45 protein-coding genes and 2 pseudogenes (1 of these 47 running past the window's edge) are annotated in these 57,671 nt (G+C 72.1%); 15 read left to right on the top strand and 32 right to left on the bottom strand.

Features of this window, described 5'->3' with window-relative positions; all coding sequences use genetic code 11:
- The 4 genes from ACZ45T_RS00830 to ACZ45T_RS00815 form a co-directional block, all read right to left on the bottom strand.
- Positions 1–410, bottom strand: the 5' end (the start) of a protein-coding gene (locus ACZ45T_RS00830; protein ID WP_468436002.1) for a hypothetical protein. It extends 1,273 nt beyond the left edge of the window; only the first 410 of its 1,683 coding nucleotides appear in the window; its start codon is at positions 408–410; its stop codon lies off the left edge, out of view.
- Positions 411–604: 194 nt separating this feature from the next.
- Complete coding sequence (locus ACZ45T_RS00825) at positions 605–1,594, bottom strand: malate dehydrogenase (RefSeq protein WP_468436000.1); 990 nt, start codon at positions 1,592–1,594, stop codon at positions 605–607.
- A 232-nt stretch (positions 1,595–1,826) separates the two neighbouring features.
- Positions 1,827–2,300 (bottom strand): DUF3017 domain-containing protein, encoded by a 474-nt coding sequence (locus tag ACZ45T_RS00820; protein WP_468435998.1) that lies wholly within the window; start codon positions 2,298–2,300, stop codon positions 1,827–1,829.
- Positions 2,290–3,150, bottom strand: a complete 861-nt coding sequence (locus ACZ45T_RS00815) for a bifunctional methylenetetrahydrofolate dehydrogenase/methenyltetrahydrofolate cyclohydrolase (RefSeq protein ID WP_468435996.1) — start codon at positions 3,148–3,150, stop codon at positions 2,290–2,292. Before ACZ45T_RS00815 ends, ACZ45T_RS00820 begins: the two co-directional genes overlap by 11 nt.
- Positions 3,151–3,394: 244 nt before the next feature.
- On the opposite strand from ACZ45T_RS00815, the gene ACZ45T_RS00810 reads away from it, so the two are divergent.
- The gene (locus tag ACZ45T_RS00810; RefSeq protein WP_468435994.1) at positions 3,395–4,090 is read left to right on the top strand and encodes a proline-rich domain-containing protein; all 696 of its coding nucleotides are present in this window, start codon (positions 3,395–3,397) and stop codon (positions 4,088–4,090) included.
- 76 nt (positions 4,091–4,166) lie between these two features.
- On the opposite strand, the gene purH is transcribed toward ACZ45T_RS00810, so the two are convergent.
- Together purH and purN are read right to left on the bottom strand one after the other, a co-directional pair.
- Positions 4,167–5,759, bottom strand: coding sequence for a bifunctional phosphoribosylaminoimidazolecarboxamide formyltransferase/IMP cyclohydrolase (purH, locus tag ACZ45T_RS00805; protein ID WP_468435992.1), 1,593 nt, complete (start codon positions 5,757–5,759; stop codon positions 4,167–4,169).
- Complete coding sequence (gene purN / locus ACZ45T_RS00800) at positions 5,756–6,379, bottom strand: phosphoribosylglycinamide formyltransferase (RefSeq protein ID WP_468435990.1); 624 nt, start codon at positions 6,377–6,379, stop codon at positions 5,756–5,758. Before purN ends, purH begins: the two co-directional genes overlap by 4 nt.
- Positions 6,380–6,623: 244 nt before the next feature.
- On the opposite strand from purN, the gene ACZ45T_RS00795 reads away from it, so the two are divergent.
- The gene (locus ACZ45T_RS00795) at positions 6,624–7,208 is read left to right on the top strand and encodes a hypothetical protein (protein ID WP_468435988.1); all 585 of its coding nucleotides are present in this window, start codon (positions 6,624–6,626) and stop codon (positions 7,206–7,208) included.
- 215 nt (positions 7,209–7,423) lie between these two features.
- Here ACZ45T_RS00795 and ACZ45T_RS00790 read toward each other — a convergent pair whose 3' ends face one another.
- Positions 7,424–9,088, bottom strand: a complete 1,665-nt coding sequence (locus ACZ45T_RS00790) for a cell division protein PerM (RefSeq protein ID WP_468435986.1) — start codon at positions 9,086–9,088, stop codon at positions 7,424–7,426.
- A 119-nt stretch (positions 9,089–9,207) separates the two neighbouring features.
- Between ACZ45T_RS00790 and ACZ45T_RS00785 the strand changes: the two genes are divergently transcribed.
- Positions 9,208–10,485: a helix-turn-helix domain-containing protein gene (locus ACZ45T_RS00785; protein ID WP_468435984.1), complete on the top strand. Its 1,278-nt coding sequence runs from the start codon at positions 9,208–9,210 to the stop codon at positions 10,483–10,485.
- A gap of 88 nt (positions 10,486–10,573) precedes the next feature.
- On the opposite strand, the gene sucD is transcribed toward ACZ45T_RS00785, so the two are convergent.
- The 5 genes from sucD to ACZ45T_RS00760 all read right to left on the bottom strand — a co-directional run bounded on the left by sucD (position 10,574) and on the right by ACZ45T_RS00760 (position 17,686).
- Positions 10,574–11,464 carry a succinate--CoA ligase subunit alpha gene (sucD, locus tag ACZ45T_RS00780; protein ID WP_361954335.1) on the bottom strand — a complete coding sequence of 297 codons (891 nt, stop codon included), beginning with the start codon at positions 11,462–11,464 and terminating at the stop codon, positions 10,574–10,576.
- A 21-nt stretch (positions 11,465–11,485) separates the two neighbouring features.
- On the bottom strand, positions 11,486–12,664 hold the full coding sequence (sucC, locus tag ACZ45T_RS00775) for an ADP-forming succinate--CoA ligase subunit beta (RefSeq protein ID WP_329099493.1): 1,179 nt from the start codon (positions 12,662–12,664) through the stop codon (positions 11,486–11,488).
- A 281-nt stretch (positions 12,665–12,945) separates the two neighbouring features.
- Entirely contained in the window at positions 12,946–14,130 is a 1,185-nt protein-coding gene (locus ACZ45T_RS00770; protein ID WP_468435967.1) for a vWA domain-containing protein, read from the bottom strand.
- Positions 14,131–14,330: 200 nt separating this feature from the next.
- On the bottom strand, positions 14,331–16,583 hold the full coding sequence (locus tag ACZ45T_RS00765; protein ID WP_468435965.1) for a DUF5682 family protein: 2,253 nt from the start codon (positions 16,581–16,583) through the stop codon (positions 14,331–14,333).
- Positions 16,580–17,686, bottom strand: a complete 1,107-nt coding sequence (locus ACZ45T_RS00760) for an ATP-binding protein (RefSeq protein ID WP_468435963.1) — start codon at positions 17,684–17,686, stop codon at positions 16,580–16,582. Before ACZ45T_RS00760 ends, ACZ45T_RS00765 begins: the two co-directional genes overlap by 4 nt.
- A 134-nt stretch (positions 17,687–17,820) precedes the next feature.
- On the opposite strand from ACZ45T_RS00760, the gene ACZ45T_RS00755 reads away from it, so the two are divergent.
- Both ACZ45T_RS00755 and ACZ45T_RS00750 read left to right on the top strand, forming a co-directional pair.
- The gene (locus tag ACZ45T_RS00755) at positions 17,821–19,164 is read left to right on the top strand and encodes an SWIM zinc finger family protein (protein WP_468435961.1); all 1,344 of its coding nucleotides are present in this window, start codon (positions 17,821–17,823) and stop codon (positions 19,162–19,164) included.
- Between the two features lie 313 nt (positions 19,165–19,477).
- Positions 19,478–21,064: a DUF5691 domain-containing protein gene (locus tag ACZ45T_RS00750; protein WP_468435959.1), complete on the top strand. Its 1,587-nt coding sequence runs from the start codon at positions 19,478–19,480 to the stop codon at positions 21,062–21,064.
- Positions 21,065–21,339: 275 nt separating this feature from the next.
- On the opposite strand, the gene ACZ45T_RS00745 is transcribed toward ACZ45T_RS00750, so the two are convergent.
- Entirely contained in the window at positions 21,340–21,741 is a 402-nt protein-coding gene (locus ACZ45T_RS00745; protein ID WP_468435957.1) for a cobalamin B12-binding domain-containing protein, read from the bottom strand.
- A gap of 175 nt (positions 21,742–21,916) precedes the next feature.
- Between ACZ45T_RS00745 and ACZ45T_RS00740 the strand changes: the two genes are divergently transcribed.
- Together ACZ45T_RS00740 and ACZ45T_RS00735 are read left to right on the top strand one after the other, a co-directional pair.
- Positions 21,917–22,699 carry an esterase/lipase family protein gene (locus tag ACZ45T_RS00740; protein ID WP_468435955.1) on the top strand — a complete coding sequence of 261 codons (783 nt, stop codon included), beginning with the start codon at positions 21,917–21,919 and terminating at the stop codon, positions 22,697–22,699.
- 220 nt (positions 22,700–22,919) lie between these two features.
- Complete coding sequence (locus ACZ45T_RS00735) at positions 22,920–24,473, top strand: M23 family metallopeptidase (RefSeq protein WP_468435953.1); 1,554 nt, start codon at positions 22,920–22,922, stop codon at positions 24,471–24,473.
- 91 nt (positions 24,474–24,564) lie between these two features.
- On the opposite strand, the gene pcrA is transcribed toward ACZ45T_RS00735, so the two are convergent.
- On the bottom strand, positions 24,565–27,090 hold the full coding sequence (gene pcrA, locus ACZ45T_RS00730) for a DNA helicase PcrA (protein WP_468435950.1): 2,526 nt from the start codon (positions 27,088–27,090) through the stop codon (positions 24,565–24,567).
- A gap of 12 nt (positions 27,091–27,102) precedes the next feature.
- Positions 27,103–27,462 carry an ArsR/SmtB family transcription factor gene (locus tag ACZ45T_RS00725; protein WP_468435945.1) on the bottom strand — a complete coding sequence of 120 codons (360 nt, stop codon included), beginning with the start codon at positions 27,460–27,462 and terminating at the stop codon, positions 27,103–27,105.
- 123 nt (positions 27,463–27,585) lie between these two features.
- On the opposite strand from ACZ45T_RS00725, the gene ACZ45T_RS00720 reads away from it, so the two are divergent.
- From ACZ45T_RS00720 to ACZ45T_RS00710, 3 genes are all read left to right on the top strand, one after another.
- Complete coding sequence (locus tag ACZ45T_RS00720) at positions 27,586–28,488, top strand: alpha/beta fold hydrolase (protein WP_468435944.1); 903 nt, start codon at positions 27,586–27,588, stop codon at positions 28,486–28,488.
- A gap of 26 nt (positions 28,489–28,514) precedes the next feature.
- The gene (locus ACZ45T_RS00715; RefSeq protein WP_468435942.1) at positions 28,515–28,868 is read left to right on the top strand and encodes a hypothetical protein; all 354 of its coding nucleotides are present in this window, start codon (positions 28,515–28,517) and stop codon (positions 28,866–28,868) included.
- Positions 28,869–28,987: 119 nt separating this feature from the next.
- The gene (locus ACZ45T_RS00710; protein ID WP_468435940.1) at positions 28,988–30,034 is read left to right on the top strand and encodes a C40 family peptidase; all 1,047 of its coding nucleotides are present in this window, start codon (positions 28,988–28,990) and stop codon (positions 30,032–30,034) included.
- Here the strand turns inward: ACZ45T_RS00710 and ACZ45T_RS00705 are convergent.
- The 5 genes from ACZ45T_RS00705 to ACZ45T_RS00685 all read right to left on the bottom strand — a co-directional run bounded on the left by ACZ45T_RS00705 (position 29,929) and on the right by ACZ45T_RS00685 (position 35,472).
- The gene (locus tag ACZ45T_RS00705; RefSeq protein ID WP_468435938.1) at positions 29,929–30,768 is read right to left on the bottom strand and encodes a hypothetical protein; all 840 of its coding nucleotides are present in this window, start codon (positions 30,766–30,768) and stop codon (positions 29,929–29,931) included. The genes ACZ45T_RS00710 and ACZ45T_RS00705 overlap by 106 nt on opposite strands.
- A 1-nt stretch (position 30,769) precedes the next feature.
- Positions 30,770–32,032 (bottom strand): TRAFAC clade GTPase domain-containing protein, encoded by a 1,263-nt coding sequence (locus ACZ45T_RS00700; protein WP_468435936.1) that lies wholly within the window; start codon positions 32,030–32,032, stop codon positions 30,770–30,772.
- A 258-nt stretch (positions 32,033–32,290) separates the two neighbouring features.
- A complete protein-coding gene (locus ACZ45T_RS00695) occupies positions 32,291–33,394 on the bottom strand; it encodes an alpha/beta hydrolase (protein ID WP_468435934.1) in 1,104 nt (367 codons plus the stop codon).
- Between the two features lie 96 nt (positions 33,395–33,490).
- Entirely contained in the window at positions 33,491–34,180 is a 690-nt protein-coding gene (locus tag ACZ45T_RS00690; protein ID WP_468435932.1) for a LuxR C-terminal-related transcriptional regulator, read from the bottom strand.
- Complete coding sequence (locus ACZ45T_RS00685) at positions 34,177–35,472, bottom strand: ATP-binding protein (RefSeq protein WP_468435930.1); 1,296 nt, start codon at positions 35,470–35,472, stop codon at positions 34,177–34,179. Before ACZ45T_RS00685 ends, ACZ45T_RS00690 begins: the two co-directional genes overlap by 4 nt.
- A 131-nt stretch (positions 35,473–35,603) precedes the next feature.
- Here ACZ45T_RS00685 and ACZ45T_RS00680 point away from each other — a divergent pair, with 131 nt between their 5' ends.
- Together ACZ45T_RS00680 and ACZ45T_RS00675 are read left to right on the top strand one after the other, a co-directional pair.
- On the top strand, positions 35,604–36,950 hold the full coding sequence (locus ACZ45T_RS00680; protein WP_468435928.1) for a PspC domain-containing protein: 1,347 nt from the start codon (positions 35,604–35,606) through the stop codon (positions 36,948–36,950).
- On the top strand, positions 36,937–37,161 hold the full coding sequence (locus ACZ45T_RS00675) for a hypothetical protein (RefSeq protein WP_468435926.1): 225 nt from the start codon (positions 36,937–36,939) through the stop codon (positions 37,159–37,161). The genes ACZ45T_RS00680 and ACZ45T_RS00675 overlap by 14 nt, the downstream gene beginning before the upstream one ends.
- Here the strand turns inward: ACZ45T_RS00675 and ACZ45T_RS00670 are convergent.
- The 6 genes and pseudogenes from ACZ45T_RS00670 to ACZ45T_RS00645 form a co-directional block, all read right to left on the bottom strand.
- Positions 37,107–37,598, bottom strand: a complete 492-nt coding sequence (locus tag ACZ45T_RS00670; RefSeq protein ID WP_468435924.1) for a DoxX family protein — start codon at positions 37,596–37,598, stop codon at positions 37,107–37,109. The two genes, ACZ45T_RS00675 and ACZ45T_RS00670, sit on opposite strands and share 55 nt — an antisense overlap.
- Before the next feature lie 18 nt (positions 37,599–37,616).
- Positions 37,617–38,873, bottom strand: coding sequence for a hypothetical protein (locus tag ACZ45T_RS00665; protein ID WP_468435922.1), 1,257 nt, complete (start codon positions 38,871–38,873; stop codon positions 37,617–37,619).
- Positions 38,874–38,974: 101 nt separating this feature from the next.
- Positions 38,975–39,754 carry a class II aldolase/adducin family protein gene (locus tag ACZ45T_RS00660; RefSeq protein WP_468435920.1) on the bottom strand — a complete coding sequence of 260 codons (780 nt, stop codon included), beginning with the start codon at positions 39,752–39,754 and terminating at the stop codon, positions 38,975–38,977.
- A 124-nt stretch (positions 39,755–39,878) separates the two neighbouring features.
- Positions 39,879–41,465, bottom strand: coding sequence for a glutamine-hydrolyzing GMP synthase (gene guaA, locus ACZ45T_RS00655; RefSeq protein ID WP_468435918.1), 1,587 nt, complete (start codon positions 41,463–41,465; stop codon positions 39,879–39,881).
- A gap of 116 nt (positions 41,466–41,581) precedes the next feature.
- Positions 41,582–42,430, bottom strand: a complete 849-nt coding sequence (locus ACZ45T_RS00650) for a helix-turn-helix domain-containing protein (protein WP_468435916.1) — start codon at positions 42,428–42,430, stop codon at positions 41,582–41,584.
- A gap of 13 nt (positions 42,431–42,443) precedes the next feature.
- A pseudogene (locus ACZ45T_RS00645) lies at positions 42,444–43,107 on the bottom strand (DUF6879 family protein).
- Positions 43,108–43,440: 333 nt separating this feature from the next.
- On the opposite strand from ACZ45T_RS00645, the gene ACZ45T_RS00640 reads away from it, so the two are divergent.
- From ACZ45T_RS00640 to ACZ45T_RS00630, 3 genes and pseudogenes are all read left to right on the top strand, one after another.
- On the top strand, positions 43,441–43,674 hold the full coding sequence (locus ACZ45T_RS00640) for a DUF7848 domain-containing protein (protein ID WP_468435914.1): 234 nt from the start codon (positions 43,441–43,443) through the stop codon (positions 43,672–43,674).
- 178 nt (positions 43,675–43,852) lie between these two features.
- A pseudogene (locus ACZ45T_RS00635) lies at positions 43,853–44,317 on the top strand (nuclease/transposase family protein); the annotation flags it as partial.
- Between the two features lie 454 nt (positions 44,318–44,771).
- Positions 44,772–45,035 carry a chorismate mutase gene (locus ACZ45T_RS00630; protein WP_468435912.1) on the top strand — a complete coding sequence of 88 codons (264 nt, stop codon included), beginning with the start codon at positions 44,772–44,774 and terminating at the stop codon, positions 45,033–45,035.
- Positions 45,036–45,300: 265 nt separating this feature from the next.
- Here ACZ45T_RS00630 and ACZ45T_RS00625 read toward each other — a convergent pair whose 3' ends face one another.
- From ACZ45T_RS00625 to ACZ45T_RS00600, 6 genes are all read right to left on the bottom strand, one after another.
- The gene (locus tag ACZ45T_RS00625) at positions 45,301–46,941 is read right to left on the bottom strand and encodes a peptidase (RefSeq protein ID WP_468435910.1); all 1,641 of its coding nucleotides are present in this window, start codon (positions 46,939–46,941) and stop codon (positions 45,301–45,303) included.
- 166 nt (positions 46,942–47,107) lie between these two features.
- Positions 47,108–48,925 (bottom strand): GMC oxidoreductase, encoded by a 1,818-nt coding sequence (locus tag ACZ45T_RS00620; protein WP_468435908.1) that lies wholly within the window; start codon positions 48,923–48,925, stop codon positions 47,108–47,110.
- Positions 48,926–48,937: 12 nt separating this feature from the next.
- Positions 48,938–50,611, bottom strand: a complete 1,674-nt coding sequence (locus ACZ45T_RS00615) for a succinic semialdehyde dehydrogenase (protein ID WP_468435906.1) — start codon at positions 50,609–50,611, stop codon at positions 48,938–48,940.
- A 92-nt stretch (positions 50,612–50,703) separates the two neighbouring features.
- The gene (locus ACZ45T_RS00610; RefSeq protein ID WP_468435904.1) at positions 50,704–52,341 is read right to left on the bottom strand and encodes a serine/threonine-protein kinase; all 1,638 of its coding nucleotides are present in this window, start codon (positions 52,339–52,341) and stop codon (positions 50,704–50,706) included.
- A 125-nt stretch (positions 52,342–52,466) separates the two neighbouring features.
- On the bottom strand, positions 52,467–55,067 hold the full coding sequence (locus ACZ45T_RS00605; RefSeq protein WP_468435902.1) for a protein kinase: 2,601 nt from the start codon (positions 55,065–55,067) through the stop codon (positions 52,467–52,469).
- A gap of 79 nt (positions 55,068–55,146) precedes the next feature.
- Positions 55,147–57,123 (bottom strand): serine/threonine-protein kinase, encoded by a 1,977-nt coding sequence (locus ACZ45T_RS00600; RefSeq protein WP_468436976.1) that lies wholly within the window; start codon positions 57,121–57,123, stop codon positions 55,147–55,149.
- Between the last annotated feature and the right edge of the window lie 548 nt (positions 57,124–57,671).

The raw sequence follows: 57,671 nt of genomic DNA, 5'->3' as shown, positions 1-57,671 counted from the left end.
TGGAGCGCGCCGACCGCCACCCCCAGACCGACGCCGACGAGCAGCACGTAGCCGCACCCGCGCAGCAGGGATTCGAGGAACCTGCTGGCGCGACGCCCCTTCTCGCGGCGCCGTTGGATCCGCCCGGCGCCGCTCAGGAAGGCGGCCGGGATCAGCAGGAAGAACAGCAGCGCCTGGGTCATCAGCAGCCCGAGGCCCCACACCCCCACCACGGCCGAGGCCCAGGCCACCTCGGCGCGGCGGGCCTGGAGCGCGTGGGCGAGGACGCGGGTGGCGTCGAAGCCGTAGGAGGGCGCGACGAAGCGCTCCTCGTGGACGTAGAGCTCCTGGATCACCCGGTCGCGGTACACGGCGTCGAGATAGGTGCCGGCGCACAGCAGCCGACCCGCTTCGCTGAGCGAAGGGTGCACAGGAGCTCTGTCATCCGCATTGCCTGTCACCGAATCCCCCTTTCGGTGTGCGGAGGGAAACGATAGGGCGGCGATCGGGAACACGACAGGCGCGATCACGCCAAAAGGCCCCGGCGCGCAATGCACCGGGGCCTTCGGGAAGAGCGGGTCGGATCAGGCGATCGGATCAGGCGATCGGACCGGATCCGATCAGATCAGATCAGGCCGAGCCCGCGGACCGCGTCGCGCTCCTCGACGAGCTCCTGCACGGAGGCGTCGATGCGGGCGCGGGAGAACTCGTTGATGTCCAGGCCCTGGACGATCTCGTACTTGCCGTCCTTGGTGGTGACGGGGAAGGAGGAGATGATGCCCTCCGGGACGCCGTAGGAGCCGTCCGACGGGACGCCCATGGAGGTCCAGTCGCCCGCGGCGGTGCCGTTGACCCACGTGTGCACGTGGTCGATGGCGGCGTTGGCGGCCGAGGCGGCCGAGGACGCGCCACGGGCCTCGATGATCGCCGCGCCGCGCTTGGCGACGGTCGGGATGAAGGTGTCGGCGAGCCACAGCTCGTCGTTGACGACCTCGGCGGCGTTCTTGCCGGCGATCTCCGCGTGGAAGATGTCCGGGTACTGGGTCGCCGAGTGGTTGCCCCAGATGGTGAGGCGCTTGATGTCGGTGACGTCGGCGCCGGTCTTCTGCGCGAGCTGCGAGATCGCGCGGTTGTGGTCCAGGCGGGTCATCGCGGTGAAGCGCTCGGCCGGTACGTCCGGGGCGGCGGCCTGCGCGATGAGCGCGTTGGTGTTGGCCGGGTTGCCCACGACCAGGACCTTGATGTCGTCCGCGGCGTGCGCGTTGATCGCGGCGCCCTGCGGCTTGAAGATGCCGCCGTTGGCGGAGAGCAGGTCACCGCGCTCCATGCCCTTGGTGCGCGGGCGGGCGCCCACGAGCAGCGCGACGTTGGCGCCCTCGAAGCCCTGGTTCGGGTCGTCGAAGATGTCGATGCCCTTGAGCAGCGGGAAGGCGCAGTCGTCGAGCTCCATGGCGGTGCCCTCAGCGGCCTTCATGCCCTGGGGGATCTCCAGAAGTCGGAGCTTGACCGGCACGTCCGCGCCGAGCAGGTGACCGGACGCGATGCGGAAGAGCAGCGCGTAGCCGATCTGGCCGGCGGCGCCGGTGACGGTGACATTCACGGGAGTGCGGGTCATGGCGTTCTCCGTTAGACAGCTGGCGGTGGGGCGTCCCTGCCCCATGTGCTGGAGGACGCCGCTTCCCAGTAAATCTTGACGTGAAGAGACATCCGCGGTCAGGCTATCCGACCCGCGAGCGGCCGAACCCCCGGGTCCCTGTGGTGCGTGGCACACGGACCCCGGTGTTCGAAGGTCAGAACGACCCACGGACCCCTGTTCGACCAGGGAGTTCGGGCCCGTACGGCGTCCCTCACCGCACGGTGAAGCGGACCGCGCTCTCCAGGAACGGAATCTCCAGCCACGGCTTCGGCTCCATCACCAGCGCGAGCAGCGTGATCGCCACGCCCAGCAGCCCGTACGTGATCATGTCGGTGTAGCGGGAGCGCACCGCGAGCATCCCCACCGAGGGCAGGACGCGCCGCAGCACCGACGCCGCGATCAGGGCCACGCCGATCACCAGGCAGCCGACCCGCGGATGCCCGAACGCCGTGGCCAGCAGCCCGGCCGCGGTCGCGGTGAGCACGCTGAGCATCGGCCACTGCCGGGCGGGCGTGGACACCGCCCCGGGGACGGCACGGCCACTGCCCTCGGGGCGGGCGGTGTCCCGGGTGACGGACGGGAAGCGGCGGGACCTGGGGCCCTCGGCGCCGTTCGCGCCGGTCACGCCGTTCGCGCCGGTCACACCGTTGTCAGCCGCGGGCTGCGCGTCCGGTTCAACCTGCACTGGAGATCCGTTCCGCCGCCTCGACGACATTGACCAGCAGCTGGGCCCGGGTCATCGGGCCGACGCCGCCCGGGTTCGGGGAGATCCAGGCGGCCACCTCGGCCACACCGGGGTGCACGTCGCCGACGATCTTCCCCTTCTCGTCGCGGCTCACGCCCACGTCGAGCACGGCCGCGCCCGGCTTCACGTCCTCCGGCTTGACCAGGTGCGGGACGCCGGCCGCCGCGACGATGATGTCCGCCTGGCGCAGCAGCCCGGAGAGGTCGCGCGTACCGGTGTGGCAGAGCGTCACGGTGGCGTTCTCGGACTTGCGGGTCAGCAGCAGGCCGATGGAGCGCCCGACGGTGATCCCGCGGCCGAGGACCACGACGTGCGCGCCGTTGATCTCGACGCCGTGGTGGCGCAGCAGCTCGACGATCCCGTACGGGGTGCAGGGCAGCGGACCCGGCTCGTTCAGGACCAGCCGGCCGAGGGAGGTGGGGTGCAGGCCGTCGGCGTCCTTCAGCGGGTCCATCAGCTCCAGGACCCGGTTGGTGTCGATGCCCTTGGGGAGCGGGAGTTGCACGATGTAGCCGGTGCACTCCGGGTTGGCGTTGAGTTCCCGTACGACCGCCTCGATGTCCTCCTGGGAGGCCGTCGCGGGCAGTTCGCGCTGGATGGAGGCGATGCCGACCTCGGCGCAGTCCTTGTGCTTGCCGTTGACGTACCAGCGGCTGCCCGGATCGTCACCGACCAGCAGGGTGCCGAGACCGGGGGCGACGCCCCGGGCCTTCAGGGCCGCCACACGGGCGGTCAGTTCGGACTTGATCGCGGCCGCGGTGGCCTTGCCATCGAGAATCTGGGCGGTCATGACCCCATCCTCCCGGATGGAGTGGCCCCGGTTCCAGTCAAGGCGCTCGCAGGAGTGCAAGGTTCATTGCACTTGCACAACAAGTACCCGGCCGCACCGCAACGAGCTGGACAACCCCTCGCCAATCGGACGACGATAAAACGAATGAGTGCCGCGGGCAGTGCCGGGGGGCGGACCGCTCGATCCAGGATTCCTCCGCGTGTGTGCCGTGCGTCCCCGCACTTCCACGGAGGAACACCCCAAGATGAGCTTCGGCGACCCCCACAATCCGTACGGACAGCAGCCACCCCAGGCCCCGCAGGGCCAGCCGGGCTACGGCTACCCCCAGCAGGCCCCGCAGGGCATCCCGCCTCAGGGCGGCTACGCCTACCCGCAGCAGGCGCCGCAGGCGTACCTGGGTGGTCCTCCGCCCGGGTACGCGGGCACGAACCCGGGTAGTGCGTACGAGATGCCCGGCGGCGTGAAGGCAGCCCGGGTCATCCTCTTCATCCTGGGCGGTCTGCAGGCCCTGGGCGCCCTGTTCTGGCTCATCAGTGGCGCGGTGCTCGCCTCGCTCTTCACGGCCGATTCGCACGACTCGTACAGCTCGAGCACGGATGACATGGCCGCCTTCGCCGGCATCGTCATCGCCGTCGGCGTCGCCATCTCCGTGGCCTTCGCGCTGTGGGCCATCCTCACGGCCGCCAAGCTGAGCAAGGGCCGCGGCGGGGTCCGCGCCTCCGGCATCGTCTACGGCTCGCTGCTCACGCTGGCGGGCGTCGTCAGTGCGATCAGCTACCTGATCGCCTTCACCGCCGCCTCCTCCAGCGAGCACATTCCGGCCGCCGTGCTCGTCCCCTCCCTGATCATGTCCCTGGTCCCGCTGGGCCTCGGCCTCTGGATCATCGTGGGTCTCGCCAAGAGCGACGCGAGCGAATACTTCAACCGCCCCCGGTACTGACACCGGCCGGCCACCGGCTACGGCGAAGGCCGCGTCCCGCAGTGCGGGACGCGGCCTTCGCCGTAGCCATGGGACCTCAGTGGAAGAAGTGCCGGGTCCCGGTGAAGTACATGGTCACACCGGCCTTCTTCGCGGCCTCGACGACCTGCTCGTCGCGCACCGAACCGCCCGGCTGGACCACGGCCTTGATGCCCGCGGCCGTCAGGATCTCGAGCCCGTCCGGGAAGGGGAAGAAGGCGTCGGAGGCGGCGTACGCGCCCTGCGCGCGCTCGGCGCCCGCCCGCTCGACGGCGAGCTTCGCCGAGTCGACGCGGTTGACCTGGCCCATGCCGACGCCGACCGAGGCGCCGTCCTTGGCGAGCAGGATCGCGTTGGACTTGACGGCCCGGCAGGCCTTCCACGCGAAGGCCAGCTCGGCGAGCTCGGCCTCGGACAGGGCGTCGCCGGTGGCGAGCGTCCAGTTGGCCGGGTCGTCGCCCTCAGCCTGGAAGAGGTCGGACTGCTGGAGCAGCGCGCCGCCGGAGATCGGCTTGAGGTCACCCGGCTGGTGCGGGGTGCCGTCCACCTTCAGGACGCGGATGTTCTTCTTCTTGGCCAGGATCTCGACCGCGCCGTCCTCGTAGGCGGGGGCGGCGATGACCTCGGTGAAGATCTCCGCGACCTGCTCGGCGAGCTCGACGGTCACCGGGCGGTTGACGGCGATGACGCCGCCGAAGGCCGACAGCGGGTCGCAGGCGTGCGCCTTGCGGTGCGCGGCGGCGACATCGGCGTCGACCGCGATCCCGCACGGGTTGGCGTGCTTGATGATCGCGACGCAGGGCTCTTCGTGGTCATAGGCGGCGCGGCGTGCGGCCTCGGTGTCCACGTAGTTGTTGAAGGACATCTCCTTGCCGTGCAGCTGCTCGGCGTTGGCGAGTCCGCCCGGCAGGCCGTCCGTGTAGAGGGCGGCGGCCTGGTGCGGGTTCTCGCCGTAGCGCAGGGTCGACTTGCGCTCCCACGCGCCCGCGAGGAACTCGGGCAGGACGGCGCCCTCTTCCGGCGCGTACGCGTTCGTGAACCAGGAGGCCACGGCCACGTCGTAGGCGGCGGTGTGCTGGAAGGCCTCGGCCGCCAGGCGCTTGCGGGCGGTGAGGTCGAAGCCGCCGCCCTGGGCGGCCGCGATCACGTCGGCGTAGCGGGCCGGGCTGGTGACGACCGCGACCGAGGGGTGGTTCTTGGCGGCGGCGCGGACCATCGACGGACCGCCGATGTCGATCTGCTCGACGCACTCGTCGGGAGTGGCACCCGACTGGACGGTCGCCAGGAAGGGGTAGAGGTTGACGATCACCAGGTCGAAGGGCTCGACGCCCAGCTCGGCGAGCTGGTTGCGGTGGTCCTCCAGGCGCAGGTCGGCGAGGATGCCGGCGTGCACGCGCGGGTGCAGGGTCTTGACCCGGCCGTCCAGGCACTCGGGGAAGCCGGTCAGCTCCTCGACCTTGGTGACGGGCACCCCGGCCGCGGCGATCTTCGAGGCGGTGGAGCCGGTGGAGACGAGCGCGACGCCCGCCTCGTGCAGCCCGCGGGCCAGCTCTTCCAGTCCCGTCTTGTCGTAGACGCTGATGAGCGCACGCCGGATCGGCCGCTGGTTCGTGGTCGGGTCGTTGCTCGCTGCGATGTCTGCGGCGGTCACTGGATCGTTACCTTTCGTCCCTCAATGCGGTAGCCGTGCCGGGCCAGGCGCCCCACGACATCGACGAGCAGTGCTCGCTCGACTTCCTTGATGCGCTCATGGAGAGCGGCTTCGTCGTCCTCGTCCCGGACCTCGACGACACCCTGGGCGATGATCGGACCGGTGTCCACGCCGCTGTCCACGAAGTGGACCGTGCAGCCGGTGACCTTCGCGCCGTAGGCGAGCGCGTCCCGTACGCCGTGCGCTCCGGGGAAGGCGGGGAGGAGGGCGGGGTGGGTGTTGACGAACCGGCCGCCGAAGCGGTCGATGAACGCCTTGCCCACGATCTTCATGAACCCGGCGGACACGACGAGGTCCGGGGCGTACGCGTCGGTCGCCTCGGTGAGCGCGGTGTCCCACTCCTCGCGGCTCCCGTAGGCCTTGACCGGGCAGACGAAGGTGGGGATCCCGGCCTTCTCGGCCCGGTCCAGGCCTGCGATGTTCTCGCGGTCGGCCCCCACGGCGACGACTTCGGCGCCGAAGCCCTCGGATCCGCCGGGGTGGGCGTCGATGGCGTCGAGGAGGGCCTGGAGGTTGGTGCCGGAACCGGAGACCAGCACGACCAGGCGGGAGGCGGCCATGGGAGGCCCTTTCTCGCGGAATTGCGGTGTTCGTCTTTGTGTGGTCATACAAAACTTCGGGGTACCGATATACGGGGAACCATACGAAGCCATCGACCGCCTGCAACGATACCGGCACACCGGACGGCCCCCGAGGGACGGGGGGACGGCCGGGCGGTAGCGTCTGGCTTACAAGCCGCGAACTGGGCCCACCTCGCCACGACGTCCTCGTGACGTCCATGACACAGGGGAAGAAACACACCTGATGCCGGACCGCCGTCAGCCCGAGTCCCCCACCGACGACAACCCCTTCGCGGCTCCGCCGGAGGGCCGGCCCGACCAGCCGTGGCAGCCGCGCAGCGGCGGCGACGGCGGAAGCGGCGACGGCCCAGGGGATTCGGACGGCCAGCGGGGTCCGGCGCGCTGGGACCCGACGGACCCGATCCAGCGCCGCGCCCGCTACGCGCTGCTCGCCGGCATGTGGGGCTTCTTCTTCGGGATCTTCGGCATCCCGTCGGTGGGCCTGCTGCTGGGGGCGCTCGCCCTGTACTGGGGCATCAGCGCCCTGCGCGGCAAGCCGGCGAAGCCCACCACCCCGGACGCCCCCGACGCCCCGACCGGCCTGGCCTCCCTGGGCCCCGCGGCCCGCCCCCAGCGAACGGCGGCGGTGAGCGGCCTGGTCACGGCCTCACTGGCGATCCTGCTGGCGATGAGCTCGTACGCCCTGCAGCTCGCCTACAAGGACTTCTACGTCTGCCGCGAAGACGCCCTCACCAACTCGGCGGAACAGCAGTGCAACACCCTCCTCCCGAACAACGTCGTGGGCGACATCCTGAAGGTCCGCCAGTAGCCCCGCCGCACAATTCCAGCCCCGCCGGCGTTTGAGGCGCGGGGTCCGGGGCGGAGCCCCGCTCCTTCACCACCGCCGCACACTCCAGCCTCGCCGCACAATCCAGCCCCGCCGGCGTTTGAGGCGCGGGGCGCGGGGCGGAGCCCCGGTCTTTCAGCCTCGCCGGCGTTTGAGGCGCGGGGTCTGGGGCGGAGCCCCAGCAGCGGCGCACCCGCCTACGCCGACGGCTTCCGCCGCGCCAGCACCCGCGCCCCTACCACCGGCGGAGCCAACTGCACGGCAGCCGGCTCGGCAACCGGCCCGGCCGGCCCCAGGACCGGGCTCAGGTCCAGGCTGATCCCCGGCACGACCGTCACCGGCCGGTGCATCCGAGCCACGCCCGGGCCCGCGCCCGCGCCCGCGGCCAGATCCGGAGCCGGGGCCGGGGCAGGGGCAGGGTCCGGCCCCGCAACCGGCACCGGCACCGCCACCGCCACCGGCCCCGGCCCCGGCTCCGCGATGTCCGGGATCAGCGCGCCCGCAGCCCTCCGCATCGCCGCCCACCGAACCTCCCGCACCCCACTGTCGTGCCACGCATCCCCCGCCGGATCATCCACATCCACATCCACACCCACCGCCCGCACCCCCGTCACCGGCCGCGTCCGCCACGCCTGCACCCCCACCGCCACCGGCACGGCCAACACCAGCGTCCACCCGAGGGCCGCCGCCCCGGTCGCCCACCACACCGGCCCGAACTCGGCCAGCCGCCGCGACCCCAGCGGCCCCGCCGCGGCAGCCGCGAGCCCGGTCATCACCAGTCCGCACACCACCGCCCCCAGGGCCGCCGTGAGCGCGGTCTCCCCGTACGAGACCTCGCGCGCCCGGCGTACCGCGAACCAGCCCACCGCCAGCCCGGCCACCACCGGCACCCCGGCGACCGCCCAGGTCAGCGGTGTCCCCGGGCCCTCCGGCGGGAGCGCCGCCAGCAGCGGGAACCGGGGCAGCCCGGGCGCGCCCGTGAAGCCGAGCGGGGTGGCGGTCGCGTCGGCGCCGAGGGCGAAGCCGGGCCCGAGGGCGTAGGCCGCGCCCCAGACCATGGCGTTGGGGATCAGGGCGACCGCGAGCAGCAGCACCGCGAACCGCCCCGACCACACCCCGGTCAGCGCGAGGAACGACCCCTGCACCTCCGCCCCGTGCCACGCGAGCGAGACGCCGACGAGCAGCGCGCCGCCGCCGAGGAGGACCAGGGCCCCGCCCGCTCCCGCCCGCAGCGCCAGCGCGTATCGGGGGCGCGCGACAGCCCTCCGTACGCCCCTCGGCAGCCAGGACGGCAGCGCCTCCAGCGGACGCCCCTTGGCTCCCCACACCGCGCCGGCGGCGGCGAGCACGGCCACCAGGGGGATGTGCCAGGCCGCGCTGATCGGGTCGGCCGGCATGGGCCCACCGGCGGCGTACACCGTGGCGAGGGCCCCGACCGCGAGGTATCCGCAGAGCACGGCCGAGAACACGGCGCCCGCGGGCAGCACCTCCTCGCCCTCCTCCTCGGACGCGCTCCCCAGCCGGGCGGCCCGCCGTACGAGCAGTACGGGCAGGACGACGAGGAGCAGGGGCGTCACGCCGACGGGCGCGGGAACTCCGGACAGGGTCTCGTACCGCACGAGTTCCGTCCCGTGGGCGAGGAGCCACAGGCCGGCGGCGAGGTGCAGGGCCCCGCCCGGACCACTGTCGGGGTAGGGGGAACTGATCCACAGCACGATGACGAGCACGGCGAGGAAACCGAGCCCGAGTCCGGCCGCCACGGCTCCGCCCACCACGCATGCGGCGGCGGCCGGCGAACGGCGCCGCGATCCGGCTCGCGGGGCCGCTGACAACGGAGTCCCGCGTTCGGTCACTTGGGTCACCCCGCCATGGTGCCAACGACACGCGCTTTGGGCGGGTAACAGGCGAATGTCCGTGGTGTCGCTCAATATACGTTTATGTACTTTATTGCTCAGGGCTGCCGGGTCGCGGGGAGAGTGGCATGACACAGGGCGTCGAGAGCCTGCCCACCCCCGACGAGCGCCGCAGACTGCGCGAGGCGGCGAATCTGACGCCCGAGGAGGTCGCGGCCGCCGTGGGCGTCACCGTGAACACGGTCCGCTCCTGGGAATCGGGCCGCACCGGCCCCCGCGGCCGCATGCGCGAGGTCTACGCGGCCTTCCTGACCGGCCTCTCGACCCCGCCGACCACCCCGGAGCCGGAATCCGAGGCCCCGTCAGCGGCCGTCGCGGCCGCAGCCGAGAGCGATACGGCGCCCCGGGACGAGCCCGACGCCACCGGAACGGCCGAGCCCGAAGCCATCACCGCCGTGGCCTCCGAGGCCGCCGTGCTCACCGCGGCCACTGGGGCCGCCGGGCATCCGAATGCCCCCGCCGAGCCGGAACCCACCGCCGAACCCGCCGAGCCCCCCGCCGGGGCAGGGGCGAGGGCCGGGGCGAGGGCCGGGGCGGGGGCCATGGCCGACTTCGACGCCCTCTACGCCCGCGCCGCCCCAGCCCTCGCCCGGCAGACCTATCTGCTCACCGGCCGCCGGGCCCTCGCCCTGGAGGCCGTGGAGCGGGCGTTCCACCAGGCCTGGAACCAGTGGCCCGCGGTGGCCACCGACCCGGACCCGGTGGGCTGGGTGCGCGCGGTCGCGTACGAGTACGCCCTCTCCCCCTGGCACCGGTTCCGGCGCGCCCACCGCCACCCCGACAAGCCCCCCGCCGAGCCCGCCGACCGGATCCTCCTCGACGCCGTGCTCGCCCTGCCCACCACCCACCGCCGGACCGTCCTGCTCTACGACGGCGTCGGCCTCGACCTCCCCGACACCGCCGCCGAGACCGAGGCCAGCACCCCGGCCGCCGGCAGCCGCCTCCTCCACGCGCACGCCGACCTCGCCGAGCGGATCCCCGCACTGGGCGACGTACCGCCCGAGAAGCAGTCCGCGCTGCTGCGCGGCCTGCTCGCCGCGCTGCGGCCGTCCGTGCCGCTGGTCCCTCGCCCGGCGGCGGACGTACGCGGCGGCGGCGAGCGGCGCATCCGGCGGTGGAGCCGCGCGACCCTCGGCCTGACCGCGGTGATCGCCGCCGCGACCGCCTACACGGCCGTGACCGCGCCCACGCACTACGAGCCGCCGCGGGCACCCGGCGAGAGGGTCTCCGGCGTGCCCCCGCTCAGCGGCCCGCAGCAGCTCACCGAGGAGAGCAGGCTGCTCCACGACAAGCTGCGCGCCGACCCGGCCGCCGGACCGGCCCGGATCACCCCGACGGTCGAATGAGGCGCGTGAGGCGCATACGGGCGCATGAGAAAGGGCGTGGGCCGCACCCCCCGAGGGGTGCGGGCCACGCCCGTACACGCGAACGTGCCTACTGAGCGGCGTTCAGGATCTCGCGCGCCAGCTTCGCGGTCTCGGTCGGCGTCTTGCCGACCTTCACGCCGGCAGCCTCGAGGGCTTCCTTCTTGGCCTGTGCGGTGCCGGAAGAGCCGGAGACGATGGCGCCCGCGTGGCCCATGGTCTTGCCCTCGGGGGCGGTGAAGCCCGCGACGTAGCCGACGACCGGCTTCTTGACGTTCTTCGCGATGAAGTCCGCCGCACGCTCCTCGGCGTCGCCGCCGATCTCGCCGATCATGACGATCAGGTCGGTGTCGGGGTCGGCCTCGAACGCCGCGAGGGCGTCGATGTGCGTGGTGCCGATGACCGGGTCGCCACCGATGCCGACGGCCGAGGAGAAGCCGATGTCACGGAGCTCGTACATCATCTGGTAGGTCAGCGTGCCGGACTTGGACACGAGACCGATGCGGCCGGGCTTGGTGATGTCGCCCGGGATGATGCCGGCGTTGGACTGGCCGGGGGTGATCAGACCCGGGCAGTTCGGGCCGATGATCCGGGTCTTGTTGCCCTTGGCGGTCGCGTACGCCCAGAAGGCGGCGGAGTCGTGCACCGCGATGCCCTCGGTGATGACGACGGCCAGCGGGATCTCGGCGTCGATCGCCTCGACGACGGCGGCCTTGGCGAAGGCCGGCGGGACGAAGAGGACGGAGACGTTGGCGCCCGTCTTCTCCATCGCCTCGGCGACGGAACCGAAGACCGGGACCTCGGTGCCGTCGAAGTCGACGGAGGTGCCGGCCTTGCGCGGGTTCACGCCGCCGACGATGTTGGTGCCGTCAGCCAGCATCAGCTTGGTGTGCTTCATGCCCGTGGCACCGGTCATGCCCTGGACGATGACCTTGCTGTCCTTGTTGAGGAAGATAGCCATGTGAGTCTGTGACCTCTGCCCTTACTTCGCAGCCGCGAGCTCGGCGGCCTTGTCGGCCGCGCCGTCCATGGTGTCCACGCGCTGGACCAGCGGGTGGTTGGCGTCCGAGAGGATCTTGCGACCCAGCTCGGCGTTGTTGCCGTCGAGACGGACGACCAGCGGCTTGGTGACCGCCTCGCCCTTGTCCTCGAGCAGCTGCAGCGCCTGGACGATGCCGTTGGCGACCTCGTCGCACGCGGTGATGCCGCCGAAGACGTTGACGAAGACGGACTTGACGTCCGGGTCGCCGAGGATGATCTCGAGACCGTTGGCCATGACGGCGGCGGAGGCGCCACCGCCGATGTCCAGGAAGTTGGCGGGCTTGACGCCACCGTGGTTCTCGCCGGCGTACGCGACGACGTCGAGGGTGCTCATGACGAGACCCGCGCCGTTGCCGATGATGCCGACCTCACCGTCGAGCTTGACGTAGTTGAGGTTCTTCGCCTTGGCGGCGGCCTCGAGCGGGTTCGCGGCCGCGTGGTCCACGAACTCCTCGTGGCCCGGCTGGCGGAACTCGGCGTTCTCGTCGAGCGAGACCTTGCCGTCGAGCGCGATGACGTCGCCGGAGGCGACCTTCGCGAGCGGGTTGACCTCGACGAGGAGCGCGTCCTCGGCGATGAAGGTCGCCCACAGGGTCACGAGGACCTCGGCGACCTTCTCGGCGACCTCGGCCGGGAACTGCGCCAGGGCGACGATCTCGCGGGCCTTCTCGATGGTCACGCCCTCGTTGGCGTTCACCGGGACCTTGGCGAGCTTCTCCGGGGTCTCCTCGGCGACCTGCTCGATGTCCATGCCACCCGCGACCGAGGCCATGGCCAGGAAGGTGCGGTTGGTGCGGTCGAGCAGGTAGGAGACGTAGTACTCCTCCAGGATCTCGGGAGCAGTCTCGGCGATCATCACCTTGTGGACCGTGTGGCCCTTGATGTCCATGCCGAGGATGTCCGTCGCCCGGGCGACAGCCTCGTCCGGGGTGGCGGCCAGCTTCACGCCGCCGGCCTTGCCGCGGCCGCCGACCTTCACCTGCGCCTTGACGACCGACTTGCCGCCCAGCCGCTCGGTGGCCTCGCGAGCCGCCTCAGGCGTGTCGATGACTTCACCGGCCAGCACCGGTACACCGTGCTTGGCGAAGAGGTCCCTCGCCTGGTACTCGAACAGGTCCACGCGCGTCCGTCCCTTGTCTTTTTTAAAGATTCGCAGTGATTCGCGGTTGTCTGCTATCTGCGTGGGCGTGCCGCGGAGGGCAACGTGACGGCGCTGTCACAAGGAAGGCGCACACGGTGACCGTGGACGCGGCATGTCCGTCCCGCAGGTTATCCCCGTGGGCCGTAGGTCCCTAAATCGCAGATCACACCTGAGCGGTGATACCTGTCACAGATCGCCTCACGGTTGAACTGGAAGTTCGTGTGATCTGCCGCTTCACACGGCGGTGCGGTCGCAACTCGTCAGGGCACGGGCAGGGGCCGCTTCTCCAGCGCCGCGGCCATCACCTCGGGAAACAGGTCGGGGGTGCAGGCGAAGGCCGGGGCACCAAGCGCCGCAAGGGCTGCGGCGTGCTCGCGGTCGTAGGCCGGGGCCCCCTCGTCCGACAGCGCCAGCAGGGTCACGAACTCCACGCCCGCCGCCTTCATCGCGGCGACCCGCTTGAGCATCTCGTTGCGTATGCCGCCCTCGTAAAGGTCGCTGATCAGGACGACGACGGTGTCGGCCGGCCGGGTGATCTTCGACTGGCAGTAGGCGAGGGCGCGGTTGATGTCGGTGCCACCGCCGAGCTGGGTGCCGAAGAGGACGTCGACCGGGTCGTCGAGCTGGTCGGTCAGGTCCACGACGGCGGTGTCGAAGACCACGAGCCGGGTCGCGATCGACCGCATCGAAGCCAGCACCGCCCCGAAGACGGAGGCGTAGACGACGGAGGCCGCCATCGAACCCGACTGGTCGATGCAGAGGATCACCTCCTTCTTCACCGATTGCGCCGCCCGGCCGTAGCCGATCAGCCGCTCGGGGACGACGGTGCGGTATTCGGGCAGGTAGTTCTTGAGATTGGCCCGGATCGTGCGGTTCCAGTCGATGTCGTGGTGGCGGGGGCGGCTGATGCGCGCGGAGCGGTCGAGGGCGCCGGTGAGGGTGGCCCTGGTGCGCGCCGCGAGCTTCTTCTCCAGCTGCTCGACCACCTTGCGGACCACCGCGCGGGCGGTCTCCTTGGTCGTCTCGGGCATCGCCTTGTTCAGGGAGAGCAGGGTGCCGACCAGGTGGACGTCGGGTTCGACGGCCTCCAGCATCTCCGGTTCCAGCAGCAGGGTGGACAGGCCGAGCCGCTCGATCGCGTCGCGCTGCATGACCTGGACCACCGAACTGGGGAAGTACGTCCGGATGTCCCCCAGCCAGCGGGCCACGTTCGGCGCGGACCCCCCGAGCCCGGCCGACCGCGCCCCCGCCCCCTTCCGCGCCCCGCCGCCCCCGCCGTACAGCGCACCGAGCGCGGCATCCATCCCCGCGTCCCGCCCACTCAGCGCACACCCGGTCCCGTCGGCCTCTCCCCCACCCAGCACCATCCGCCACCGCCGCAACCGCTCGCCTCCGGCGGAGCCGACGGTCTCCTGCTCTCCCGCGCTCACGTCCGTACCGGTCATCTGCCCATCCCCCTGCACTCGTCGTATCCACCAACCCACATCCGCCGCCCCCACCAATCCAGCCCCGCCTTTCAGCCCCGCCGGCGTTTGAGGCGCGGGGTCCGGGGCGGAGCCCCGACATTCCAGCCTCGCCGCACCATCCAGCCTCGCCGGCGTTTGAGGCGCGGGGGTCCGGGGGCAGCGCCCCCGGCAACGGCGCCTCACCCGGCGAGCAGCATCCGCACCAACGGCACCACCGCGTCCGCCCGTTCCAGGTCCAGCTCCGGGGCGAAGCCCGCAGGGGCTGATCCGGGCACGGCGGCCGCCGATCCAGCCGGGCCACGCCGGACCAGCTCGCCCAGCGTCCGCTTCACCCCCGGCTCGTACGCCCCGAACGTCCTCCGCAGCAAAGGCAGTACGTCGGTGAACGCCCGCTCCGGCACCCCCACCAGCCAGGTGTCGATCAGACCCAGCAGCCGCTCGTCGTGGACGAGCAGCGTCCCCCCGCCCGAGCTCCCGCCCGCGAAGCCCTCGATCCAGCCCGCCGCGTCGGCCGGGGCGGCCGCCGGGGACAGCGCCAGCCCCATCAGCCGGGCCGTCTCCTCGGCGGGCAGCCGGCCGTCGTCGAGCAGCAGCCTGGCCGCCCGGCCGCGGATCACGCCCGGCACGGTGTCCCGGGCGGCCAGCGTCCGCAGCACCGCGGACCAGCGCTCCGCCAGCCCCTCCGCCGTGTCGGCCAGCAGCCCGACCGCCCCGTGCACCCCGTCCACATGGCCCCGCAGCTCCGCCGCCGCGTCGGCGTCCAGACCGGCCGCACAGGCCGACGGCAGCGCCACGCATATTCGCTCGGCGAGCCCGGCCGCCACCGTGCCGAGCGCCGTCGCGTCCGTGCCGCGTACGTCCCCGTACCTCAGCGAACGGGCCAGGGCGGGCAGGGCCTTGGCGAGCCGCGCCACATCGGTGTCCAGCGCGGCCCGGTCCGCGAGGGCCCGCAGTACGGCGGGCAGCGCCTCGGAGAGCCCGGCCAGCAGGCACCGCTCGGCCAGCGCCGTCACCTCGCCCAGCTCCTCGGCGCCGGCCGCGTCCGCCTCGGCGTTCGCGGTGGCGGCCGCCAGGACCGTGGTGCCCCATATCCCGGCCTCGGCGATCCGAACCGACAGCTCCGGCTCCCACCGCAGCCGCCAGGTCTCCCGGAAGGTCCCGGTGCTGCCCCGCGAGGCGGTCGGTCTGCCCCACTCGATGCCGAGCAGCCGCAGCCGGTGCAGCAGCAGGGATTTCGCCGCGTCGGTGTCCTTGCGCAGGTCCAGTTCCAGCTCGCGCTCGTGCGCCTCGGCCTTGAGCCGCAGCGAGCGCTGCTGGCGGGTCAGGTCCCGCTGGAGGGGTACGACGGGCGCGCCGTCCGGGACCTCGCCGAGCACGTCGCCCACCACCAGGCGGTCCTCGATCAGCGCGAGCGGTATGTCGGAGCCGTCGCACATCACCGCCCGGACCGCCTCCAGGGTCTCCGTCAGACCGGCCAGGGGCCGGCCCCGCATCGCGGCCAGGGTCTCGGCCAGCCGGACCGCCTCGATGACGTGCGCCGAGGAGACCTGCCGGTCCTCCTGGCGGAGCAGGCCCGCGATCTTGGTCAGCCATCGCTCCACGGGCCGGTCCCGGGCCGAGAAGAGGTGTGCGTACCAGCCGGGCGAGGTGATCCCCGCGCCGTACCCGCCGGCCCGGGCGAGCCTGCGGTGGGTCCAGGGCACCCAGGTGGTCTCCACCTTGACCTTCGGCAGTCCGCTCAGCAGCGCCTTGTCGGCGGCCACGGTGGTCTTCGCCCGCAGGGCCGGGACGTGCCAGGCCCCGCACACCACGGCGTACGTGTCGCCGAACTCCCGGCGGGCGGCCCGCATCCGTTGCCGCATGTACGCCTCGCGCACGAGGTCGCGGTGGTGGCCGCCGTCGCCGTACGCCTCGCGCAGGGCGCCCATGGCCTCCCCGAGCGCCTCGAACGCGCCCAGTGCGTCGGCCTCCTTGGCGCCCCGGTGTTCGACCACGTCCTCCCACCACTGCTCGGGGTCGTCGTACCCGGCGGTCTCGGCCAGCACCGCGAGGGGGTCCACCCTGACGGTGTCGGGCTCGGCCTGGTCCGCGTCCCCCTCGGCGGCCAGCGAGTGCGCGGCCGGGAGGTCCATGAACCGCACCGGTACGCCCGCCTCCTGCGCCCAGCGGATGGCGACCCACTCCGGGGAGAACTCGGCCAGCGGCCAGAAGGCGGCCCGGCCGGGGTCGTCCGCGGCGTGCGCGAGCAGCGCCACGGGCGGCCGCATTCCCGGGTCGGCGGCCAGCGCGAGCAGCTCGTCCCCCTCGGGCGGCCCCTCGATCAGCACGGCCGCCGGGCGGGCCGCGTCCAGGGCGGCCCGCACCGTGCGGGCCGAGCCCGGCCCGTGGTGCCGTACGCCCAGCAGCAGCGGGCCCTGCCGGCTCCGGCTCATACCGTCACCTCCCGGCAGGCCCGGTAGAAGTCCTTCCAGCCGTCGCGCTCGCGGACCACGGCCTCCAGGTACTCCTGCCAGACGATCTTGTCGGCCGCCGGGTCGCGGACCACGGCGCCGAGGATCCCGGCGGCCATGTCGGAGGGGCGCAGCACGCCGTCCCCGAAGTGGGCGGCGAGGGCCAGGCCGTTGGTGACGACGGAGATGGCCTCGGCGGTGGACAGGGTGCCGCTGGGCGACTTCACCTTCGTGCGGCCGTCGCCGGTGACCCCGTCGCGCAGCTCGCGGAAGACGGTGACGACGCGGCGGATCTCCTCCAGGCCCTCGGGCACGGCCGGCAGGTCGAGGGCGCGGCCCATCTGGTCGACGCGGCGGGCGACGATGTCCACCTCGGCGTCGGCGGTGGCGGGCAGCGGCAGCACCACGGTGTTGAAGCGGCGGCGCAGCGCGCTGGAGAGCTCGTTGACCCCGCGGTCGCGGTCGTTGGCGGTGGCGATGAGGTTGAAGCCGCGCACGGCCTGCACCTCTTCGCCGAGCTCCGGTATCGGGAGCGTCTTTTCGGACAGGACGGTGATGAGGGTGTCCTGGACGTCGGCGGGGATGCGGGTGAGCTCTTCGACGCGGGCGGTCATGCCGTCGGCCATGGCCCGCATGACGGGGCTGGGGACGAGGGCCTCGCGGCTGGGTCCGTGGGCCAGCAGCCGGGCGTAGTTCCAGCCGTACCGGATGGCTTCCTCGGGAGTGCCGGCGGTTCCTTGGACGAGGAGGGTGGAGTCTCCGCTGACGGCGGCCGCGAGGTGTTCGGACACCCAGGTCTTGGCGGTGCCGGGGACGCCGAGCAGGAGCAGGGCGCGGTCGGTGGCCAGGGTGGTGACGGCCACTTCCACGATGCGGCGCGGGCCCACGTACTTCGGTGTGATCACCGTGCCGTCGTCGAGCGTGCCGCCGAGCAGGTAGGTGGCGACGGCCCACGGGGAGAGCTTCCAGCGGGTCGGGCGGGGCCGGTCGTCGGCGGCCGCCAGGGCTTTCAGTTCGTGCGCGAAGGCGTCTTCGGCGTGCGGTCGCAGCGCCTCGGCGCCCGTGCCGTTCTCGGGCATGGTCATGGTCCCCCTCCAATGCTCGGCAGCCGCTTCCGACTGCTGAATCCAAGGTGCACCACGCCACTGACAACGGGCCCTGCTCACCGAGTCGTTGCAGGTCAGGGCGATTGTCAGTGGGGGTCTCTACGGTGGAACACATGACTGAGCAGGGGGTCCGCTGGACAGCGGAACAGGTACTGGCTCTGGCTCCTGACGATGCCTCACGCAAGGCGGGAGGCAGACTCGGCGGGGCGGGGACATGGTCACAGATCGGAGGTTCCGCTTCCGGATCTGTTTGGGGGTTGTGCAAGGGCAGCGGCAGCAAGCCGTACCAGACGGTCGTCGACCTGGCGGGACCGGCTTACAAGTGCTCCTGCCCGAGCCGGAAGTTCCCGTGCAAGCACGCGCTGGGGCTGCTGCTGCTCTGGTCCGCCGAGGGGGTCGGCGAGCCGGGCGAGGCGCCGGAGTGGGCCGCGCAGTGGCTGACGGAGCGTGCGGCGAAGGCCGCGCGCCCGGCCGCCGGGGCGGGCAGACCGGCGGACGAGGAGGGGGCGCGCAAGCGGGCCGAGCGACGGGCCGCGCGGATAGGCGCGGGCGTCACCGAGCTGGAGCAGCGGCTGGCCGATCTGCTGCGCGGCGGCCTCGCGGGCCAGGAGCAGACGGGATACGCGGCGTGGGAGGAGACCGCGGCCCGGATGGTCGACGCTCAGGCACCCGGACTCGCGGGGCGGGTGCGGGAGTTGGGGACGATACCCAGTTGCGGCCCCGGCTGGCCCGCCCGGATGCTGGAGGAGGCGGCGCTGCTGCACCTGCTGGACCGGGCCTGGCTCGGTGTGGCCGGGCTGCCGGAACAGCTGGCGGCGACGGTGCGCAGCCGAGTGGGACTGCCGGCCTCCGGGGAGGGGGAGGCCGTACGGGACCGCTGGCTGGTGCTGTCCCAGTACGACTCGGTGTCACCGGACGGCCGGCTCACCACCCGCCGGATATGGCTGCGCGGGATGGAGACCGGGCGACCTGCCCTGCTGCTGGACTTCGGACCGCCCGGGCGGCCTCCGGGGCTGGCGCTGCCGGTGGGGCTGGAGCTGGAGGCGGAAGTCCGCTTCCGGCCCGGGTCGGCGGGGCTGCGGGCGGACCTCGGGGAGAGGTTCGCGGCGGCCGTGCCGTGCACGGACGTTCCGGCCGGGGTGAGCACGGGGGCGGCTCTGGAGGCGTACGGGGCGGCGCTCCGGGCGGATCCGTGGCTGGAGTCCTGGCCGGTGGCGCTCGGCCCGGTGATCCCGATACCGGGAGAGCTCGGCTGGCAGTTGGCGGACGCGGAGGGCACCTGTGCCCTGCCGGTGCCCCTCACGGGGACCGGTAGCCGCACCCGCTCGGGCCTGTGGCAGCTGGCCGCGCTGTCGGGTGGGGGCCCGGTCACGGTGTTCGGCGAGTGCGGCCACCGTGGCTTCACCCCGCTGACGGCCTGGCAGCCGGACTCGCCCGAGCCGGTCGCCCTGTCCTGAGGCAGGGCTCGAGCAAGCACACACGCAGGGGGCCTGGGGGGTCGTATGCCGTCACACGAGGGGCGGCGGGGAGGGGACGGGCGCAGGGCGCGGGGCGCCGTGCGCGGGACGACGAGGAAGCGGTGGCGCGGGGGCGTCGGCGTAGTGGTGACGAGAAGCCGGGGGGCTTGCATGAACGACAACCACGCCAGTTGAGCGCAGTCGAACGGGGTTCGACAGCTCCGGTCCCGTGGAGGGGGCGGGACCGGAGCGCTGCGGGACGACGAGGGACGAGCGACGAGGGATGAGCGCCGAGGGATGAGGGAGGGGCCCGATGAGCAAGGGTGACAAGGGGTACGGGGAGTGGGAGGAGCTGGTCGGCGCCGCGCTGCTGGGCACCGACCGGCGCCGGGGCGGGGGCCCGGCCGGTTCTCCGGAGGCGCTGCTGGACGCGGCGGCCGTGCACGCCGTACGGCGCCGTGCCGGGCTGAGACCGGCCGGCGCGGGCCCGCGCCCGGAGCCCGCGCCCCGGGACCCGCGCCCGGCACCACCGGAGGCGGCCCGCCGCCGGCTCGCCCAGCTGCTGGCCGACCGGACCGGCGCGGGCAGCAGCGGCGGGCGGCGGGGGGCCGCCCCGGATCTGACGGAGCTGCTGCCCCAGTGGCTGGCCGCGGCCGGACGGTACGGCTACCGCGCGCCGGCCCCGCTCGTACCGGCCCTGCTGGACGCGGCCCGGGCCCGTACGGACCTGCGGCCCCAGGCGCTGGCCCTGGCCGGGACGCGGGGACTGTGGCTGGCGCGACTCAATCCGGACTGGCGGTTCGCCCTGCGCGGCGGGGCGGGCGGCGGCGGCGGGATGCCGGAGGTGACCGACCGGGCGGGGGTGGAACGGCTGTGGCAGGAGGGGCTCTTCGCGGAGCGGGTGGCCCTGCTGGGCGCCGTACGGGCCCACGAGGCGGCGGCCGCGCTGGAGCTGCTGGCGACGACCTGGGCCGCCGAACGGGCCGAGGACCGGCTGATGTTCCTCGATTCGCTGAGGGTGGGGCTGTCGGAGGGGGACGAGCCCTTCCTGGAGGCGGCGCTGGGTGACCGCAGCCGCAATGTCCGCGCGACGGCCGCCGAGCTGCTGTCGGCGCTGCCCCGGTCGGCGCTGGCGGGGCGGATGGCGGAGCGCGCGCTGGCCTGTGTGGGCCCCGAGGGGGTGACGCCGCCGGCCGAGTGCGATGCGGGGATGCTCCGCGACGGGGTGGTCAAGCGGCCGCCCGCCGGGCGCGGGGAGCGGGCCTGGTGGCTGGGCCAGTTGGTGGAGGCGGCGCCGCTGTCGTGCTGGCGGGAGCGGTTCGGGGGGCTCCGTCCGGCGGAGATAGTGGCGCTGCCCGTGGCCGCGGGCGAGGGCTGGACGGAGGAACTGCACGCGGCCTGGTGCCGGGCGGCGGTGCGCCAGCGCGACCCGGAGTGGTCCCGGGCCCTGCTCGGCCCGGCGACCGCGCCGCCCGCGGCCGCGCCGGGCACGGCGTCGCTAGCGGAGCGGGCCAAGCTGCTGGAGACCCTGCCGGATGCCGAGCGGGCGGAGTGGGTGGCGGAATTCGTCCGGGCGCACGGGCTGTCGGAGGCGTTCCAGTTGCTCGGAGTGTGCGTGGTGCCGTGGGCGGGGGCGCTGGGGCGGGCGGTGGTGGACGCGCTGGACATAGCCCGGGAAGCGGGCAGTTACCCGTGGAGCTTCAGCGGGGTGATGGGCCTGGCGGAGCGCTGCCTCGATCCTGCGGAGGCGGGGCGTCTGGAGGGGCTGACCGCGGCCGCGGAGGATCCGCCGGACGGGGTGCCCGGCGCTGCCGCGTACTGGGCCGAGGCCTTCCAGCGGCTGGTGGCCACCCTTCGGCTGCGCGAGGCCATGCTGTCGGAGCTGGCTCCGGCCACCTGATCCCTCCCGGGGGGCGGCTGGGCGGGCGGGTGCGGCTCAGGGACCTGGGGCTCCGCCCCAGACCCCGCGCCTCAAACGCCGGCGGGGCTGGATTTGGCCGGCGTTGAGACACACGGGTTCGAGAGCAGAACCCCGCGCCTCAATCACGGCTGGATTTGGCCGGCGTTGAGGCACACGGATTCGGGAGCAGAACCCCGCGTTTGAGGCTCAGGGGGGCGGGGGCAGAGCCCCCGAAAGCGGCGGCGCGGCCGAACCTGACCGCCTGCCGCCGGAGGCTACTGGCGGACGTTCGCGCGGACCCAGTCCACGATCGCCGTCGTCGTCGCGCCCGGGGTGAAGATCGCGGCCACGCCCTTTTCCTTGAGGGGGGCGATGTCGTCCTCCGGGATGATGCCGCCGCCGAAGACCTTGATGTCCTCCGCGTCGCGCTCCTTGAGGAGTTCCAGGACACGCACGAACAGCGTGTTGTGGGCGCCCGAGAGGATCGAGAGGCCGATCGCGTCGGCGTCCTCCTGGATGGCGGTGTCCACGATCTGCTCGGGGGTCTGGTGGAGGCCGGTGTAGATGACCTCCATGCCCGCGTCCCGCAGCGCCCGCGCGATCACCTTGGCCCCGCGGTCGTGGCCGTCGAGACCCGGCTTTGCCACCACCACACGGATCGGACCGGTCACACCCATCGCACTGCCTCCCGAGTGAACGAACGTTAAGTACAGCATCGCGCACGCCGCCGTTTCGCGGTCAATCACGAGGGGGAAATCACACGTGGGACGGCATTGCGCCACCGTGCCGACAGCCGCACGGCACGGTGGCGCGACGGCCGCGGTCCCGTGAGGCTGAGGGGGGAGGCCGTCGATGGGACTGTCCATACCCATCTCCGCGCCCTGGTCCGGCGCCGCGCTGCGGGCCGGCGCGCTCGAGGTGGTGGTGCTCGGCGGGCACCTCCTCCTCTATCCCACCGGAGTGTGCCAGGAGAAGGTCAGCGCCGGCCCACCCGCGACACGGCCGCCCGTCCTCCTCCTGCACGGCTTCACGGACAACCGGTCCGTCTTCGTCCTGCTGCGCCGCGCCCTCGGGGCGGGCGGCCGGCGGCACGTGGAGGCGTACAACTACTCCCCCTTCACCCTCGACCTGCGCCTCACCGCCCGCCATCTCGCCCGGCGCGTCGAGGAACTGTGCGAGCGCACCGGTCAGGAGCGGGTGGACCTGGTCGGTCACAGCCTCGGCGGGCTGGTCGGCCGGTACTACGTCCAGCGCCTCGGCGGCGACGCCCGCGTCCGGACCCTCGTCACGCTCGGCACCCCGCATGCCGGCACGCGGGTCGCCCCCTTCATGGACGCGCACCCGCTGGTGCGGCAGATGCGCCCTGACTCCGAAGTGCTGGCCGAGCTGGCCGCGCCCGCGCCCGGCTGCGCCACCCGATGCGTGGCGTTCTGGAGCGAGTTCGACGCGCTGATGACCCCGGTCGGGACGGCGCGCATCGAGCACCCGGATCTGTGTGTGGAAAACGTGCAGGTCACCGGCATTGGCCACCTTGCGCTGCCCGCCCACCCCGCCGTGATCGCGGCGGTCCGGCGCGCCCTCGACGGGCCAGGTCAGAGCGCCGTCACACGCTCGGACGCCGCTTCCGTCGCATAGCCAACCGACGACCGCCAGTCGAACGAATTTCGAACTCAAGGCCAAGGCTGCGTCTTTCGGCGACCGAAAGGCGGCTGAATGCCCGGTTCCGGCGATGCGGAGACCCGTCGAAGATTGTCGTTGCGAGTAACCGCCGGGTACAGTCACGCCACTGCTCTCCTCCGGTGAACCTCGAGTTCCCGGCCACCCAGGCCCCACTGCCGAGGCGAAAGAGAAGTTGGTGAACGACCGCCCCTTGTCGGGCCAGTACCCGGACGCCGGGTACGACGGCCTTTCCACCACCACTTTCGCTGGTGACTCGGCCTACGTTTCCTATGAAACGCAGGGTCAAGGGGTCAACTACGCTGCCTACGGCTCTTATGACACCGGCGCGTACGACACCACCGCGTGGAACTCGCAGGACGGTTACCTGTCCACGATCCCGACCCAGGGCGTCCCCGAGGACACGACCGGTCAGTGGGACGCGAGCGCCTGGAACACGCCGAGCACGGACCACTCCGGTTACACCGAGTACCAGCCGGCCTCCTTCGGCTACGACACCTCCGCCGAGCAGACCGGGCACTGGGCGATGCCGGGCTACGGCACCACCGGTACCGAGACCGGCGCGTACGACGCCACCGCCTGGAACACCGTCACGCAGACCCCGGCCGAGGCCCAGCCCGAGGCGGGCTACTCGTACGAGTACCAGCCCGCGCAGCAGGAGTACGCGTACGAGGCGACCTCCGTCGGCTATGCCTACGAGGCCCCGGCCGTCGTGCTCGATTCCCAGACCGGGACCGGTTTCGGGACCGGGACCAGTTTCGAGGCCGAGACCGACACGTACGTCGAGGCCGGCACGTACAGCGAGACCGCCGTCTTCGAGGTGCTCTCCGACGACATGCCCGAGCCCGAGGTCCACGGAGACCACGGGGAGCACGGAGACCACGCGGTCCACGACCTTCCCACCCAGGCCATGCCCGTGACCTCCGCTCCGCGCTCCGCGCGCCGGACCGCCACCAAGGGCAATGCCAAGGGCGGCGCCAAGCCCGGCAACAGCCGTCGCCGCACCCCGGCGAAGCGTTCCGCCCTGCTGACCGTGGCCGTGCCCTCCGCCTGCGTGATGGGTGTCGCGGGCGTCGCGGCCGCCTCCGTCGGCGGACTCACCGGCACGGAGAAGTCCTCCGAGGACACCACCACGATGGCCGCGCCCGACCCGGCCTCGGTGAAGCCGGTCGCGGCGAACACCAAGCTCGACACCCAGCTGGTCGCACTCAGCGCCGACGCGGGCGACTTCGCGGACCGCGCGAGCCGCACGCAGGAGCGCCTCGACCTGCACCAGCGCCAGGAAGAGGAAAAGAAGAAGAAGGCGGAGGAGGCCGCGGCCAAGGAGGCCGCCCGCCCCAAGTTCGCGCTCCCCGTCCAACAGCAGGGCCTCAGCGCCAGCTTCGGGCAGGCCGGCGGCATGTGGATGTCCGTGCACACGGGCATCGACTTCCCGGTCACCTACGGCACCCCGGTCATGGCCGCCACCGACGGCACCGTGCGCACGCAGTACAACAGCGCCTACGGCAACATGGCGATAGTGACCGCCCCCGACGGCACCGAGACCTGGTACTGCCACCTCAGCAGCACCAAGATCCGCAGCGGCAAGGTCAAGGCGGGCGACGTCATCGCCTACTCCGGCAACTCCGGCAACTCCACCGGCCCGCACCTCCACTTCGAGGTCCGGCCCGGTGGCGGGTCAGCGATCGACCCGCTGTCGTGGCTCCGCAGCCACGGCCTGGACCCGACGTAACCGAGCAAGCGCGGAGCCGAGCAAGCAAGCGCCGAGCCGAGTAGTCGAGTAGCCGGGCCATCGCCCGGCCACCCATCCCAGCCGCCTCCCGCTACAGCTTCTGCACCGGCGCGTAACGCAGCAGCAGCCGCTTGGGCTTGTCGTCCCCGAAGTCGATGGTGGCCTGCGCGTCCGCGCCCGCGCCCTTGACCTCCATGACCGTGCCGAGCCCGAACTGGTCGTGCGTGACCCGGTCCCCGACCACCAGGGAGATCACCGGCTTGTCGGCCGCCCGTCGCGTCGCGAATCCGGACGGACCCGACTTCGTACGCGACGAGGACAGGAACGCCTCCGGCGACGTGCCGAACGAGCTCTTGCCCGACCCCGAAGACCCGTATCCGGAGCCCGAGCCGCTGCGCATCGGGCCCGCCGGCTTCTGGGTGGCACCCGTCCGCTTCCACTGGAGGTACTCCGCCGGAATCTCCTCCAGGAACCGCGACGGCGGGTTGTACGAGGGGGTCCCCCACGCGCTGCGCATGCTGGAGCGCGTCAGGTACAGCCGCTCGCGCGCACGCGTGATGCCGACGTACGCGAGGCGGCGCTCCTCCTCCAGCTCCTTGGTCTGGCCGAGCGCCCGCATGTGCGGGAAGACCCCGTCCTCCATGCCGGTCAGGAAGACCACCGGGAATTCCAGGCCCTTGGCGGTGTGCAGGGTCATGAGCGTGATGACGCCCGTGCCCTCGGTGTCCTCGTCCGGGATCTGGTCGGAGTCGGCGACGAGCGCGACCTGCTCCAGGAACTCGGCCAGGGTGCCGGGGCCGGGGGCCGGGGTGCCGTTCTCGGCCGCCTCGGCGGCCGCGGCCTCCCGCGCCTGCTCGAATTCCAGCGCCACCGCCGCGAGCTCCTGGAGGTTCTCGATGCGCGTCTCGTCCTGCGGGTCGGTCGACGCCTGGAGTTCGGCGAGGTAGCCCGTACGCTCCAGCACCGCCTCCAGCACCACTGCCGGGCCCGCGCCCGAGTCGACGATCGTGCGGAGCTCCTCCATCAGCACGTTGAACCGCTTCACCGCGTTCGTGGAGCGCGCGGCCATGCCGAAGGCCTCGTCCACGCGCCGCAGCGCCTGCGGGAAGGTGATCTTCTCGCGCATCGCGAGGGCGTCGACCATCGCCTCGGCGCGCTCGCCGATGCCGCGCTTGGGCACGTTCAGGATGCGGCGCAGCGGGACGTTGTCCTCGGGGTTCGCGAGGACGCGCAGGTACGCGAGGACGTCGCGGACCTCCTTGCGCTCGTAGAAGCGGACGCCGCCGACGACCTTGTAGGGCAGGCCGACGCGGATGAAGATCTCCTCGAACACGCGGGACTGCGCGTTGGTCCGGTAGAAGATCGCGACATCGCCCGCCTTGGCGTCCCCGGCGTCCGTCAGCCGGTCGATCTCGTCGGCGACGAACTGCGCCTCGTCGTGCTCGGTGTCCGCGACGTATCCGGTGATGACCGCGCCCGTGCCGGCCTGGGTCCACAGGTTCTTGGCGCGGCGGTTCTCGTTGCGCTCGATGACGGCGTTGGCGGCGGACAGGATCGTCTGCGTGGAGCGGTAGTTCTGCTCCAGCAGGATCGTGGTCGCGTCCTTGTAGTCCTCTTCGAACTGGAGGATGTTGCGGATGGTCGCGCCGCGGAAGGCGTAGATGGACTGGTCGGCGTCACCCACCACGCACAGCTCGGCCGGGGGCAGGTCCGGGTAGCCGGTGCCCACGAGCTCGCGCACGAGCGTGTACTGCGCGTGGTTGGTGTCCTGGTACTCGTCGACCAGGACGTGCCGGAACCGGCGCCGGTAGTGCTCGGCGACGTCCGGGAAGGCCTGGAGCAGGTGGACCGTGGTCATGATGATGTCGTCGAAGTCGAGGGCGTTGGCCTCGCGCAGCCGCCCCTGGTACATCGCGTACGCCTGGGCCAGCGTCTTCTCGAAGCCGTCCACGGCCTGGTCGGCGAAGGCTTCCTCGTCGATCAGCTCGTTCTTCAGGTTCGAGATCTTGGCGTTGAAGGACTTCGGCGGGAACTTCTTCGGGTCCAGGTCCAGGTCGCGGCAGACGAGCGCCATCAGGCGCTTCGAGTCGGCGGCGTCGTAGATCGAGAACGAGGAGGTGAAACCGAGCCGCTTGGACTCGCGGCGCAGGATGCGGACGCACGCACTGTGGAAGGTGGAGACCCACATGGCGTTGGCGCGCGGGCCGACCAGGCTCTCGACGCGCTCCTTCATCTCACCGGCGGCCTTGTTGGTGAAGGTGATCGCCAGGATCTGGCCGGGGTGGACGTTCCGCGCGGCCAGCAGGTGGCCGATGCGGTGGGTCAGCACCCGGGTCTTGCCGGAGCCGGCGCCGGCGACGATGAGCAGCGGGGAGCCCGCGTGCACCACGGCCGCGCGCTGCTCCTCGTTGAGCCCGTCGAGGAGCGTCGCCGGGTCGATCACGGGCCTGGGGGCGCCGTCCCGGTAGTACGCGTCCCCGCTCATGGGTACGTCGAAGCGCCCCCCGAAGAGATCGTCCGCGCCCGCTTCCGGGGCGGCGTGATCCTCGGGCGGCGGCGGGACCTCGTCGGAGGGGGTGAGGTCCGCCAGGAAACTGTCGTCAAAGAGGCTGCTCATCGCATTCCGAGTCTAGGGGGCGGGACCGACAGCCGGCTGCGCCCCCGGAAAATCCCTCTGTGGGAAGGCCTCGCCCAGCACGATCTCCAGCAGGCCCGGGAAGGACCGTTCCAAGTCGTCACGGCGCAGTGCGAGGTAGAGCTTGCGGCCCTGGGGGCGCTGGCAGATCACTCCGCTCTCGCGCAGCGTCTTGAGGTGGTGCGTGACGCTCGACCTGGGCAGGTCCGGCACGACCTCGCCGCAGAACGCCTCCTCGCCGGAGGCCAGCTTGCGAACGATCTCCAACCGGACGGGATGCCCGAGCGCGGCCAGGACCTCGACCAGCTCGATGCGGTCGGCGGCGGGGTGGGTCAGGTCAGCAGCGGCAGCCATGCCCCAACTGTACGCAGATCTCGTACGGACCTTGCCGGACCGTTCGAAGATCTCGTACAGTTCCGATCAACCGTACGAGATCTTCGTACGGTCTTCCGGTCACTCCTCCACAAGGACACACCCATGCCCACTGCCGCACCCGACACCACCGCCCTCGACGACGCCGCCCTCGCCGCCTCCCTCGACGGCGGCTTCACCAGCCACCGCGCCGAGGTGAACGGCATCGGTCTGCACTACGTACAGGGCGGCAGCGGCGAGCCGCTCGTCCTCCTCGGCGGCTGGCCGCAGACCTGGTGGCAGTGGCACAAGGTGATGCCCGCCCTGGCCCGCCGTTACCGGGTGATCGCCGTGGACCTGCGCGGCATGGGCGGCTCCGCCAAGCCCGACACCGGCTACGACAAGAAGACGATGGCCGCCGACCTCCGGGCCCTGCTCACCCACCTCGGCCTGGAGCGGGCCCACATCGCGGGCCACGACATCGGCGCGATGGTCGCCTACGCCTTCGCCGCCAACCATCCCGAGGCCACCGGCCGCATCGCGCTCCTCGACGTCTCGCACCCCGACGAGAGCTGGGCCCGCATGCCGCTGATCCCCCGGCCCGACCTGTTCCACCTGTGGTGGTTCGCCTTCAACCAGGTGCACGGCCTGCCGGAGCAACTGCTCGCCGGCCGCTACCACCTCCTGCTGGACTGGCTGTTCGGCGCCGCGTCCGCCGACCCCGCGTCCATCGACGCCCGCTCGCGGGCCGTGTACGCCCGCGCCTACGACTCACCGGAGGCGATCCGGGCCGGAAACGACTGGTACCGCGCCTTCGCCCAGGACATCGCCGACCTCGCCGGCTACGCCCCGGTGACCGCGCCGCTGCTCGCCCTGGGCGGCGAGTACAGCAACTACGAGCAGCTGAGGGGGGCCGTCCCGGCCCTCGGCACCGACACCCGGGTCGTCCGCGTCGACGGCAGCGGCCACTACCTCCCCGAGGAGCAGCCGCAGGCCGTGACCGCCGAGCTGGTCCGCTTCCTCGGCTGATCCGGCCGCCCCGTACGCTCGACCGCATGCACGTACTCATCAATGTCTTCATCGGCCTGCACATCATCGGGATCGCCTCGCTGCTCGGCGGTTTCCTGACCCAGATGAAGGCGATGAGCGCGGGCACGGCCCGCTTCACGCCGGCAATGCTGCACGGCGCGCTCACCATGCTCGTGACGGGCGTACTGCTGGTCGGCTTCCGCGAGATGGACGGCGGCAGCGTCAACAACGTCAAGATCGGTGTGAAGCTGGCCATCCTCTTCGTGATCCTCGCCCTCGTCTACGTCAAGCGCGACGAGGAGAAGGTCGAGAAGGCACTGTTCGGCGCGGTCGGCGGACTGACCATGATCAATATTTTTATCGCCGTCCTCTGGCGCTGACGGACACCGATCCGCCATATCCGATCAGTTCGGGTCATCTCAACATCGGCCCGTTACTCAGGTTTAGCGTCCTCCCCCAAGACCCAGCGTCAGTGACAGGGGAAGGACGTGAGGCCCTCGTGGCCAGTCATCGAAAGCCCAGGCAGCGCCCGCTCTCCGGCGGCGCGGTACGGACGACCGCCGCCACCCTCGCCCTCGCGGGCGCTGCCACCGCCACCGCCTTCGAAGGCACCTCGCAGGCCGACCCCCAGCCGACCCCCTCACAGGTCAAGTCGGAGGTCGACCGGCTCTACGAGGAAGCCGAGGAGGCGACCGAGCGGTACAACGGGGCGAAGGAACAGGCCGACGAGGCCGAGCGCGCGCTGACCGGCCTGCGCGAGGAGACCGCCCGCAAGACCGATCAGCTCAACACCGCCCGCAGCGCCCTCGGAACCCTTGCCGCATCCCAGTACCGCAGCGGCTCCCTGGGCACCGCCGTGCAGCTCGCGATGGCGCCCGACCCGCAGGAGTACCTCGCCCAGGCCTCCTTCATCACCCGCGCCGGGGACCGCAACGCCACCGGGATCACCACCGTGCGCCGCCGCCTCGACGAGGTCGGGAAGCTGCGCGAGCAGGCCGCCGGACACCTCGCCGACCTCCGCTCCCGGCAGGACGAACTCGCCCGGCACAAGTCGGTGATCGAGGAGAAGCTCGGCACGGCCAAGCGCCTGCTGGCCAAGCTCACCGCCGAGGAGCGGGCCGCGTACGAGGCCGAGGCGCCCGGTGGCTCACCCGCCGGCCCGAAGACCAGCACGCTCCCGCCGCCGCCCGCCGACGGCTCCCGCGCGGGCCGCGCCGTGGCCTTCGCGCACGGGGCGATCGGGAAGCCGTACGTCTGGGGCGCGACGGGCCCGGGGTCATTCGACTGCTCGGGCCTGACGCAGGCGGCCTGGCGCTCGGCCGGGGTCTCCCTGCCCCGCACCACCTACACCCAGATCAACGTCGGCCATCGCATCTCCCGCGACCAACTGGCCCCCGGTGACCTGGTGTTCTTCTACTCCGGGGTGACGCACGTGGGCCTCTACATCGGCAACGGCCAGATGATCCACGCGCCGCGGCCCGGCTCGACGGTCAGGCTGGCGCCGATCGACTCGATGCCGTGGGCGGGCGCCGCCCGGCCGGCGTAGCCATGGTCGTAGCCCTGGTCATAGCCCTGGTCACTCGGCCAGACGTCGGGGCGACAGGTGTTCACGTACTGGCTGACCGTCTTACAGTCCGGGTCGGCATCCTCGCCCCCTCCGAACGGGCCACAACCGCATGCTTTCCCCACCGCGAACACCAGAATCCCGACGATCACCAGGGTCACGACGCGGATCAACCAGCTCTTGCGGCTCGGCAAAGAGGCCACCGGCGGTGGCTTGCGTGACCCCGCCGGAGTGCCGGCCGGGATAACGGCCGAGCGCAGCGGGAACTGCTTCCCGGGCTCGACCGTGAAACCCTCCTCGTCGCCGAGGAACCGCCGGTAGACAGGGAGCGCCGTCTCGCGACAGGCGTTCAGGTCGGCCGGGTCCGGCGTGGCGACCTGGCCGTCCTCGCAGACGAATCCGTACATCAATTGCAGGGGGCGCCCGAACTCGTCCCGCGGTGCCTGGTCCACGGGTGCGGTTCCGGACTCCGCGACGTCGGCCGCGGTGACCTGGCGCGCCGTGTGAACGACCGTCAGACGACGTCCGGCCCTGGTGACCACCGGCATGACCTGCACCTGCTCCGCCACCATGCCCGGCGCCACGGAATCGTCGAGGACTCCGTAATCACCCTCGGCGAGGAGGAAGTCGGGGGCGAGCAGCGTCCGGTAGCCGCGGTAGCGTCCGCGAGCGACGAGGAACGGCCAGGCGGACCGGCCGTGTGAGGGGCCGTCCATGTCAGGACAGCCTGGAGTGCGGCAACTGGTCTTCCAGGACCGCTACTTTCCGGCGCATGTCCTCGAGGACCCGGCGCCGCGCTCCGCGGAAGTCTTCATGGGTCTGCTGGGCCTGGTTCAGGTCCCGGTCGAGACGCGCCTGCGACTCCGCCCGCGCTCCGCCCTGGGTGTCGAGGAAGAGACCCAGCACGGCGTTCCCCGCCATTGCCGTCGCCGAAGCGCCGAATGTGGCGATCAGGGCCCTGCCCGTCGTCCTGCCGGCGAAAGCGATAAGGGAGTTGACCGCGTCCAGCGGGGTCATCTGGCTGCGCCGGCGCACCTCGGCGTAGAAGGCCGCGCGGGCATCCTCGTCGAGACGGCCCTCCACCTGTTCGAAGAGGTCGGGGACCACGGCCGACAGCGGAACGTCCACGCGCGTGGGATGCACGTGTCCTTGAGGCATTTTGACGATCCTCCCGGTGGGGTCGACCGTCGCGAATCCCGGCCCCACCGCACTGACGGGGATGAGGCGGACCACCCGGGCGGTACCGTGGATCTTCACCAGCGACTTGAAGTGATCGTTGGACGTCAGAAGGTCTTGCACGAGCTCCAGGCGGACCCTCTCGTCGGGGTGCAGATCCGTGAGCAGGTCCCACTTGGTGATGACGAAGCTGACGGGGCACGCCGCCTCGATCATTTTCGGTACCAGGGCATTGAGGGTCTGCTCGAGACGGACCTGCCCCTGGGGGACGCCATCCAGATGCAGCCGGATGTGGTTGCCGTCGATGATTCCGATCAGCGCGTCCGCATGGCGGATGTGGTCGAACAGATCTTCCTGAGCCGACGATCCAGCCGCCTGGGGCTCCGTCAGGAGTTCTCCCGCATACTCCAGGTATTTCAGATCGAGGATCGGGCGGGCGCCTTCGGTGGTGCGGGTCTTCACCGTGAACGTGAAGTGCCGCGCCTCACCCTTCGCCGTACCGGGTGGCCAGCCGTCCGCCACGGCGGTATCCGCCATCTGCGTGAACCACTGGTTGAGCTGCAGCACTTCCGGGTCCGGGGCGACGAGGAAATAGCTCTGGCCCGCCGGTGTCTGAAGCCGGTGGTACATGCTGGCCAGCAGCAGCGTCTTGCCCGAGCCCTGCAGCCCCAGAGCCACGACCTGGAAGGTCGGGGTCTGCTCCTCGATGCGAGGCGCTTCGGGGGGCTCCTTCTTGCGGGCCCGCGCTATCAGGGCGATGAGGAGCAGGACCAGAACGACGATCAATATGACGACACCCGACATGGCTCTCCGTCCTGGCAGCCGGAGATCACGGCCACCGCATGAACGGGAAGTGGGACCGCCGGGCGCACGTGGACGGGCCTGGAGCTGCGTATGGGAGAGGGGCAGGGACAGCGCCCGAAGGCCTCATGATCCCAATGCTTCACGTCCCCAAAGGGCACCGCTCTCCCTTCCATGCTCGCCGATCAGCGCCGCCCCTGCCAGTCGGGGCGGCGCTGAGGACGGCGGTCGGAGCCCGGTCGGAAGCCGATCGCCCCCGCCCTACGGAGCCTTGACCTGCTGGCTCAGCCAGCCGAAGGTCTGCGGCAGTTGCTTCGACCACGATTCGAGGTTGTGGCCGCCGACCACCTTCTCCGCGTGCACCGTCGTCGGGGCCTTCGCCAGCCCCTTGAGGTCCATGCCGGACAGGTAGCCGTCCTGCTCGGCCCCCGACATCCACAGCGCGACCGCCGGCGGCTTGGGCGCGGCCTGGAGCACGGCCTTCAGGTTGTGCGTACGGCGCAGCTCCGGGTCCTTGGCGACCAGCGAGGAGGGCTCCTGGCCCGGGTCGTTGTAGCCGGACAGGGAGACGGCCGCGCTGTAGCGGTCGGGGTGGGCGATCGCCAGCTTGGCGGCGCAGTAGGCGCCGGCCGAGTATCCGGCCACGCCCCACGTGCGGGCCTCCTCCGACGCGCGGAAGTTGTCGACGACCATCTTGCGGACGTCGACGCTGAACCAGCTGTCCGCGTTGACCTTGCCGGGGATGTTGGCGCAGCCGGTGTCGGCGTTGCCGAGCAGCATGGCGCGCGGCGAGACCAGGATGAACGGCTGCACCTTGCCGCTCTTCATCAGCGGCTCCAGCACCTCGTGCGCCTTGAGCCCCTGGAACCAGGACTTCCCCGTCCCCGGGATGCCCGGGATGAGCTCGACCACCGGGAACTTCTTGTCCTTGAAGGCCGGGTCGTCGTACTGCGGCGGCAGCCACACCATGACGTCGCCCTTGACCCCGGAGATCTTGCCGTCGAGCTCGGTCTTCTTGACCCGCCCGCCGAGGCCCTCCACCTGCTCGAACTTCTGGAGCGCCTTGGGGACCTCCGCGACCTTCTTCCCGCCGAGCCCGTCCGGGCCGAGGTCGGGTGCGGCGGTGACGTACTTGCCGGTGCCGAGCAGGTCCCCCCAGGAGGCGTAGAAGTGCTCGGCCCTGTTGACGGCGACGAAGACCACGGCGATGGCGGTGACCTGGGCGAACACCACCATCAGCGCGCGCACGGCGGTGCGTACGACGGCAGGGCCGCGCACCTTGCTCCACACGGCCAGCGGCAGGATGACGGCGAGCGCGGTGAGCGCGATCGCCGTCACGAAGAAGGGTGTCCCCGTCAAGCTCATCACGCCACCCAAGAGGGCGGCGTGACATGTGGCGGTTGCCCGATCAGCCTGCGGTGTGGATCACACCGCAGGCCGCTCCCCCGCCCGCACCCCCGGTCACACCAGCCGGCGGGCCGTCGCCCAGCGGGTCAGCTCGTGGCGGTTGGACAGCTGGAGCTTCCTGAGGACCGCCGAGACGTGCGATTCGACGGTCTTCACCGAGATGAAGAGCTGCTTGGCGATCTCCTTGTACGCGTACCCGCGCGCGATCAGCCGCAGCACCTCGCGCTCGCGCTGCGTGAGGCGGTCCAGGTCCTCGTCCACCGGCGGCGCGTCCGTCGAGGCGAAGGCGTCGAGCACGAAGCCCGCCAGCCGCGGCGAGAACACCGCGTCCCCGTCCTGCACGCGGAAGACCGAGTCCACCAGGTCGGTGCCGGTGATCGTCTTGGTGACGTACCCGCGGGCGCCGCCCCGGATCACCCCGATGACGTCCTCGGCCGCGTCCGACACCGACAGCGCCAGAAATCGGACTGGAGCCTCGGCCGCCGCCATCAGCGGGGCGCAGCGCCGCAGCACCTCGACCCCGCCGCCGCCGGGCAGGTGCACGTCGAGCAGGACCACCTCGGGCCGGGTGGCGGTGATGACGGTGACGGCCTGGTCGACGTCGGCGGCCTCGCCGACGACCTCGACGCCGGTCCGCCCGGTATCGCCGATCTCGGCCTGGACTCCCGTGCGGAACATCCGGTGGTCGTCGACGAGCACCACCCGAACGCGCCTGCTCTGCGCCACTGCGTTCTCCTCGGTCATGCTGCGTTCGCCGCCCTCTCCATCTCCAGTTCGACTTCCGTGCCGCCGTCGGGCGCGGACCGCAGCCGCGCGGTCCCGCCGTTGCGCTGCATCCGGCCGATGATCGATTCTCGTACGCCCATGCGGTCTTCGGGTACCGCGTCGATGTCGAAGCCCGGTCCCCGGTCCCGTACGGACACGAAGACCGTCTGCCCCTCCACCTCCGCGAACACCTGCACCGGCCCGCCCTCGCCACCGTACTTGGCGGCGTTGACCATCGCCTCGCGCGCGGCCTGGACCTGTGCCGCCAGCCGCTCGTCGAGCGGGCAGTCCCCGACGACCACGACCTCGATGGGGACGCCGTGGTGGTCCTCCACCTCGGCGGCGGTCTTCTTCACGGCCTCCGCCAGGGTGGCCGGTTCCTCGGCCTCGTCCTTGCCGGTGCCCTCGGGCTTGTAGAGCCAGTTCCGCAGCTCCCGTTCCTGGGCCCGCGCGAGGCGGCGTACCTCTCCCGCGTCCTCCGCGTTGCGCTGGATCAGGGTGAGGGTGTGCAGCACCGAGTCGTGGACGTGGGCGGCGACCTCGGCGCGCTCCTGGGCGCGGATGCGCATCAGGCGCTCCTCGGACAGGTCCTGGGTCATCCGGATCAGCCAGGGTCCGGCGAGCAGGGCCACGCCGACGAGGACGGCGAGGGTGGCGGTGAGGACGTTGCCGAGCTGGGCGGCGGAGCCCCGTACGACGATGAACACGGTGAGGCCCACGCCGACCAGTGCCACACCGGCGAGTGCCCGGGCGGCCTGGAAGAGGCGCCCGTGCCGCGCGGCGGCCGCGCCCCAGTGGGCGCGGCGGGCGTTGTCGGCCTGCCGCCATACGAGGACCACCCCGGCCCCGACCAGCAGCGTCGGCCACACGTACCGCCCGGACGCGCCGCCGAGCTGCACCTGGGAGATGAAGATGCCCGCGCCGACGCAGAGGGCGATCAGCGCGGTGATCTGCCCGCGGTCGGGTTTGCGCAGCCGGCGGCTGCCGTCGGGGAGGGTCTCGAAGAAGGAGCGGTTCGCGGTGCGGCCGCCGACGCCCAGCGGTACGAACACCCAGAACGCGGCGTACAGCAGCACGCCCAGCCCGTCGCCCCACATGAACAGGCCGAGGAAGGCGAGCCGGACCCAGATCACCGGCAGCCCGAGGTGCCCGGCGAGCCCGCGCGCGACGCCGCCGAGCATCCGGCCGTCGGCGCTGCGGTAGAGCTTGCGCTGCGGCAGTTCGTCGGCGTCGGATGCCTGCGGGGTACGGGGAGCGGCGGCTACGGGCATGTCACCAAGGGTCACACGCGCGGGGGCGGCCGGGCATCAGGGCATCCCCCCAGTTCTGCCGGGGGGATATCAGGGTTGCGCCAGGGTTGGGCCGGATGCCACGGGCCGCCGGGGCCCGTCACCATGGACCCATGACCGAAGTACACGACGCCCCGCCTGGGGGTCCCCCCGGACGAAGCCCGGGCGAGGAGCCCGGGGCCCCCGCCCCGGCCGAGCGCCCGCCCCTGCGCCGCAGCAAGCGCGACAAGGTCCTCGCGGGCGTGTGCGGGGGCCTGGGCCGGTACTTCGACCTGGACCCGGTGATCTTCCGGATCGTCCTCGGTGTCCTCGCGGTCACCGGCGGCGTCGGTCTGATCTTCTACGGCTTCGCGTGGCTGCTGCTCCCCGTGGAGGGCGAGGAGGACAGCGAGGCCAAGAGGATGCTGACCGGCCGGATCGAGGGCGGCACGCTGGCGGCGGTGTTCGCCGCCCTGGTGGGCTGCGCGCTGTTCCTGTCGATGCTGGACAACGGCGCGCTGGCGGTCTTCTCGGTCCTGGCCGCCCTGGCGCTCGGCGGGGCCGCCTACTGGTCGCAGCGGCACCGGGGCACCTGCGCCCCCGAGGCGAAGAAGCCCTCCCCGGGCAAGGCCGCGCACCGGACCCCGCTCTCGCCCGCCCCGCCGGAGACGCAGGCACCGCCCGCCCCCGGCGGCCCGTCCTGGTGGCGGGATCCGCTGGTCAAGGACGGCACCACCGGCCCGGTCGGCGCGACGGGCTACCTGTGGGGTCCCGAGGACGCGGCGGGAGCCGTGCCCGGCGCCGCCCCGGAGGCGGTCGCCGAGCCGCCCGCCGCCCCGGCCCGCCCCCGCGGCGGCATCGGCGGCCGGATCTTCGTACTGGCCCTGCTGGCCGGGACCGTGTCCACCGCCTCCGTGTGGGAGGGCAGCACCCTCAGCCACGCCCTGCAGATCGGGCTCGCCGCCGCGCTGGCCGTGTTCGGCCTGGGCCTCGTGATCAGCTCGGTCAAGGGCCGCACCGGCTTCGGCACGGTCCTGCTGGCGCTCGTCACCGCCGGACTGCTGGCGGGCGCGGCGGCGCTGCCCCGCGAGATCGGCACCGACTGGCGGGAGGTCAGCTGGCGGCCGGCCGCGGTGGCCGACGTACGGCCCGTGTACGAGGCGGGCACCGGGCTCGCCACCTTGGACCTGAGCCACCTGGACGTGCCGAAGGGCACCACGCTGGCGGTCCGCGCCTCCATCGACGCGGGACGGCTCAAGGTGATCGTGCCGCGGGAGGTCACGGCCAAGGCCGACGTCACCATCCGCCGGCTGGGCGACGTACAGCTGCCCGGGGACCGCGCGGACCGGATCGAGAACGTCCGGGAGCACAACCGGCAGGCGACCCTGTCGCCCGCCGCCGGCACCGAGGCCGGCGGGACGATCGAGCTGCACCTGGACGCGGGTGTGGGACAGGTGGAGGTGGCCCGTGCGGCGTCATGAGTTCCAGCCGGGCCGGTTCCTCGCGGGGATCGTGATCCTGACCGCGGGCGTGCTGTACCTGCTCGACGCGGCCGGCGAGGCCGACCTGCCGTGGTTCCTCGTCATCCCGATGGCCGTGGGCGGCCTCTGCCTCGCCGCCCTGGTCGGGATGGTGACCTACGCCGTACGCAGGGACCGGCGCGACCGCATCACCGAATCCAGCGACAAGTAGGGGGCGCCGGCGAGGATGATCGGGATCCAGGCCATCAGGTAGATCAGGTCCTGGCTGTAGTAGTACTTGGGCACCGCCCACGACACCGTGAGCCACAGGCTGAGCGAGATCAGCGCTCCGCCGACGGCGGCGATACGGGTCAGCAGTCCGGCCAGGACGCCGAGGCCGACGAGGAGCTCCCCGATGGCCAGCGCGATCGCGAAGGCGACGGGGGCCTCCAGGGCCAGGTCCACCAGAGCGGGGACCGCGGAGACGTCGCGCGTCGATTCCATCACCTGCCCGATGGAGCCGTCGCCGGTGGCGGAGAGGAACGCGGAGTCGGTCAGCTTGTCCAGACCCGCGTACACGAAGGTCACGCCGAGGAAGATCCGCAGGGGCAGGAGGGCATGGCGGGGGGCCTGTTCGCGCACCCAGGCGAGAGCGTCAGTTCGGGTCACGCGTCATGTCTACCCCGATCACTCGGCCACGTCGATGGTGCAGCGGTTGGATTCCACTCCTGCGGCGGTGACCACCTGGATCTCGATGCGCCCCGGTTCCACTTCCGCCGGGACCGGCACGGTCAGCACGGCGTCCGAGGGATTGGTGAACCCGCCCGCCACCGGCACCAGCGGCACGTGCACGTGGACCGCCCCGATCCGCACCACCAGCCGGGCCAGCATCTCCGGCGTTTGCGCCCCGGGCGGCACGAAGCCCACACCGCGGATCTCGATGTCGTCCCCGGGGCGGACGGCGGCGTCCAGGTCCCCGGGCTCCCGTCTGCGCACCACCGACAGCACCAGCGGGCGGCTGCCCTCCGCGTACTTCGCCGCCAGGTACACGGCGGCCGACAGCGCCACCAGCAGCGCCAGCGCCCACGGCAGCTGCGGCAGCCGGTCCGGGAAGCGGGCCAGCGAGGCCGCCGCGTAGGCCAGCACCACCGTCGAGACGAGGACGTACTGCGCGTCCGGGAAACTCCCGCGCCCCGCGTCGTCCGTCAGCAGGTCCGCCCCGCGCGGCCGGTCGGCCGGCAGCTTCTGAAGCCGCTGGCCCATGATCCGTACGGAGACCACGCGGCGCACCAGGACCGCCACCGCCGAGGTCAGCGAGACCACCGCAAGCAGCGGCAGCGCCCGGTCCAGCGCGAAGCCCGCGTACAGCGCCTGCCGCTCGGGCCCGGGCGACGAGGTGGCCAGCCGCAGGGCGGGCAGCAGCGTGGCGAACGCCGTCAGCACCACCCAGGCGCTGGACACCGCCTTCGACGTGGACAGCCGGTTGTCCTCGCCGACGAGCGGGGCCAGCAGGCCGCCGCGCACCGACTGGGCGCGGGCCGCGACGTTAAGCAGCCCGGCCAGCGCCAGGGCCGCCAGCAGCCCGGCCGTGCGCCCCGCGGACCAGCCGGTGCCGAGCGCGGCGGCGACCTGGACCACCAGCAGGACCCCGGCCGCGATCCACACGGCGAGGACGGCCCGCCGCGAGAACAGGTACAGCCAGGAGCTCCCGGCCTCCCGGCCCCGGTCGGCGACGGTACGGGCCGACAGGGTCAGCTCGTCGGACACCCACTGGCGGGAGGCGCCGAGCGAGTGGGCCACGGCGGCCGGCACCCCCTGCCCGGAGGCGAACTCGTCGCGCTTCTCCAGGAACGCGGCGACCGCACGCCGGTGCCCCTCGCGTGAGCACTCCTCGCAGGCGCAGGCCGCGGTATGGGTACCTCGGGACATCTCTTGGACAGCCACTACGTGCCGCCTCTCTGAACTACGGTGCAATGCCAGCGAATTGTGCACCACTGCGGCAGTGTTCCGGATTGCGCACGATGTCAGAGCAGGTGATTAACGGTTCATGATGTTGACGCCACCGGCGTGTCACCGTCCTGACGCAGGGGCTGGTAGCTCACCCAGGCGGCCAGATCGGACCCGAACCGCTCGCGCGTGGCCACCGCGGCGCGGTGGTCGATGGGCACCGGCTTCCCGGCCGCCCGGGCGATCAGCTGCACCTGGGCCGCCCGCTCCGCCGCGACGAACCACCACGTGGCGGCGTCCACCGAGTCCCCGACCGTCAGCAGCCCGCGGTTGCGCAGGATCAGCGCCTTGTACGGGCCCAGGGCGTGCGCGATCCGGGCGGCGTCGACGGCCCCGTCCCCGGTGTACTCGTCCAGCAGCGCGTGGTCCTCGTAGAAGGCGCAGGCCTCCTCGGTGATCGGGGCCAGCAGCTCGCCGAGCGCCGCGAGGCCACGCCCGTACGGGGCCTGCGCGCGGACCACGGCCACCACCCCGGGGCGCGCCCGGTGGACCGCGGCGTGCACGGCGAAGGCCAGCTCGTTGACCCGGCGGCCGCCCTGGAGCACCCGGCCGTCCCCGTCGACCAGCAGCAGATCGTCGGCGGTGAGGGTGGCGAAGGCCCGCCCGAAGGGATTCACCCAGTAGCAGTCCCCGAACTCGGGATCCCGCGCGGTGACCTGCCCGGCCACCCCGTCCTCGTACCCCAGCCGCCCCAGCAGGCGCAGCGCCCCGGCGAGCCGTTCCTTGCGGTGCGCGCGGGCCGCCCCGACGGTGTCGTGCACGGGCGGCATCTCGAAGCCGAGCCGCTCCACGGGCACGGGTACGGGCTGGTCCGGCATGCGGCGCTCCTTCGACGGCTCGGCTCGCGGCGCAAGGTACCCGCGCCCCCGCGAAGTGGCCAGAGAAACGGCGAAGCCGCCACTCCCGGGGGGAGCGGCGGCTTCGTCTACGTGCGGGTGGGGACTACTCCCACTCGATGGTGCCCGGGGGCTTGCTCGTGCAGTCCAGGACCACGCGGTTGACCTCCGGCACCTCGTTGGTGATGCGGGTGGAGATCCGGGCGAGCACCTCGTACGGCATGCGCGTCCAGTCCGCGGTCATCGCGTCCTCGGACGAGACGGGGCGCAGCACGATCGGGTGGCCGTAGGTGCGGCCGTCGCCCTGCACGCCCACGCTGCGGACGTCGGCGAGCAGCACGACCGGGCACTGCCAGATCTCGCGGTCCAGGCCGGCCGCGGAGAGCTCGTGGCGGGCGATGGCGTCGGCCTCGCGGAGCAGGTCCAGGCGCTCCTTGGTGACCTCGCCGACGATGCGGATGCCCAGGCCGGGGCCCGGGAAGGGCTGGCGCTGGACGATCTCCTCCGGCAGGCCGAGCTCCTGGCCGACCATCCGGACCTCGTCCTTGAACAGCTGGCGCAGCGGCTCGACGAGCTCGAACTCGATGTCGTCGGGGAGCCCGCCCACGTTGTGGTGGGACTTGATGTTCGCGGTGCCGGTGCCGCCGCCGGACTCGACGACGTCCGGGTACAGGGTGCCCTGCACCAGGAAGGCCACGTCCGCGCCGCCCTCGGCGATGATCTCGGCCTGGGCCTGCTCGAAGACGCGGATGAACTCGCGACCGATGATCTTGCGCTTGGTCTCCGGGTCGGAGACCCCGGCCAGCGCGTTCAGGAAGCGCTCCTGCGCGTCGACGACCTTCAGCTGCACGCCGGTGGCGGCGACGAAGTCCTTCTCGACCTGCTCGGTCTCACCCTTGCGCATCAGACCGTGGTCGACGTACACGCAGGTCAGCTGCGAGCCGATGGCCTTCTGCACGAGGGCCGCGGCGACCGCCGAGTCCACGCCGCCGGAGAGGCCGCAGATGGCGCGCTTGTCGCCGACCTGCTCGCGGATGGCCGCGACCTGCTCCTCGACGATGTTGCCGGTGGTCCAGGTGGGGGCGAGGCCCGCACCGCGGTAGAGGAAGTGCTCCAGGATCTGCTGACCGTGCGTGGAGTGCATCACCTCGGGGTGGTACTGCACGCCGTACAGCTTCTTCTCGTCGTTCTCGAAGGCCGCGACCGGGACGACGTTCGTCGACGCGGTGACGGTGAAGCCCTCGGGCGCGGCGGAGCAGGCGTCGCCGTGGGACATCCACACCGACTGGTTCTCGGGGGTGCCCTCGAAGAGGGTCGAGCCGGCCTTGGAGACGGCCAGCGGCGTGCGGCCGTACTCACGGGCGCCGGTGTTGTCGACCTGCCCGCCGAGGGTGGTCGCCATCAGCTGGAAGCCGTAGCACATGCCGAAGACGGGGACCCCGGCCTCGAAGATGGCACGGTCGAGCTGCGGGGCGCCCGCTTCGTACACGGAGGACGGACCGCCGGAGAGGATGATCGCCTTGGGGTTCTTGGCCAGCATCTCGTCAACGGGCATCGAGCTCGGCACGATCTCGCTGTAGACCCGTGCCTCGCGGACGCGACGGGCGATGAGCTGGGCGTACTGGGCGCCGAAGTCGACGACGAGAACCGTGTCCGGGGCGCTGTCGTGGGCGGCGGAGGGTGCTTCTGGCACGGGGCGGCCTTCCGGCGGAAGAGGTGGCTGTTTTGTCGATTCTAACGGGGGACGTAAGGGCCTCTTCGTCTCACCATCCGAATCCAACGCCACAGCGGTGCGCCGCCCGGGCAGGTTCACCCCTCCACGGCGCGACGTGCCCGGCCGATCACACGCTGTGCGTCCACCCCGAAGGCGGCGGATTCTCGAAGCGTCTGCCAGACCCGGAGGTGGGTGGCGACGCTGTCGGCGTCATCCACCCAGAGCTCCGCGTGCCAGGTTTCCACCACCACCTGCCGGTCGTCGTAGATCCAGAATCCGAGACCCGGCGGGATCTGCAGGGCCGCTTCAAGGGGAACGATCCCCAGCTCCACGGTGTCAAGGCCGATCACGCCCTGCAGGCGGTCGAGCTGGGCGGCGAGCACCGAGGGCGGGCAGATCCGCGCATGCAGGACCGCTTCCCACAGCAGGATCCGGTAGCGCTTGCCCGAGTCGTACAGGCCCTCTTGCCGCTTCATCCGGGATCGCACGGCTTCTTCGATGTCCCTGGGCGTCTGGTGAAGTCCGGCGAAGCGATTCAAGATCGCACGCGCGTAGTCAGGCGTCTGAAGCACTCCGACGACCCAGGACGATTCCCACGCGCGGAGCATGCGCGCGTCCGCCTGCACCTGGTTGTGCACATCCTGGACGGGCCGGAGTCCCGCCGCCAGCTGGCGGCGCCATGAGCGGATACGGGACTCCAGCCCGCGCAGCCGGGACAGCAGTTCCTCCGCTGCTTCGGGCTGCTCGACTCCTGCCGCCCACGCCCGCAGGTCGTCGGCCGTGGCTGTCTGCCGCCCCGTCTCCAGCTTGCTGACCTTCGACTGGGTCCAGCCGAGGCGCGCCGCCAGCGCCGTACCGGTGAGCCGGCTTCCAGGGCAGGACTCACGTAGCTCCCGCAGCCTCACGCCGAGGGCCGCTCTCGCCTGCTGGTAGTCCGTGCTCACCGGTCTCACACGCTCACTGCTGCTCGTCGACCGCCAGTCCTGCGGCGAAGGTCTCGTACGGGACTGCGTCATGCCAGGCCGCGTCCCGCACCTGGGCATAACGGTTGACCTCGGCCGGCTCGGTGATCAGCTCAACGTCGAGCAGGTTGTCGTCGTCATCGAAGTTGAGCACGGCGACGAGCCGGGAATCGAAGATCCAGAAATCCTGCGTGGGCAGCCGGAGCCGCTCGGCGTCCGCACGCCACAGATTGCGGATGTCCTCGCCGAGCGCGGCGTTCTTCTCGGTGTGAGCCATGAGGTAGCGCTGCCCCGGAGTCGGGTGGCTGTCGACAACGCGTACGCGACCAACCGTGGCTCCGCCTGCCGTCTTCTGCCGAATGGTCCTGCTCCACGCTGTTTCCATGTCCCATGGCGGACTCTCGCCCCGCCGGAACTGGGCGTACGTGTCGGTGGCTTCGTCAGAGGCGTACCGCCTGCGCGTCTCCAGCCGCCACGCAGTGTGCTCGAAGTTCTCGAACAGCCTGCCGAAGGCATCCAGATCGATGATGCGCGGCACGCGGATGACCGCCTTGGGGCCGAAGTCGACAAGCAGTTCACGCGGAACCACGATCGCCACCTCGCCCGGGGCAGCCACCTTCGCCGCTGCCTGTGCCGTTGATGCGCAACCTGCGTGCCATCGGTCCTGCCCCTTCGTCGCGGGAGCCCTGGACTCCCAGGATGTCGGCTGCCACACAGGAATGTCGATGCATGGCCAACCACTGCAGAGGAATAATCGCGAATAGTCTTTCGCGGCCCCAACTGGCGCTATCTAGCGTGATGTTCATGGCACCTCAGACCACCATGAGCCCACCTGTGCATCTGTCGCTTCCTTCCGAGGCTCCGAAACCGGCCGCAGGCTGCGACGTGTGCGCGGCACTGGCGAACCAGCGCTCGGAAGCCCACCGGCGGGGTGACCACTCGGCTTTGTCGGACTGCAATGTGGAGATCGTCGCTCACCGTGGGCGCAGCCGATGCTGAGCCCACGAACCGCCCTCCGGTACGTCGCACACACCATCCGGCACGCGCCGGAAGGCGGCGTCACCTACGAGGCCTTCTGCGCGGCCTATCTCTGCGGGGCCGAGTCCGGCCCGCAGCACGAGCAGACAGCAGCGCAGGACTGGGCACTGCGGCACACGGGGCGAACCGGCCACAACCTGTTCCGGCGCGTGTACACCGACCACGCCCGCGTCGCGCTCACGGAATAGCCGACCGCCGGTCAGTGCGTGCGGTCGGTCACTCGTTCGTGTGGGCCGTCGGAATTTCAGGGAGACCTGCGGGCTGCAACTCTAAGTTGGCGTTATGGCGACAGTGGGGGAAGTCGGGGAGGCCGGATATGCCCGGTACACCTATCGACTGCGCGTGTCGCCCACCGCTTAGTCGGCTCTGCTGGTGGAGTGGGACCGGTGTGGCTGGGTGTGGAACCAATGCGTGGCCGAATCGCGGGCTGCGCACAAGGCCGGAAAGAAGCGCGGACCGGCAGCGCTGGACAGGCTGCTGACCGGCTGGCGTAGCAAACATGAGTGGCTGCGCCAAGGTGGCAGTGTGCCGCAGCAGCAGATCATCCGGGACTTCGCCAAGGCGCGCGCCAAGGCGTTGAAGGACATCAAGGCCCGGTTGCCGGTGCGACAGCGCACGGGGATGCCCCTCTTCAAGAAGAGAGACCGAGCGGACCCGACGCTCAACTACACCCGTAACGGCTTCCGACTGAGAAAAGGGCGCCTGCACCTGGCGGGCGGTGTATCGCTGACGGTGGTGTGGTCGCGAGAGCTGCTTTCATCCCCGTCCAGCGTCCGCATCTACTGTGACAGCCTCGGCCATTGGTACGCGTCCTTCGTCGTCGAGGCAGAGATGCATTGCCGCTGTCGGAACGTACGTACACGTGCACCACGTGCGGAGCTGTCTCCCCTCGGGACAAGAACTCCGCACGCGTGATGTCCCCCAGCTACCGCTGGGAGGTGCCCCCACGTCCGGGCTGGTCTCAACCCGGCTACCGCTGATCGTGGAAGACCCGACGGACCGCCGGTCCGCCAGGCAGCGTGAGGTAGGAATCCCCTCGTTCGCGAAGGGGAGGATCTCAACATCCGAACCCGCTTGGCCAGGCGGGGAACGAAAGGCAATAATCCCTACCATGCGCAAGCAGCTGAGCTTCCTCTTTACCTATGGCACCGGCCGGTCCGGTCGCCATGGGTCATCGTGATGCTCGCTTGAGCCGCTGACTTCCCAGAGCGCCCCGGTCCGACAGGACCGGGGCGCTCTGGCGTTTCTCCGGACCTGCGGGCCCCACCCGACAGGAGAGAAGACCATGACCACGATCACCACCACCCCCGAGCAGCTGATCGCCGACTCCCGCACGCGCATCGACGCCCTCGACGACCGGATCATCGGTCTGATCCAGGAGCGGATGGCCGTCTCCACGGTCATCCAGGACGCCCGGATCGCGTCGGGCGGGCGCCGGGTGAACCTGTCCCGCGAGATGGAGGTGCTCTCGCATTGGAGCGACGCCCTCGGGAAGCCCGGCACCGCCCTCGCCATGACGCTGCTGGAGCTGTGCCGGGGCCGCGTGTGACGGCCGTTCGTCACCCGTCCGGAGCGTGACCGGCTCGCGGGGACCTTCGTTGGTGAGGGTGTCCGCGACAGCCAGCCGCGGAACCGCAACACCACGCGTGGCTCCGCTGGAGCGATGAGACGTACGCCCCGTGGAGCGTGCGTCGTGGGACCTCGCTCCTTCGCGTGACCGGACGGCAGGGGACAGCAGCCCGGTCACCCCGTAAAGGACGGCCGGCCCTGGGGACGCCCCGGGCCGGCCGTTGTGCGTGTACGGGGCCGCGCGCTTACGCGTGCCCGGACGCCTTGCGGCGGAACGCCAGGATCAGCGCGCCACCGGCCGCCACCAGCACCGCGCCGCCGAGCGCGAGCGTCCCGGCGGAGGTGCCCGTGGAGGCGAGGCCGCCGTTCGCCCTGGCGCCGGCGGCGGCGCCCGCGGTCGCCGAGGCGGTCGCGGACGGGGTGGCCGAGGCGCTCGGGGTCGCCGTGGCCGAGGTGGTCGGCGTGGGCGCGGTGCCGCCGTCCTTCGCGATGATCACGAAGGCCGTCTTGTTGTTGGAGTGCTGGGGGTCCCAGCGCTGGGCCTGGGTGCCCTCCGGCGTCCAGCCGCCGACCGAGACGAAGCCCATGGCGCCCGGAACGAGCTTCTCGATCTTCAGCTCGAACGGGTAGGAGAAGGTCTCCTTCTCCCCCACCACGTGGCCGGTGGAGCAGAAGTAGCGCGGCGCCCCCAGCGCCTGCTCGCGGCGGGTGCCGTCGGCGTTGACCGCCTCGCAGCCCGTCGGCACCTTCGTGACCTTCGCGCCCGCCGGGATCACGATGTCGGTGCGGGCGACGGCCTCACCGGAACGCAGGTTGGCGACCCACGCCGGACCGTTGTTGCGGAAGCCGAACTCGGTCCTCACCGTCTCGCCGGCCTTGCCCTTGGGGGACGCGGCCGTGGCCACCAGGTCGGCGGTGTTCTGCGTCGCGAAGTCGAACTCCTGGAAGTTGTTCCAGGGGTCGAGGTCCACCGACCGCACGGAGGCCTTGGCCGCCCGCGCCTGGGCGGCCAGCTTCGTGCCGGCCGCCGGCTTCTTGAGCTGCCGGCCGGCCTTCGGCTGGTCGCCGGCCGCGTACACGGCGTAGGTCAGGCCGTCGGTGAAGGCGTGCGGGGCGGCCTTGAGGGTCAGCGGGCCGCTGACCTCGTAGACCGTGCCCGGCTCGTACGCGCCCTCGAGCAGGCACTGCACCGTGCTCCAGCCGGTGTTCCAGGGCTGGCCGACGCTCGTGTCCTCGGAGTACGAGCAGTTCTCGTACTGCTCCACCAGGCCGATGCCGTGCGTGGTGCGCAGTTCGAGGACCACGCCCTGGACGGCGTCCGTGCCCTCGTTGGCGAAGACGATCGGCAGGTTCTGCTTGTCGCCCGGCTTCTGTTCGGCCTTGAGCTTGGCCGGCTCCAGCACCAGGTCGGGGCCGCCGACCCGCACCTTGGTGGTGGCGCTCCTGAAGGTGGCGCCCTCCGTCTTGCCGGTCACCGTCAGGTCGGCGCTCGCGCCGACCTTGGCGTCCTTGGCGGCGGTGAGGTCGAGGTCCACGACGGTGGTCTCGCCCGCCCAGAGCCCCCCGCGCTTGCAGGTCACCGCGGCGGCGGTGAGCGTGCAGTCCGAGCCCTGCTGCTTGGCCAGCTTGACGTCGGCGATGCCCTTGAGCGGGCCCAGGTCGATCGTGAAGGTGGTCTGGCGGTCGAACGGCTTGGTGGTGTCGTTGACGACGCGGAACGCGACCGAGGCCTTCTGCGGCTCGCCGCTCTGCCCGGGGTGTGGGCGCAGGCCGATCTCGGCGGGTCCGGCCAGGGTGAAGGCGGGGTCCGCGGCGTGCGCGGGAGTGGTGGCCAGCCCCAGGGCCACGAGGCCGCAGGCGGCCAGCAAGGAGATGCGCTTTCTCATGCAGCCGTTGACCCTTGAAGATCAGCAGCAGTTGCACACTTCACCGTGTGATCGACACCACAGACCGGCCCGCCCCGTTCCGGTACAACCATCAAGGCTGAACATCTGTCACCTATGTACCGCGGTGGGTACCGCGCTCGGAGGGGGAGCGCGGTACCCACCGCTGTCAGCCGGCCGGTTCCGGATCGCGCGGCGCAATCTTCGGCGGATTCTGCGGCTGAGTCCGCGGCGGAATCTCCGGGACCGCGAGGAACGGCAGCCGCAGCGCGCCGAAGGCCTCCTTCGGGACCACCGGGCGGGCCGGTTCCACGGCCTCCAGGCGGACGTAGGCCGCCCCCTGCTCGGGCCGCGGGTCCTGCTCGCCGTTGTTCGGCCAGTACGACATGGCCCGCTCCGCCTGCGCCGTGATCGTCAGCGACGGGTTGACCCCGAGGTTCGCGGTGATGGCCGAGCCGTCCACCACCGAGATGCCCGGGTGTCCGTAGAGCCGGTGGTACGGGTCCACCACGCCCTCCTCGGGCGAGGCCCCGATCGGGCAGCCGCCGAGGAAGTGCGCGGTCAGCGGGGTGCCCATCAGCTCGCCGACGTTGCTGCCCGGGAAGCCGTTGATCTCCTCGGCCAGCAGGGTGGCGGTCTGCGTGGCCTCCACGATCTGGACCGGGTTCGGGGCACCGTGGCCCTGGCGGGCGGTCAGCAGGCCCTTCCCGAGCCCGCCGGGCTTGCGGTAAGTGGTCAGGGAGTTGTCGACCGACTGCATGATCAGGCCGATGATGGTCCGCTCCGACCAGCGCCGGTTGGACAGCGAACGCGCCAGCTGCACCGGGTGCTTCGCGGTCCTGGTCAGCCAGGCCCGTACCCGGTTCTTGCCGTAGGGGACCTGGAGGGTGGTCATGAACCCCATGGCGTTGGAGCCCTTGCCGTAGCGCACGGGCTCGATGTGCGTGTCGGCGTTGGGGTGGACCGAGGAGGTGATCGCCACGCCGCGCGTGAAGTCGGCCCGCCTGTCCTTGCCGTGCCGCTTGCCGTAGCGGCGGTCGTCGGTCTGTGCGCCGACCAGGCCCTCGGAGTTGGTACGGGTCAGCTCGCCGAGCCGCTGCGACAGGTGCGGGAGCTCGCCGCGGTCCTTCATCGTGTGCAGCAGGGTCTGCGTGCCGTACGTGCCCGCCGCGACGATCACGTACCGGGCGCGCAGCACCCTGGCCTTGCCGCGGCGGCGGCCGTCGGTGGGGACGGTGCGGACGCGGTAGCCGCCCTCGGGGTGGTCGGAGAGCGCGGTGACGGTCGTCATGGGGTGGATGACGGCGCCGGCGCCCTCCGCGAGGTGCAGGTAGTTCTCGTTGAGGGTGTTCTTCGCGCCGTGCCGGCAGCCGGTCATGCACTCGCCGCATTCGGTGCAGGCCTTGCGGGCGGGGCCTGCGCCGCCGAAGTACGGGTCGGCGACCTCCTCGCCGGGCCGGACCTTCCGCTGTCCCTCGGCGTCGTCCCCGTCGCCGAAGAAGACGGCGACCGGGGCCATGTGGAAGGAGTCCGCGCAGCCCATCTTCTCGGCGGCGGCCTTGAGGTGGACGTCGGAGGGGGTCATGGTCGGGTTGAGGCGTACGCCGAGCATCCGCTTGGCCTGGTCGTAGTACGGGGCGAGTTCCTCGCGCCAGTCGGTGATGGACGCCCACTGCCGGTCCTCGAAGAAGGCGGCGGGCGGCACGTAGTGGGTGTTGGCGTAGTTGAGCGAGCCGCCGCCCACGCCGGCGCCCGCGAGCACCATCACGTTGCCGAGCAGGTGGATGCGCTGGATCCCGTACAGCCCGAGGGCCGGGGCCCACAGGTAGTTTCGCAGGTCCCAGCTGTTCTTGGGCAGGCCCTCGCGGGTGAAGCGGCGCCCTGCCTCCAGGACGCCGACCCGGTAGCCCTTCTCGGTGAGGCGCAGTGCCGAGACCGACCCCCCGAAGCCCGATCCGATGACGATGACGTCGTAGTCGTACGACACTGAGCTGCCCCTTTAGCGGAGTCGGAGGGCCTTCATGACCTTGAGGCTGCGCGTCATGAACGCCGCGTACTTCTCGTCGTCCATGCCCAGCGAGGGCGCCATGGGGAGCAGCCGCTGCTGGGCGACGGTCTGTGCCTCGGTGTACTTGAGGATGCCCTCGGAGCCGTGGCGGCGGCCGAGGCCGGAGTCCTTCATGCCGCCCATGGGCGCCTGGGCGCTGCCGTAGGTGGGCGCGTAGCCCTCGTTGATGTTGACGGTGCCGGTGCGCAGGCGGGCGGCGACGGCGTGGCCCCGGCGGGAGTCCTTCGTCCAGACGCTGGAGTTCAGGCCGTAGGCGGTGGCGTTGGCCTCGGCGATGGCCTGGTCCTCGTCGGTGAAGCGGTAGACGGAGACGACCGGGCCGAAGGTCTCCTCGGCGCACACCGACATGGGCGCCTCGACGCCGTCGAGGATGGTGGGCTCGTAGAAGAGCGGGCCGATGTCGGGGCGGGCGGTGCCGCCGGCGACGAGGGTGGCGCCCTTGGCTACGGCCTCGTCCACGTGCCTCGTCACGTTCTCCAGCTGGCGCTCGCCGGCCAGGGAGCCCATGTCGGCGCCGAAGGCGAGGGAGCTGCCCAGGCGCATGGCCTTGGTGCGGGCGGCGAACCGCTCGAGGAAGGCGTCGGCGATCGAGGCGTGGACGTAGAGCCGCTCGATGGCGATGCACAGCTGGCCGGCGGAGGAGAAGCAGGCGCGGACGGCGCCCGCGGCGGCCTTCTCGATGTCGGCGTCGTGCAGGACGAGCATGGGGTTCTTGCCGCCGAGTTCGAGGCTGACCCCGATCAGGCGGTCGGCCGCGCCCCGGGCGACCTCGCGGCCGGTACGGGTGGAGCCGGTGAAGGAGACGTAGTCGGCGTGCCGGACCACCTCGGGGCCGACGACGGGGCCCTCGCCGAGGACGATCTGGAAGACCTCGGCGGGCATCCCGGCCTCGATCAGCAGGTCGCGTGCCCACAGGGCGGTCAGGGCGGTCTCGGTGTCGGGCTTCATGACGACCGCGTTGCCCGCCACGAAGGCGGGCAGGGCGTCGCCGACCGACAGCTCCAGGGGGTAGTTCCAGGGGGCTATCTGGCCGACGACCCCGCGCGGCTGGCGCAGCTCGGTGACCTTGGTGAGGGTGGGCATGGCGCCCGTGTGGCCCTTGGGTCGCAGGTACGAGGGGGCCTTGCGGCCGTAGTGGCGGGCGGCGATGACGACCGCCTGGAGCTCCTCGTGGGCGTGCAGGCGGGCCTTGCCGGTCTCCAGCTGGATGAGGTCGAGGATCTCGGACTGGCGGGCCAGGATCAGGTCGTGGAAGCGCAGCAGGACGGCCGCCCGCCGGCGTACGGGGACGGCCGCCCAGGCGGGCTGGGCGGCGCGGGCCCGGCCGAAGGCCTCGGCCACGTCCTCGGCGGTGGCCTCGGGGAGCTCCGCCAGCCGGTCCCCGCTGAAGGGGGTGTGGTTGGCGGTGCGCCCGGAGCCGATCACGCCGCGGGTCAGCCGGGCGACGAGGCCCGGGGTGACCACGTCGGCGGCGGTGCGGGCACCGGCCGGGGCCGGCGCGACCGGGTTGGTGGCGGGGCGGGCGCCGGCCGGGGCCTGCGCGACCGGGTCGGTGGGCTGCGGTGCGGTCCGGAGAGGGGCGGCGGGGGCCTGCGAGTCCGTCATGCGGTGAGCGTATTGCGCCAAGGGGCCTTTGGGTACCCGTGGGTAACCCGATTTTGCCATTTCTGCCAGTGATCGCTGGCGTGATGGCGGAATCAGGGCTTCGCGGCGGGCGGCTCCCAGCCGCTGAGGACGATGTCGAACTGCTGGCGGGTCGTGGCCCAGTCGGCGGCGGGGCTCGACATGTAGATCGCGTACTCGGTGTTGTCCGGGGCGAAGTACATCTGCTCGATGGCCCGGCGTGGTCCGGGGTGGTTCTGCTTCTCGGTCCACGTGAATTCCCACAGCGCGGCCCGGGGGGTGTCGCGGAAGGTGTTCTGCTTCAGCAGCTGCTTCTTGTAGTCCGTCCGCTTCTGCACCTGCTTCTCCAGGTCGATCAGGTGCATGTACGGGTTGTCGTAGTCCGGGCTGGGGTCGGTGGCGATCCGGATGAAGTGCTTTCCGTTGTCCGGGGTGTAGTCGATCTGGTTGCCGTCCATCTGGCGCGTCCAGCCGTCCGGGACGAAGAGGGTGAAGCCGGTGGGGTCGGTGACCTCGGTCCACCCGGCGGGCGCTGCGAGGGTCTCGTCCTGCTCGCTCTCGTCACCCGACTTCGCGTCGGGGGCGCTCGTGCTCTTGTCGGAACCGCCGCCCTTGTCCGCGTCACCGGTGAACTTGAGCACGCCGAAGACACCGCCGCCGCCGAGCAGTGCCGCCACCAGGGCGATGGCCGCGGCGCGCTTGATCCGACCGCCCGCCGGGGCGGGGGCGGATACCGGCGGAGCGGTCTCCGGGGGCTCCGGCAGCGCGGCCGTCTGCGCGGTCTCCGCCGTCGGGGCCGGTTCCTCGCTCTGCTCCTGAGCCGGGGCGAGTTCGTCCACGCTCACCGCGCGCGTCGGTACGTACGCCTGCGCCGCCTTGGGCTCCCGGCCCTCCATCGCCTCCAGCAGCATCCGCTCGGCCTCCTCCGCCGAGGGCCGCTCCGCCGGATCCTTGCGCAGCAGGGCCGTGATCACCGACCCCAGGGCACCGGCCTGGCGCAGCGCCGGCGGCTCGTCGTTCACCACGGCCTGCAGGCTGGAGATGGGCGACGTACGGCGGAACGGCGAGCGCGCCTCCACCGCCGTGTAGAGGGTGGCACCCAGCGACCACAGGTCGGAGGCCGTGCCGGGGGTCGCGCCGGTGACCCGCTCGGGAGCCAGGTAGTCGATGGAGCCGACGATCTCGCCGGTGCGCGTGATGGACGAGTCGCCCTCGATCGCGGCGATCCCGAAGTCCGTGAGCAGCACCCGGCCGTCCTTGGCGAGCAGCACGTTGCCCGGCTTCACGTCCCGGTGCAGTACGCCCACCGCGTGCGCGGCCCGCAGCGCGCCCAGCACGTGCAGACCGATCCGGGCCGCCTCGCGGGGCTCGATCCGCCCGGCCGCCTTGGCCGCCTCCGCGAGGGAGGGGCCGTCGATGTACTCCATGACGATCCACGGCCGGTCGTCGTGCTCCAGCACGTCGTGGACGGTGACGACCGCCGGATGCTGGATCCGGGCCGCGGCCCGGGCCTCCTTCTGCGTCCGGGCGTGCATGACGTCCCGGTCCGCCTGGGCGACGTACAGACCGGCCGTCAGTTCCTTGACGGCGACGGTCCTGTGGAGCAGCTCGTCATGCGCGCGCCACACCTTGCCCATGCCGCCCCGGCCGATCGGCTCGACGAGCCTGTACCGGCCCGCCAGCACGGCGCCCCCACCTGTCTGCTGTTCCACGAAATCCCGCCGCTCTCTGCACTTCAGGCCAGATTACGGAGCTCACGGGGCCTGCCGGAACCGCCCGGGCTCCGAAAGGCCGCACTGTGACGCAATCGCCGTACTGACCGGTCATCAGTACGGGCTCAGCCACCGGACTTGTAACTCGCCGTGGCCTTCTCGAAGACTTCGGTGACCTTGCCCTGCTCGTCCTCCGGGCCGGTGACCATGACGACGTGGTAGCTGCCCCCCAGCGCGACCACGAAGTTGCGTGCGTAGACGTTGCGGCCGGTGCCGTCGATCCACGTGTACCGGCCCGTCGCGCGCAGTTGCGAGCCGACCTTGGTGGTCTTGACGTCTCCGACGGTCGACCACGTGGAGGTGCGGTACGGGGTCAGCTCCGGCTCCTTGTCCTTCTGGTACGCCGCCGGGTCGGGATTGCCCTGGACCTTGTCCCGGCCGGGGACGACGGTCAGCACGAACTGCCCGTCGGTGTACCGCACCTGACCGGCCTCGTTGATCCCGCGGCGCTCCCAGCCCTCGGGGACGGCGATCTCGAAGTGCTCCGGATCCTGCTGGGTGGTGTAGCCGGGCGGGGCGGAGGCGGGAGCGGCCGGGGTGGCGGCGGGCCCGGTCGTCTGGGGCGCCGGCTTGGACTCGGGCGTGCCGCTGGGGACTTGGGAGGGGCTCTGCGACGACGGTGTCTGCGCGGTGTTGCCCTGACCCTGGGTGCCGGCGCCCGGTTCGTCCGTGTCGGCGGCGCGGGGCATGAACAGCATCGCGTACGCCACGGCCCCGGCGAGGAGGACCAGGATGCCGATGAGCAGCGTCCGGCCGAGGGCGCGCGGCTTGCGGGGCGCCGCGGGATTGCGGTGCCGCCCGTGGAGCTCGCCGCGGCGGCGTACGACGGGCAGGCGCGCGGGATCCGGCTCCGGCATCGGGAGCATGCCGAACCCGGCCTCCGGCTCGGGGGCGGTCCGTACGAGCGAACGCAGCCAGCCGCGGAGCTCCTCGAAGTCGGGCCGCTCGGTGGGGTCCTGACGCAGCAGGGACTCCACGATCGGGCGGAGCGCGCCGCACTCCTCCGCGAAGGCGGGGGGCTCGGCGCAGACCATCTCGACGAGCTCGGCGACGCTCTCCTCGGGATACGGGGCGTGGCCCTGCACGGCGCGGTACAGCAGCGCGCCGAGCGCCCACAGGTCGGTGGCGGGCCCGACCGGGGGCGCCAGCTGCCAGTGCCCGTGCACGGGGCCGGCCTGCTCGGGAGCCCATCGCTCGGTCACGGCCCCGACGACGGCCATCCGCGTCTGGCGCGCCCGCTCGGCATCCAGCCCGGTCCGCGGCCCGGCCCACCCGCCCGCGGCGGAGGCTGCGGGGACGCCGTGCGGCTGCGCCGGCGCCGGCGCCGGGTGCGAACGGTCGGGCTCCGGCTGCCCGGGGCCGGGGTCCCGCTGCGCGGGGGGCCGGGCGGCGCGGTGTTCGGCGCCGTGGGCCGCGCCGGGCGGCTGCGCCGGGTCCGGGTCGTCGGCCTGGCGGTAGCCCTGGGGCAGGGCGAGTTGCGCGGGCAGTGCCGGGCGGGCCCCCACCTCCGGGCGCGCGCTGTGCTCCGGGTCCACCGCCGACCCGAGCTCCGGCTCCGGCTCCGGCTCCGACTCAGGCGGCGCGGGCGCGGCGAGGGCCGGGCGGCGGGGGGTTGCGCCGTGCCAGGGGGCGGCGCCGCCGGTCTCCGGGCCGCCGTACGGGTACGAGTACCCCTGCGGGAGCGTCGACCCCTCGGGCCTGCGCTCCGGCGCGGGATCCGCCTCGGCCCCGGCCTTGCGCTGCTCGGTGACCCGGGCGGCGGCCGCCCGCGCCCCGGCCCGGTACGCGGCGATGGCCCCGGCCCGTGCGGCCGCCTGGAGTTCGGGCCGGTCCTGCGGCCGCCCGGGGGTGATGTGGTCGGTGTACCGCGGCCCGGTGTCGTATCCCGGGGCCACCAGCGGCGCGTACCCGGCCTCGGGCGCGGGCCCGGGCTCCGGTTCCGCGGGCCCGGGGCTCGTCGTTTCCTCCGCACGACCCCACCCGGCGTCACCGCCCGAGCCGACGGGTCCCGCACCGAGGACGGCGCCCCGGTCCGCGGACGTGTCCGGGCCGCCGCCGCCCCACCCCGCGTCGCTGCCGGAGGCATCCGCGCCGGGGACGGGGTCGTAGCCGCACAGAGCCTCCTCCGCCGCGCCGGCCGCGAGGCCCGTCAGCACGACCCGGCCGTCGTCGCACACCAACACGGTCCGGACGGTGATGTTCCGGTGCGTCCAGCCGTGGGCGTGCAGCACCCGCAGCGCGGTCAGCACGTCCGACGCCACCTCAGCGGCCCGGTAGGGACTCAGCGGTTCGTCGGCGATCAGCGCGGCCAGCGGCCTGGCAGGGACCAGTTCGCTCACTATCCACAGCGACTCGCCCTCGGCGAACACGTCGAAGACCTGGTCCAGCCGCGGATGGTCGGGAATCGAGGCCGCCGCCTGCGCCGCCTCGATCGCGCGCCGCACGGCCGGCAGGTCCGCGGGCGAGCGGCGCGCCGCCGCCGGGACGGCCCGCGGCCCGTCCATCAGCTCGGCGTCCACGACCTCCGGCAACGGCAGCTGCCGTACGAGGACTTCCTGCCCGCTGCGGGTGTCGAAGGCCCGGGTCTCGACCAGCTCGTACTCGTCGGACGGCGGCAGCGGCAGGCGGTAGCGGTGGGCCAGGATCCGGCCCGCGTACTCCTCCACATCGCCTCCCCCGAGTGCGGCGGGGTCCCCCGCGGCCCCGCTGACACGATACGTCGCCGGGGCCGCCCGCGTCCCAGGGTCAGCCGAGCGGCTGGAAGGTCTCGAAGGCGACGTTGCGCATCTGGGTGCACTGGGCGCCGTCCCACTGGTCGGCGGCGCAGCTGATCATGATCGCGTAGCCGTGCGTCGCGTCCACCTTGAACCCGCGGTTGAGCACCCGGACCTTGATGCCGTTCTGCTCGCGCTCGAACTCCCAGTCCGCCACGGTCGGATAGCCCTTGTAGTCCACCGTGTCGATCCGGATCTGCTTGTACGCCTTGCTGCTGCCCGCCACGGCAGGAGCCAGCTTGGCCCAGGCGGTGCGCGCGTCGTCGCCGGGGCTGGAGGTGTAGTCGACCTGGATCTTCGGGAAGTCCTTGGCCCGGCTGTAGATGGCGCCCGATTTCTCGCCCGCCGTCTCCAGGTGCTGGAAGCCCTCGGGCATCACCATCGAGAAGTGGAACCCGAAGTCCTGCACCAGGGCGAATCCGGCCGGGATCCCACTGCCCGCTCCCCCGGTCGTGGCCCCCTGGCCCTGGCCCTGGCCCTGTCCCTGACCCCCGGAGGCCGCCTGCTGCCCCTGGCCCGGCTGGCCGCTGGCACCGGCCGCGCCGCTGCCGGCCGACTCACCGGTGTTCGCCGAGGGCTTCGGAGAGGTCTGCCCGGTGCCGCCCGGGGTCTGCCCGGCCGAGGCGCTCGGAGGGGTCTGGCCGCCCTTGCCCTCGTCCTTGGTGCCCTTGTCATCGTCGCTGACGACGTAGGCGATCAGCGAGCCGACCGCCGCCAGCACCACGAGCACGGCGGCGATCGCGAGCGCGATGGTGCGGCGCGTCATGACGTCGGTGAGCGGAGCCGCGACGGGGGACGGCCTGGTCTTCGGCTTCGGCTTCGAGTTCGGCGCCTCGGCGGCCGAGACGGCCGTCGTGGCCACCGCGGGCGTCGCCGCCGCCGTCGCCGCCGCCTTGCGGGCCGACTTCAGCGCGGCGCGCGCGCGTTCGCGCTGCTCGCGGTCGCGCCGGTCGCGTTCCTTCTTCGCCGCCTTCTCGGCCGCCTTCTCCGCGGCGGCCTTCTCTGCGGCCTCCTTGGCGTCCGCCAGCGATATCTGCCGGGTCTCCTCGGCCATCGGGGCCGCCACGGGGACCGGCTCGGGCTCGGGCGCGTTGACGACGGCCGTGAGCATCGCCCGCGCCCGGTCGTCGTCGAGCCGCAGCGCCGGGTCCTTGACCAGCAGGCCGTAGATGACCTCGGTCAGCGGGCCGGCGTTCTTCGGCGGGTCCACGGGCTCGGTCATCACCGCGGTGAGGGTGGCGAGCGCGGACCCCTTGTCGTACGGGGGCACTCCCTCGACGGCGGCGTACAGCAGACCGCCGAGCGACCACATGTCGGCGGGCGGGCCGGGCTTGTAACCGCGGGCGCGCTCCGGCGAGATGTAGGAGGGGGCGCCGACGAGCATGCCGGTGGAGGTGACGGAGGGGTCGCCCTCGACCTGTGCGATGCCGAAGTCGGTGAGGACCACGCGGCCGCTGGCGGCTATGAGCACGTTGGACGGCTTGACGTCCCGGTGCAGGATGCCCTGGCCGTGCGCGGCGCGCAGGACGTCGAGCACCGCGAGGCCGACCTCGGCCGCGCGGTGCGGGGTGAGGGGGCCGTTCTCCCGTACGAACTCGGCCAGCGAGGGGCCCTCGATGAGCTCCATGACGATCCAGGGCCGGCCGTCCTCGTCGACGACGTCGTAGACGGTGACGGCGCCCCCGCTCCGGATCCGGGCAATGGCCTTGGCCTCGCGGAGGGTACGGGTGATGAGGCGGCGCTTCTCGTCCTCGTCGACCCCGGTGCTGAAGCGGAGCTCCTTGACGGCGACGGTCCGGCCCAGGGTCTCGTCCTGGGCACGCCAGACCGTCCCCATCCCGCCCTTGCCGAGCACGGCCCCCAGCCGGTACCGCCCGGCCAGCAACCGTCCCTTGTCCTGGCCGTCCCCGGCCGCCTTCGCCGCGGCGGCCTTGACGGCGGCCGCCATGGCATCGGCCTTCTCGACGACAGGATTGACCGCAGGCGTCGCGGCCTTCTCGCCCTCAACGGCGTCGGCCCCCGGCTTCGCCGCAGGCACACCGTCCTTCCGCAACTCCGGCTTCACAGCCGCAGGCTTCGCGTCTTCGGGCTCCGCCACGGGCGCGTCAGCCTTACGCAACCCCGGCTTCACAGCCGCGGGCTTCGCGTCCTCGGGCTCGCCCGACCCGGCCACCGACTTCGGCTCGGCAGGCGCGGCATCAGCAGGCTTCGCATCCACCGACTTCGCCGCAGGCGCAGCAGCCTTGCCCAACCCCGGCTTCACAGCCGCAGGCTTCACGTCTTCGGGCTCGCCCGCCCCGGCTTCAGCGGCGGCAGCCGCAGGCTTGGCGCCAGCAGACTTCGCCACAGGCGCAGCAGCCTTGCCCAACCCCGGCTTTGCAGCCGCAGGCTTCACGTCCTCGGGCTCGCCCGCCCCGGCTTCAGCGGCGGCAGCCGCAGGCTTGGCGCCAGCAGACTTCGCCACAGGCGCAGCAGCCTTGCCCAACCCCGGCTTTG

The sequence above is a fragment of the Streptomyces sp. NPDC030995 genome (assembly GCF_055571215.1).
This window is presented reverse-complemented; position numbering and strand designations above follow the sequence as displayed.

Coding starts and splice junctions, on each gene's coding strand:
- ACZ45T_RS00825 (WP_468436000.1), bottom strand. CDS start 1,594: ATGACCCGCACTCCCGTGAATGTCACCGTCACCGGCGCCGCCGGCCAG.
- ACZ45T_RS00740 (WP_468435955.1), top strand. CDS start 21,917: ATGGGACTGTCCATACCCATCTCCGCGCCCTGGTCCGGCGCCGCGCTG.
- ACZ45T_RS00615 (WP_468435906.1), bottom strand. CDS start 50,611: ATGACGGACTCGCAGGCCCCCGCCGCCCCTCTCCGGACCGCACCGCAG.
- pcrA (WP_468435950.1), bottom strand. CDS start 27,090: ATGAGCAGCCTCTTTGACGACAGTTTCCTGGCGGACCTCACCCCCTCC.
- ACZ45T_RS00625 (WP_468435910.1), bottom strand. CDS start 46,941: ATGAGAAAGCGCATCTCCTTGCTGGCCGCCTGCGGCCTCGTGGCCCTG.
- ACZ45T_RS00680 (WP_468435928.1), top strand. CDS start 35,604: ATGACCGAAGTACACGACGCCCCGCCTGGGGGTCCCCCCGGACGAAGC.
- ACZ45T_RS00810 (WP_468435994.1), top strand. CDS start 3,395: ATGAGCTTCGGCGACCCCCACAATCCGTACGGACAGCAGCCACCCCAG.
- ACZ45T_RS00630 (WP_468435912.1), top strand. CDS start 44,772: ATGACCACGATCACCACCACCCCCGAGCAGCTGATCGCCGACTCCCGC.
- ACZ45T_RS00600 (WP_468436976.1), bottom strand. CDS start 57,123: ATGGCGGCCGCCGTCAAGGCCGCCGCGGCGAAGGCGGCCGGGGACGGC.
- ACZ45T_RS00705 (WP_468435938.1), bottom strand. CDS start 30,768: ATGGACGGCCCCTCACACGGCCGGTCCGCCTGGCCGTTCCTCGTCGCT.
- purN (WP_468435990.1), bottom strand. CDS start 6,379: ATGGCCGCCTCCCGCCTGGTCGTGCTGGTCTCCGGTTCCGGCACCAAC.
- ACZ45T_RS00785 (WP_468435984.1), top strand. CDS start 9,208: ATGACACAGGGCGTCGAGAGCCTGCCCACCCCCGACGAGCGCCGCAGA.
- ACZ45T_RS00770 (WP_468435967.1), bottom strand. CDS start 14,130: ATGACCGGTACGGACGTGAGCGCGGGAGAGCAGGAGACCGTCGGCTCC.
- ACZ45T_RS00640 (WP_468435914.1), top strand. CDS start 43,441: ATGCTGAGCCCACGAACCGCCCTCCGGTACGTCGCACACACCATCCGG.
- ACZ45T_RS00660 (WP_468435920.1), bottom strand. CDS start 39,754: ATGCCGGACCAGCCCGTACCCGTGCCCGTGGAGCGGCTCGGCTTCGAG.
- ACZ45T_RS00685 (WP_468435930.1), bottom strand. CDS start 35,472: ATGCCCGTAGCCGCCGCTCCCCGTACCCCGCAGGCATCCGACGCCGAC.
- ACZ45T_RS00755 (WP_468435961.1), top strand. CDS start 17,821: ATGACTGAGCAGGGGGTCCGCTGGACAGCGGAACAGGTACTGGCTCTG.
- ACZ45T_RS00745 (WP_468435957.1), bottom strand. CDS start 21,741: ATGGGTGTGACCGGTCCGATCCGTGTGGTGGTGGCAAAGCCGGGTCTC.
- sucD (WP_361954335.1), bottom strand. CDS start 11,464: ATGGCTATCTTCCTCAACAAGGACAGCAAGGTCATCGTCCAGGGCATG.
- ACZ45T_RS00690 (WP_468435932.1), bottom strand. CDS start 34,180: ATGACCGAGGAGAACGCAGTGGCGCAGAGCAGGCGCGTTCGGGTGGTG.
- ACZ45T_RS00750 (WP_468435959.1), top strand. CDS start 19,478: ATGAGCAAGGGTGACAAGGGGTACGGGGAGTGGGAGGAGCTGGTCGGC.
- ACZ45T_RS00715 (WP_468435942.1), top strand. CDS start 28,515: ATGCACGTACTCATCAATGTCTTCATCGGCCTGCACATCATCGGGATC.
- ACZ45T_RS00815 (WP_468435996.1), bottom strand. CDS start 3,150: ATGACCGCCCAGATTCTCGATGGCAAGGCCACCGCGGCCGCGATCAAG.
- ACZ45T_RS00765 (WP_468435965.1), bottom strand. CDS start 16,583: ATGAGCCGGAGCCGGCAGGGCCCGCTGCTGCTGGGCGTACGGCACCAC.
- ACZ45T_RS00700 (WP_468435936.1), bottom strand. CDS start 32,032: ATGTCGGGTGTCGTCATATTGATCGTCGTTCTGGTCCTGCTCCTCATC.
- ACZ45T_RS00720 (WP_468435944.1), top strand. CDS start 27,586: ATGCCCACTGCCGCACCCGACACCACCGCCCTCGACGACGCCGCCCTC.
- ACZ45T_RS00795 (WP_468435988.1), top strand. CDS start 6,624: ATGCCGGACCGCCGTCAGCCCGAGTCCCCCACCGACGACAACCCCTTC.
- ACZ45T_RS00725 (WP_468435945.1), bottom strand. CDS start 27,462: ATGGCTGCCGCTGCTGACCTGACCCACCCCGCCGCCGACCGCATCGAG.
- ACZ45T_RS00760 (WP_468435963.1), bottom strand. CDS start 17,686: ATGACCATGCCCGAGAACGGCACGGGCGCCGAGGCGCTGCGACCGCAC.
- ACZ45T_RS00695 (WP_468435934.1), bottom strand. CDS start 33,394: ATGAGCTTGACGGGGACACCCTTCTTCGTGACGGCGATCGCGCTCACC.